We start from the raw sequence: 55848 nt of genomic DNA on the forward strand, positions 1-55848 counted from the left end.
CAGTGACCTTATGGCCCTGGCCGATCAGCTTCTTGATGGTTTCCGGGGTTGCAGCAACCCGTGTTTCACCGGTCTGGGTTTCGAGAGGAACACCAATGTGCACGTCAAATCTCCTGCGTGATCTTATCGAGTAAACCCATGCACTACGGATGAATGGGGACGGCAGGGACAGCCGATCAGCACGATTGCGCCAAATCAGAACGATCCATCATCCGGACACTGGCAAAAGTCGATTCGTTTCGTGCTTGGTCTAGCGCCGTCAGCGGTCTAGTCGATGACTGCTGCGTAGTCGCAAGCGTTGCAGGCTTGCGACTCAATTCAGTGCTGGAACGCTCGTCGCTTGGTGGAACACCAAAGTACTCGCGATAGCATTTGGAAAAGTGTGGTGTGGATACGAAACCGCATACATACGCCAACTCAATGATCGACAATGATGTTTGCTTAAGCAGTTGTCGCGCTCGAACAAGACGTAACCTTAAGTAGTAGCGTGACGGCGTACAGTGAAGGTATTTCTGAAATAGCCGTTCCAGCTGTCGACGTGACAGATCAACGTATTCTGCAAGGTTGTCCAGGTCGATCGGTTCCTCGAGATTGGCCTCCATCAACGCGACGATCTCCTGCAGCTTAGGCTGATGAGTTCCCAGCACATGCCTGAGCGGAACGCGCTGATGGTCCTGTTCGTTGCGTATGCGCTCGTAAACAAACATCTCAGAGATGGCTGCAGATAATTCACGACCATGATCGCGACCAATCAGGTGCAGCATCATGTCCAGCGGCGCTGTTCCCCCGGAGCTTGTGAAGCGGTTCCGGTCGAGGGTAAAGAGGCTCGCGCTGATGCTGACCCGTGGGAAAGCCTCCTGCATGGCGGCCAAACATTCCCAATGCACGCTGCACTCGTAGCCGTCGAGCAGCCCGGCTTTTGCGAGCGCCCAGCTACCGGTGCACACACCTCCCAACCGTCTGGATCGACGCGCCAAGGCTTGCAGCCAGGTAATGTGCTCGCGGGTAATCACGCTCTGGACTCCAACACCACCGCACACGATGACAGTGTCCGCCACCAATGGATTGTTCCACGAAGCATCCGGAGTGATCGGCACGCCGTCACTGGCCCAGACAGGCTCTCCATCGGGGCTGAACGTATGCCAGCGATATAGCTCTCGCCCCGACAACTGATTGGCCATGCGCAGTGGCTCTACTGCGGACGCCAGGGAAATCAGTGTGAATTTATCCAACAACAGAAAACCAACGGATTGAGTCGTACCGTCGGACACGGTGGAGTTCGATGACATCGTGGTCATGTCCTCACAAAGAGCGATTACGGCCTGAGACGCAGGAGCTTGTAATACCCCCCTGCCTTGGCGTAGGGAGTATCAGGTTTGGCGCAATACCTCCTTGGTTTTATCCCACTGACGTCACTCTCGCAGCCTGAGCAGGGTGACGCGACGTCACAAGGCCGATAAAGGAAATCGCCAGCGCCAGTCCAATGGTTGTGCTGACTTCGGTACGGTGCTCCGGGGTGATCATCATGACTGCCAGCGCTGCGCAAATGAACGCAATCACCAGCCAGGTCAGCCATGGAAACAGCCACATGCGAAAGCTCAGCTCAACGTTCTGTCGATGCAACATCCGGCGCATGCGCAGCTGCGACACCGCAATGGCCAGGTACACCAGCAAGGCAATCGCGCCGGAGCTGGCCAGCAGGAAGTCAAACAGCCCGGCGGGCATGAAGTAGCTCCACACGGTGATCGCCGCGCCCAGCACGGTGCTGGCGATGACTGCTGCCCGCGGTACGCCTTCGGAGGAGGTCGCTTTCAGCGCCTTAGGCGCATCGCCACGACGGCCCAGCGAGTACAGCATGCGCGAAGCAATGTAGATCGAGGAGTTCATGCAACTGGCCACGGCGATCAGCACCACCACGTCCACCATGAACTTGGCGTGGGGAATGTTCATGATCTCCAGTGCCCGCTGGTAGGAGCCTACCTGGGCGAGCAGCGGATCGTTCCAGGGCACCACGGAGATGACCACGAAAATCGACAACAGGTAGAACACGCCGATGCGCCAAATCACCGAACGCGTGGCCTTGGCAATGTTCTGCGAGGGATTGTCGGATTCGGCGGCGGCGATGGTCACCGCCTCAGTCCCGATGAAGCTGAACATGATGGTGATGAAAGCGCCGACTACCGCCGACAGGCCGTTGGGAGCAAATCCGCCATGCTCGGCCATCAGGCCGCTCAATCCGCTGACTTCCCGATCGGGAATCCAACCCATCAGCACGGCAAAACCCACGCCGATGAAACCGATGATCGCCACGACCTTGGCCATGGCGAACCAGAATTCGAATTCGCCGTACTTGGAGACACTGAACAGATTGGTGATCACCAACGCAATGATCGACACCAGGGCGAACAGCCAGGCATCGATCTGGGGAAACCACTGGTTCAACACATGGCCGGCGGCCAGTGCTTCGATAGGGATCACCAGCACCCAGAACCACCAGTACAGCCAACCGATGGTGAAGCCTGCCCAACGACCTATTGCCTGGTCGGCATAGGTGGAGAAGGAGCCTGTGTCCGGGTTGGCCACCGCCATTTCACCGAGCATACGCATGACCAGAACGACAAGCAGGCCTGAGAATAGGTAGGCCAGCAAGACGGCCGGCCCGGCAGCTGCAATGGCATGTCCTGAGCCAACGAATAAACCGGCGCCGATAATCCCGGCGATTGACAGCATTGTTACGTGACGAGGCTTGAAGCCCTGCGCCAATTGTCCACTCGAATCCTTGGAGTTCGGGCTAATCATTGGTTTTTTTTTCTCTGCTGATCGACATTTAGGCGAATTGATAGGGGCAACAGATCATCATTGTTGCCTGCTGGGCTTCCTGAAAGAGGCACCCTTCAACCGCTGCAGTTCTTATCAAACCCATCATCGCGATGTGGTTATTTCGATGAAAAGATGCGCCACCTTACCCGGCTTGTCCGACAATTCAGTTACCTGTTCACGCCGCCTCCTTGCCTGATATCGACACATGCCAATTTAGCGTTCACAGCGAAAACCAATCGGTCACGAAATGGCCGGGCGCAATCATATTGTTTTGTAGAGGATTCTGCTAAAGCAGCAACGGATGGGGATAGCCTGGAAGGTTTAAGCGGGCGAGAAGGTTTCGGGACGAGGGCCGTGAGATCTCTCTGGGAAGAGCGGATTGGATGATTTCAGCCTGTCGCGACAGGCTGAAAACGACCCATAGCTGACGGTGACGAAAGGCAGAAATCGGCTGAGTAGTCAGTCAGATGTGTTTTCGAAATCAGGGGCTGCTCACACCACCGCAGTTAGCTACGAACTCAACAGTTATGGTTTCACTGCGTGATCACCATCAATGTGGGGAGCCTCCGCTGGTTTCTTCTCCGGAACTATAAAACTCACTGTCGTACTGGTGAGGATTTTGTGAGTCGGGTCGGCCACTTCAAGAAGAACCTTGTGCGTGCCGGGCGTCAGTCCAACCAGGATAATCGGGTCTTCGCTGGTGTGCGCCCATGTACCTTTCCAGTCGTCGACGGTCACGTGGAGGTGACCGAGACGTGGTGATACATCAGCAGCCGCTTTGCCAAATACCGGCATGATCCGGGCGTGTTCTGCTCGATACTGGATTATGACAACACCGCGGGCGAGTGGCTCGGCAAGCGGTGGGTAGGCAATGAGTTTTGGCGCAGTCTCATTTTCCAATGGAAGTATTGCCGGTGGGGAATCGGTGTCTGCTAACGCTTGTCCGCACACGGCTGTGCAAATGCAGACACCCAAAGCCAGGGCCAATAGATTTCCGGGAACGAGGGACATGGTGTTTTTCTCCCGTGTGATTTCATTCAAGCCTGGATCAATCCGGGTATTTCCCAGTGTGGTACAAAATTGGTACGAGCGGAATTGAAAGCTGGCGTAACCCGTTGTCTTGATGCCCACAGCCCCCCAGTTAATTATGTGGGCCGCACAACATCAAAGGTGAATCGGAGCCGCGGTCCGGAAAAGAAACCGCGGCGACCGATCAATCAGGCGGCGGGGAGCAGGCCTTTCTGTTTGGCGACATGAGTCGCCAGTGCGTCCATCAAGTCCGGGGACAGACAGTCATAGGGTTCCAGGCCGATCGAGCGCAGACGCTCGCGGATAGCCTTCATTTGGGCTGGCGGTGTGCCGGTTTCGATGATGGAGGACACGAACGCCGCGAATCCCGGCGCAGCCCATCCGCTCTGTGGCGAAAGCTCGGTGTGGACGAAGTCCAGGCCATAAAACGCATGGCCCTTGTTTTCGATGCGCCCAAAGAGATGGGCGTGACACTGCTTGCAGGCGTGGCGCTGGATGGTGGCGGATTCGTCGACAATCGCCAGTTTTTCGCCGTGGGCAATGACGCTGACCTTATCTCGAGGCACCACGGCGATGACGGCGAATGTCGCGTTTTGTGGTTTCCAGCATTTGCTGCAGCCGCACGCGTGGTTATGCAGGGTTTGTGCGTCGATCTTGACCTCGACCTTGTCGGTCGCACACAGGCATTGCAAGGTGCCACCTGTGAAATTCGCGGCGGCGGGTTGGATACCATTGTCCAGTGCAGGGTGAAGTTGCAAGGTGCTCATGCTGGCGTCTCCGTTTCAGGGTGTCAGACAAAAGTGCCTGGGGCCGTGCCCCAGACCGGTAGTTCATCGGAACTCGATGACCGCGCAGATCGATTTGCCTTCATGCATCCGATCGAACCGCGGCGGATTTCGAAAAGGACACAGTGCATAAACGAGCGACCTCCTTCGGTGCGACCGTTCGGTTACCCAGATCAAGAATAGTCTGCGATGCCTAAGTCGCTGCCACTCACATCAGCCAATCAACTCGTGGACCGGTCGCCGGTCTGTAGACCTTCGGCGGCACGTTCTCTTGGGCTCTTCATCAAAGCTCCCTGGAAGGCGAGGGTGGAAAGGTATGCCCGGGGTCTGGAAATGCGCCTGCACTCAATGACCAGTGCCCGAAGTTAACCCAGCATCTGTTCGGTAAATAGCGTCACGGCAATGATGATCATGGTCGCTCCAGAGAAACGACTGACCCACTGAGCGGCGGCTGGGCGTGCCTTTAGAACAACCTGTGAGCCAAACCCGACCAGTAGATAAATAACGCCACAACTGACGGTGTGGACGAGCCCGAGCGCTAGCATCTGCGTCGGTACGGGCCAGGAGGCAGTGGCGTCGGCAAACTGGGGCAAGAGCGCCAGGAACAGTAGGAACACTTTCGGATTCAAGCCGCTGACGCAAAGCCCCTTGAGCGCCCAGCGCAGCCATGAGCCTGACATCTGAACCTCATCGGAGTGGGGGGTGGAGGGACGGGTGAGCATGTTGATGCCCAACCAAAGCAGGTAACCCGCGCCGGCCACCGTCAGCACTGACATGACCCCAGGATGGTTGGCGACCAGGGTGCCAACACCCGCGGCTACCACCACCGTGGCAATCAAGTGGCCGGATAACAGTCCGCCCACAGCCGGTATGACCACGCGATGCTTCAAACCGGCGGATATCGCGTAGGCCCAATCCGCTCCGGGCGTCACGACGAACAGAAACGACACTGCCCAGAAGGCAACAAAGACATTGAAGGTCATGGTGTCACCCGCGCCCGTTCATCAATCAATGCGTTATTCATCATTCCGCCTCTCATATCAAAGGCCGTCCCTCTTGTTTTCTGAAGAGGTGTGCGGTTGTTAATGGATAGAGGAAGATTAATGAAAAGTTGTTAGAATTAACTTTCAAAGATGATCGTATTTGCGTTGCAAAGAGGGAGATTATTCTGCATGGACAGAACTGACCGGAAGATTCTTGCCGAACTGCAAAAGGATGGTCGCCTTTCGGTCACTGAACTTGCCGAGCGTGTGGGCTTGAGCCTTTCACCCTGTCATCGGCGAGTGCGGGCACTGGAGGACTCCGGTGTATTGCTGGGTTATCGCGCGCAACTTGATCCCGGTGCACTGGGCCTGAATTTTTCCGCAATGGTATTTGCCACGCTCCGCGAGGGTGACCGGCAAGCCGTCGAGGCGTTCGAGGCGGCGCTCATTGATATACCCCAGGTGGTCGATGCCCAGAGGCTGTTTGGGGAGCCGGACTACCTGCTGCACGTCGTTGCCCAGGACTTGCCCGCCTTTCAACGGCTTTACGATGAGAGCCTCTCGACATTGCCTAATGTGCAACGGCTCACCTCGACCCTGGTCATGAAGCGGGTCATTCAAGACCGGCCGCTACCTTTGTGATCGGCCCAACGGAAGATAACGTTCTTGTCTCTCAAACAGCCTCCCCGTAGAGGGGAGGCTGTCATCGTCAGAAGTCGAAGAACACCGTCTCCGCTTCGCCTTGAAGGTGAATGTCGAAGCGGTAGGCCAGCTTCCCGTCAACCGTGCAGCGCCTGGCAATCAGGGATTCACGCCGATGTGGCTGTTCGATCAGATTCAATACGGGGTCCACGGCATTCGCCTCGGGTTCGTCATCGAAATACAGTCGCGTCTGCAGGTGAATGTTGATGCCCCGGGCGAACAGCGACACATTGATATGCGCTGCCATGGGGACACCCGAGGCATTTTTCACCAGGCCAGGCTTGACGGTTTCGATCGTCCATTCGCCGACATCTGTGGTGGCGGTACGGCCAAAACAGTTGAAGGGTTTTTCCAGATCGAAACCGCTGTCGTAGAGGCCTTGGTGATTGGCCTGCCAGAACTCCAGAAACGCGTCACGAATCAAGTGGCCGTTACCGTCATAAACGTGACCCAGCAATAGAATGTGCTCACCGGGCGCGCCAGGTTTTGCCATCACATTCCAGATTTCCTGTTCCCGCGGCGGGTTGCCGGCCGCCTCCAGTGCCAGTCCGATATGCACATAGGGGCCGGCTGTTTGCGACGGGGTTTCAGGTAGAAGTTGAACGGGCATATGCAGGCCTCCTCAGCAGTTTTCGAAGTGGGTCTTGCGCTGGCCGCACAGGACGATATCAAAGCGATAAGCCAGGCAATCCATGGGATTGGCCATGCTCATATCGAGCCTGGCGATCAGGCTCTGTACCGCGTCCTGATTGGCGATCGACTTGACGATCGGGCACATGGGGATCAGCGGATCGCCTTCGAAATACAGCTGGGTAATCAGGCGCGTGGCAATGGACGGGCCACTGATGGAGACATGGATATGGGCGGGTCGCCAGTCATTGGGACCGTTGCGCCATGGGTAGGGACCGGGCTTGACCGTGCGGAAACTGTAGTTGCCATCGCGGTCGGTCAAGGCACGGCCGACGCCACCGAAATTCGCATCAAGAGGCGCCAGATAACTGTCTTTTTTATGCCGGTAACGGCCACCGGCATTGGCTTGCCACATTTCCACCAAAGTATGTGGGATCGGCTTGCCGTACTGATCACAAACCCGGCCCGCGACAATGATGCGTTCGCCGATGGGCAGGCCACCGTGATTGAAATTCAGCAGCAGGTCGTTATCGTACCGGCCCATCTTCAGATGGGAAAAATCCGGGCCGCTGGTTTCCGAGACAGACTGGGGAATGCTCACCAGTGCCTGGCGGGGGGAGCGCAGGATCGAAGTCTTGTAGTCAGGTGTCAGGGCTTTGGGATGCCAATTACGGTCACGAATGGCGAAGCGGCTTTCATGCGCATCAGACATGTCGTTTTTCCTATTGTTATGGTTGGTCAGAGGCAAGCACTGCGATGGCAGCGACTTGCAGCTCAGTCTCCTCTTGTACGGCCCAACCCAAAATTGAAAAAACCGACTTGTTGCATGTCCAAATGGTTATGGATATTTCCCTTCGCGATATTCTTGCCCGACCTCGCGCAGTGCCTCCACGCACCACTGGGCCGCGGGTGTCACCGGCAACACAGGATTTGTGCAGAGCCCCACGGAACCACCGGCTTCACGCATCCCCAGCTCTACCAGCTCACCTAGCTTCAAGTCCTGCCTGACCGCGTCAAACGGCGCGACCCAGATTGCCTGGCTGCATTGGACGTAGCGCCGGCTCAGGGTAATCGACAGGGTTTCCAGGCGTTGGCGCGAGGGGGAGATCCCGTGCTGCACAAACAGGCTGTCGGCGAATTTGCGGATCGTCGTCCCCGCCAACGGTAGTACCACCGGATAGTTTTCGAGGTTGTTATGCCCCGGTGGATCACTCAGCACTGGATGGTCTTTACGTACCACCAGGGTCATGGATTCGCTGTAAAGGTGCTCGAACGTCAACCCGTGAATCGATGGGCTATCGGTCATTCTGCCGACCACCAGGTCCAGCTCGCCGACACGCAGTTGGGACAGCAGGTAGGCGCTCGGCCCGGTCACGACACTGACCGCCAGGGCGGGATGCCGGTCGTGCAAGCGGCAGACAACTTCAGGCACCAACAGGCTTTCGACGGTGGAGAGCACGCCGAGTCGTACGGCGATCGGCTCATGCACACCGGAGCGCAAACTGTTGACCCCTTCACGCAGCGATTGCACGCTCGGCCCCGCATAGCGCAAAAAGGCCACCCCGGCCTCGGTCAGCGTCGAGCCCTTTTTGCTCCGCTCGAACAGCCTGGCAGCCAACAGGGATTCCAGTTCCTTGAGGGTTTTTGAAAGCGCCGGCTGGCTGATTGCCAACTTGTCGCAGGCACGTGCCAGGCTGCCCTGGCGCGCCACCTCGAGAAAACACACCAGATGACGGAATTTGATTCGGGTGTCGATGTTCAATCTGCTGCTCCGTCTTCGTGGTGTGGCATTCATTACGCCTGTTGACCGATGCTCGCAATATGGGGGTTATCGGTCAACATTCGGCAGTTCGCAGCCCGGGATCAGTCGTCCCAGTTTGACCGCCTGCTGATAAAGCACCTGCATGAGCTGCGTGGCGGACTCGCCAAGCGGCTCGAACCGCGAGTAGACAAAGCGGATATCGAAATGAGTCGCCTCAACCAGCGGTACGACGATCAGGCCGCTGTCCTGGGCCACGAACTCATCGATGATGGTCAGCCCCATACCTTGCTTGACCAAGGCGACCGTTCGAGGAGATCGCCAACATGATGACCTGGATCGCCGGCCCCGAGTGCAGCTTCACCACGGGCTTTGTGTTTGACCTCAGTGGCGGGAGGGCCACCTATTGAGAGGCCTGGGTGTCGCGCACCTCACCGCGCTGGAGCTGGCGCCCGACGCGTTGGTACGAGAAGGCGGCGCGCGCGGGTTGGCATGAACGTGCATATCTTGCAGATCCTTGGTATTACCTCACACCCTCTTTTGAACGAGCGCTTCTGGCCGATGGCTGCCTCTGACGAGGGGCAGCTACCGACCCAAAGCGGACTCCCAACGATGACTGCTTTCGGTAACAGTGCCCATTCAAGTATCAATGTCTGAATAAGTACATTTGGGCCGATTCGCGAACAGCTTTCTTTCTGAGCTACGGCAATATCGGTTCGCGTCAATCTGCCAGTACCGATGTATGCAGAACATCAGTACTGGCTTCGGCGCTACTTGACCTCCTCAACCTCATAATTCACATAGCCGAACTCGTTGCTGCGTGCCGCCATGTATTTGCCGTTTTGCTCGAATACTGTGGCCTCGAAGGGGGTGCCGCCGAGTGTTGTCACTAGATGTCCGTCCTTGATTTCATATTTGGCCGGTACGCCAAACTGGCCGTCATGCAGCATGTTCAGGTATTCCCCTTGCGTAGGCGGCTTGCCATCGACGCTGGTGACCAGGCGTTGGCCTTCGGTGCCATAGACGATCTCGAACGTCTGGCCGGTGACGGTATTGCGCACCTTGATGGTTTTGCCCACCACATAGGCTTGCAGCTGCTCGTTGTTGAGCGCTTTGGCGCCTTCGGTTTTCAGCTGATCGATGGTTTTGCCCGCAGCGACAAGCTTGCTGTCCTCAACTGTCGGCGTGTACCAGATCGGCGAAGTCCACGCACGTTCCTGGACGGTGGTCGAGACGTCGGCCGGCGGCGGTACTTGCAGCTTGGCCGCGTCATAGGTGCTCCAGCGAGGGGTCGGAATCTGTAGCACGCGGGCGTAGTAGAACGCGTGCCGGGCCGGATCGAAATCCGGATCGACCCAGACTTTTTTCAGCTCGGTGGCACCAATGGTATTGGTGTAAGTCGCCTTGGAAACATCGACCGTGGAGCCCACCGGTGGGATTTTGCCGGTGGCCTGGTCCAGTTGGCGATCACCGGACCAGGCGACGTCGTAGACCTTCTCGAAGGTCTGGCCGTTTTTAGTCCAGCCCTTGATGATCTGGATTCGGTCGAGGTTGCCATCGTCGACATCCTTGACCGCCCACACCACGAAGGACGGCGTCTGTTTACCCTGTTTTGCCGGCAAGTCGCCGCCCATGGGAACGCCCTTGGCGTAGGCGGCATGCACCCAGTCTTTTTCATTCCACAAACTGCTGTCGAAACCCCAGCCACCAAACATGCGCACGGGGATGCGCACACCGCTGGTGCCATAGACTTCTTTGCGCTTCATGGCATCGAAGATCGATTCACGGGTGTTCTCTTCGGCCCAGACACCGGCCAGACCGGAGGTGCTGGTTTGCAAGGCAATCAACCCCGAGTTCTGTTTGTCGGAAAGACGCGCCGCTGGGGTGCTGTCGGTAAAGCCGTGGGAGCCGAAGTTGTAGCTCTGCGAATAAGGAATCACCCCATTGTGCGAGTCGCTGGCGCCGACCACGCCCATTTTGTAAGGGTTGTATCCTCGAGCTTGCTGCAAAGCCATGCCGTTTTTCCAGGCTTGCCTTACGTAACTGCCATTGATTTTCGACGTGCTGTTGTCGATGCCGAGCAGGAAACTCATGACTTCATAATTGGCAAATTCGTCTGTCGGCGACAGTTCGGGGTGGGTTTCCGAGGTGCCCTTTACCTGGTGAATTTCGGTGAGGGATTCATTGCGCATCCGCGTCTCGGCCCAGGCGGCATCGATGGGGCGCCCACGGTCATCTACGTCCACCGGAAACATCAGGCCGTTGCTGAGGTTGGCATTGTGGGAGATCGCCAGCACTTCGTTGCCTTTTTTGCGTTGATCGTCCATCCAGCCCCACAAATCCTCCGGTTTGTCCGAATCGAGGGCTGTGAAGGGCAGGTCCGGCACCTTCTTCGAGTCGCGAAAAAACACATTGCGGTGCATGTTTTGATTGTTGGGGGCCGAGGTCCATTCATAGGCTACAAACGTGGTGAACTTGCCGGGCTTGTAGTACTTGTCGGCGATGGCGATGTTCTGCTGCCAGATACTGCCGGCAACCTTCGGGTCGATCAGCTCCTTGATCGGGTGGCTCAAGCTGCCGGCGATCCACTTGAACACCCGGTTGAAATCTTCCGGGGTTTTGACAATCAGCTTTTGCGCGATGGGCAGCTTGCTGAAGTCTGACTTCGGATCGTTGGCCAGGGCGATCACGCCCACGTATTCCGAGTGGTCGGTCACGCCATGGAAATCCAGCGGGCGGCCCTTGAGTTGCACTTCAAACCCCATTGGATGCTTGATCGGCATCCCAAGTGAGTATTGGTACGTCTGCTCGGGATCGACCTGGTGGTTGCCGATCAGGTAGGCATCAATCGACCAGGAGCTGTGCGAGTGTGTCTGGCCAAAGTAAACCTCGCGATCCGGGTTGCCCTCTGCCAATGCCAGCGTGCTGACCGTTAACACGGCGCAACCGAGCAGTGTTGGCACGGTGAAATGTGTAGGGTTTTTCATATTCCACGTCTCCGGAATACGGCAATGACAGGGTGCAACTCAGGACAAGAAACTCGAGACTCTTTGGAAAAACCAGAAGGCAGCCAGCGTACCCAACCCGTAAGAAGCAATCGGTCGGGCATACAGGACTGCGGGCCGTGGCAGTCGACAACGCAGCAGCAGTGCGCGCAGGCTCAACACGACGGCGACGAACATCAGTTGGCCGATCTCGACGCCGACATTGAAGGTGAACAGCGCCAGCGGCAGATCGCGCTGCGGCAAACCGATTTGCGCCAGCGCATCGGCAAAACCGAAGCCATGCAACAGGCCAAAACAGAACGCCACCACCCATGGCCACTGGAGGGTGAAACTGGTTTCGTCACGGTTCTTGCGGGCGATTTCCACTGCCAGCAACAGTATGCTCAGCGCAATCGTCGCTTCCACAGGAGGGCCGGGCAGCCGCACCGCACCCAGTGTAGCGAGTGCCAGAGTGACGGAATGGGCGAGGGTGAATGCGGTGATGGTCTTCACCAGCATCCAGCCATTACCCACCAGCAGAAGGAGACCGAAGACGAACAGCAGGTGATCGAAGCCCCCCAGGATGTGTTGGATGCCATGAACCAGAAATGCACCGGCCACCGAGAACGCTCCCGGTGTGGCAGCAATCTCTATCCAGGGTTGCGCAGGGTGGACGAGGGTGGTCGTCAGGCTGCCGTCCAGGCGCGAGACACGCACCAGCACATCGGTGATGCTCGCTTGCAGGCCGATGAATTGAATACGTTGCCCGACCAGTCCTGCGGGACCGGCTTCAATAACTCGACGCTCGATCAGTGAATCGTTCAGTTCGCTTTCCACGGGCTCAACGACAGTGCGCACACCTTCGGCAAACCGGAGCGCAATCGGCAATCGCATGCCTGAAAGCACAGGTGTGCGCCACAGTACGTCATAGCGCCCGACGGCCGTTTCGTTGAGTTCCAGGTAAGCGGGGCGCGACTCATGGGCCATGGCCGTTAGCCCCACGAGCCAGAGCACCAACAGCAGCCATACCGTGCGCCTCATCACGGCTGCTCCTTGTGTGTGGCGGCAATCGCACCGGCGGAAGCAGGTACCATCACCACGACCTCATAGCGTGCTTTCAGTGCATCGAAATTTGCGCGTTTCGATGCGCTGCGTTGTTCGGACATCCAATCGGACTTGACCTGCTGGGCCACGGCTTCGAAGGGCGGAGGAGGTGATTTGGCCAGCGCATCAATCCACACCAGGTGCCAGCCAAAACCCGACTCCACAGGCCCCACCCAACCCCCCGGCGTTTGCTTGAACAATGAAATGGCGAACGTTGAACCAAAGACCCGCGCCACCTGATCCCGGGATTGTTCCGAGTAGGCGTTTTTAAACATAAAGGCATCGCCTTCACCACTGTTCTTGTCAGACAGCCCACTGAGTGCGGACTGAGCCTGCGCTTGCGCATCCGCACCACGTTTGTCCAAAGCGAAAAACAAATGATGGAAAGTCAAAAGTGGCGGCGGGGCATATTGGTCCTGATGCTGGTTGTACCAGGCCTCAAGTACGCCGGGTGCCGGTTCGTGAAGTGACGCTACATCCTCAGCGAGGAAGTCCATTTTTTGCGCCAGTCGGCGGCGAATAATAGTGTCGTCTTTATCCAGGCCAAGTTTCAGTGCTTCGCGATAGAGGATTTCCTCTTTCACATATTCCTCAATCAGGCCCTGCAACTGTTGCTCCGATGCGGGTCGCTGCCATCGCGCAAGCCAGGAAATCGCGATCCGCTGAACAACTTCAGGGGTGATTTCGATGCGTTGCGGATCTTGATCAAGGGTTGGACGGTGTAAACCTCCGTACAACACAAAGAGTGCAAAGCCGGCGATCAGAAAGTGCAATAACGGCTGGCGGAGGCATCGCTTGATTAACGAAAATCGAGATTCTTTCGCTTCGCAGACGCTTAAGTTCATGACTTATTGCCCCACGCTATACTGCGAATGGTTTTCGCAGCAGGGTGGAGTATTGCTGCTGTACCGGAACTTTCCACCAAGGCTAATCACGATAAGCACTAAGGCTTAGTAGCAATCGGGTTAACCAATTCCTCAGGGCCGTCCAACCTTGCACCTATACAGCCCGGGACGGAGCGCCCATGTGATGAAAGGACTGCTTGTTTTCGCCGCGATCATCGAGGCAGCCACTGGCGTGGCGCTGATACTTATCCCGTCGCTGCTCGGGCAACTTCTGCTTGGCATCGAACTGACGGGCGTCATCGTCCCCGTGGCCGGCATCGCCCTCATCGCATTGGCCATCGCCTGCTGGCCGGGACCCGCAATGCTCGGGATGTTGGTCTATAACGCAGCCACTACGCTTTATCTCGCCTACGTTGGCATCTCAGGGGAATCGAGTGGGGTTTTATTGTGGCCGGTGGTCGTATTGCACGGGATCATGACGGTACTTTTGATTCGAGCAATGACAAGCCAGCCGAGGAACTCACAGACGTAGTCAACGCGTGGCTAGTATGCGTTTTCAGACGCCGGCAAATCCTGCGGTTTTAAGGGGCACGCTCATCTACTCCTGGTCGGTTGCGGTACTCCTGATGATTCGACGCCAGGGCAACAGTTCAATGACTGCTTTTGGCTGTGGATTCAACCGGTCGATGCAACAGATTGGCTAAATCGTTCAGCCGCCAATCATCCGCCCCATGAAAGGCTTCGTTGGAAACCTTTTCTGATAGCGCTGAAGGGCGCACGTGTCAGTAAAACGCGTGCACGGGCTTTCCCTTATGGTTCTAACATGACGTCCGGGCGACCAACTTCATATTCGTCGAAGATCAGCGTCATGGGCCGGCAGTGACCAGTGCCGGATGCCTTCCTGGAATTCAAAAATTCGGTGTGTGCTGCGGGGGAGATGAGAGCTTAGTTACCCATCACCTCGTCCAGTGCCTGCTCGAGGGTACTGACCGTGCGCTCGATATTGTGCAGCTTTTCGAGTCCGAACAGACCGATGCGGAAGGTCTGGAAGTCGGCCGGCTCGTCGCATTGCAACGGCACTCCGGCGGCGATCTGTAGGCCGTGGTTGGCAAATTTCGTACCGCTCTTGATGTCGGCATCATCGGTGTAGCTCACCACTACGCCAGGGGCCTGAAAGCCGGCTGCGGCCACGCTTTTGATGCCTTTGCCGGTCAACATTGCGCGCACCCGATCGCCCAGAGCCTGTTGTTCGCCGCGGACCTTGTCGAAACCGTAGGCTTGCGTCTCTTTCATCACTTCGTTAAATCGCGCGAGGGAATCGCTGGGCATGGTCGCATGGTAGGCATGTCCGCCCTGTTCGTAGGCCTGCATGATCTGAAGCCACTTTTTCAGGTCGCAGGCGAAGCTGCTGCTATGCGTCTGTTCGATGCGCTCGAGGGCCAAAGAACTGAGCATCACCAGGGCGCAGCAAGGGGAGGCGCTCCAGCCTTTCTGCGGTGCGCTGATCAGCAGGTCGACTGCGCATTTCTGCATGTCAACCCAAAGCGTGCCTGAGGCGATGCAGTCCAGCACGAACAGGCCATCCACTGCATGCACGGCGTCGCCGACGGCCCGCAGGTACTCGTCGGGCAGGATAATCCCTGATGAGGTTTCAACGTGGGGGGCGAAGACAATCTGCGGCTTCTGCGCCTGAATGGCTGCCAGCACTTCGTCCAGAGGGGGTGGGGCGTAGGCAGCCTGGCGACCAGTGTCGACCGGTCGGGCTTTCAGCACCGTGGTTGCCGCCGGGATGTTGCCCATCTCAAGGATCTGGCTCCAGCGATAACTGAACCAGCCGTTGCGTATCACCAGGCATTGCTGGTCGGTGGCAAACTGTCGCGCCACCGCTTCCATGCCGAATGTGCCGCTGCCCGGGACCACCGCAACAGCCTGGGCGTTGTAGACCTGTTTCAGGGTCCTGGAAATGTTCTTCATCACGCCTTGAAATGACTGCGACATGTGGTTGAGCGAGCGGTCGGTGTAGACCACTGAGTACTCGACCAGCCCCTCGGGATCGATACTGGGATATAGCTTTGACATGGGGTGACTCCTTTGGCAGAGATCTCAGTGGTATCGACCCTGCCCTAAGCCTTGGCAAATGACAAGATTGCTCGGGATTGAATTGCGACTTCTGTCGGGCGGCAGGCATCATCAGGTCGATTACTGGACGTAGCAATGCTCGCAGGTGGCTGCTGAGTTGTGGGAGGGTGGGCCTTAAAGGTTCCTACCTCCTTACGTTCGGTCGATAACGACCAGTTACGAAGGGCAGCAGCCGACCCAAAGCGGTCGGTAAGCCGAGCCAAGTTAAGCGAGCAAGGTACCGCTATCTCAACCGCATCAAGGCCGGCGCAGCGAACTTTGCCTAAGGGGCATCGAGGACTCTATAGATCTCAGAAGTCACCTGCATCGTTGCGTCTTCGATCGTTCCTTCATTACGGCATAAAACCCAGCCGTGATCTGCAATCGCTCGCTCGAACGCCTTGGTACAAGCGACATGTTCTTCCAGCTTATGGATGACAGTACTGCTCAGCCCACGCCGTCGTGCCGCTGCCCTCGCCCATGAAATATCAGGGGCGGTGACAACCCCGACATGCAGGTCTGGCACTCGCACGTTTCGATCAATGTTCAACTGTAGAATCTCTGCAAACGGGACTATCCGGCGAAATGCGGCATCAGACGGGTACCAGCGATCGATCAAGATGATGCTGCCTGGTGGCTGTTTAGCCAGCACGTGCTGGGAAATCCAAGTACGGCTATCAGCAAAGCGCTCACAAACCCTCAACTCCAAATCCCGGGTGGGATTTCTGACGAGCTTGTTAACGAGGGCCATTGTTTCGCCCCTATAGGGATCGCTTTTTTGCTCGCAAAGTCGGATCACCTTTTTGTTGTCTGCCCTCAGTACTTTCGTAACGGCCTCCAACAGTGTGGTTTTGCCGGTTCCCTTGGGCCCATCTAGAGAAACAAACAGTGGACGATTCATTCTTCAAATAACAATTGATATACGGTTTTTTGCCCGGTTCGTTCGCTGGAATTGCTTGGCGCGACTACGCGAATCGAGTGGAGGGCCCTTATGAGCAGACATTGATGAACACTCTAACCTGGTTTCTGGCTAATCCGACATGCTCGGCCCCCCACTCAGGGCAAATATCTTGTTCCGCAGCGAGATGCGCGGCCGAAATTTTACTTGTCACGACTGACCGGAAATGGCCGATTTCTGCCTGTCACGAAGGGGGGGGCGACCCATAGCGGTCTTCGGCGGACCTCAAGAGTTAATCTCTGACTATCCGCTTTTTGGCTGCTGATCACGATTGGCTGTTCTCGAAGCCAAATGGTCCGTAACGGCGGCGCGTAAATATTACGGAACTGAATCTGAGCTGCTCAGCTGCGCAAGGGGATGCTGGCTTATTGTGATCTACACTCCCTGGGCGTGTGAGTTGGCGCTTCGCCACAGGATTTACTCAGTCGCTAAGTAAAGAGACAGACCTGAATTTCAGTGGGTCGCGGTCTGGGTGGGTGCACGCCAGTCGATCAGCAAAAAACCTTGTCTGGCAATCGTGTATCCGGCGAGTTCGACAACACCTGGATTGAAGCCCTGATCGCCCATATGACCTGGCACTACTGAAAAAAGTCGGGAGGGTTTCAAGCATTCAAATTATTTCACCGTGGCCATGAACGCTCACGGTGCCAGCTTGCTCAAAACTAACGAGGTGGAAATGAACAGGAAGTCTAACCGGGGCTGGACAATGGCTGCGGCACTCGTCGTAGTGGGTTCAACGCTTTTTGCGGGGTGTGCGAGCAAGAACGATCCGATCACGCAGGCAGACAAGACGGATGTGACCAAGGGCGTACCCGCGCCGAGTCTCGAGCAGACCAAGGCGATCGCCGAGGAAGGCTTTATTTACGGCTTACCGCTGGTCATGAACTACGCCGTGATGAACGAATATGCTGTGGACAAGGGCGGCCCGCAATACAAGGCGCCGTTCAACCAGATCAAGAACGAGCCTCGCGTCTTCACCTACCAAGACACGGCCATCATCACTCCGAACAGCGACACCCCGTACTCGTTTGTCTGGCTAGACCTGCGCGCGGAGCCGATGGTGATCTCGGTGCCGGCAGTGGACAAGCGGCGTTACTACTCGGTGCAGATGATCGACGGCAACACTTACAACTACGGTTACATCGGCAGCCGTGCCACCGGCAGCGAGCCAGGCCAATACATGGTGGTCGGTCCCGATTGGAAAGGCGCCCCCCCTCCCAGTATCAAAAAAGTCTTCACCTCGACCACTCCCTTCGCCGTGAGCGCCATTCGGACTCAGCTCTACAATGCCAAGGACATGCCGAATGTCGAGAAGGTGCAAGCAGGCTACAAGGTCCAGCCGCTGTCCGCCTTCCTCCATCAACCCGCGCCGCCCACTGCGCCGAAGATTGATTTCGTGCCGGCTACGACGGAAGGCATCAAGGCCAACTTCTTCGAGTACCTGTCGGCCGCGATGGAGTATGTGCCGCCATCGGCTGACGACCAGGAGATCCGGGCCAAGCTGGCGAGCATTGGGGTGGGACCCGGTCGCACCTTCGAATTTAAGGACCTCTCGCTCGAGCACAAGGCCGTGGTCCTGCTCGGGATGAAGGCCGGTGACGAGAAGGTCGACAAGTTCCTCGCGAGCGGGACGAAGATAATCAACGGCTGGAACGTAGGCGCGTACTTCGGCGACCAAACGTTCTACAAGGCCGACTGGCTGAAGCGTGCCGGTGCCGCGAAAGGCGGCCTCTACGGCAACGACGCCGTCGAGGCGATGTATCCCAACACGCGCACCGACGGCACCGGCCAGACGCTGGATACCAGCAAGCGCAAGTACACGCTGACTTTCCCGGCCGGCAAACTGCCGCCAGTCAATGCCTTCTGGTCGGTGACCATGTACGACGGCAAGAGCCAGCTGCTGGTCAAGAATCCGCTCAACCGTTACCTGATCAATTCACCGATGCTGTCGGCGATGAAGAAAAACACGGATGGTTCACTGACGCTGTACATCCAGAAAGACTCCCCCGGCAAGGCTAAGGAGGCAAACTGGTTGCCCGCGCCTGACGACACGGTCTTTCTGGTAATGCGCCTCTACTGGCCGAAGACCGCACCGCCTTCGATTCTTCCCGCCGGCGAAGGCAGCTGGCAGCCACCGGCGCTGGTGGTCTCGAAGTAAATCTTGCGGCCCATTGCTGACACTCGGCGTAGGTCGGTGTCGGCTTGTGCTGCCTTTTTGCCAATAGCAGCCAATCATCAAGGGCTGCTATTGGCCGTTCTCTGCCGATCATGGTTACAAAGCGTGCTGGTCAAATCCGATGCAATCGGTGGTCAGAACGAATGCAAATGACTGGTCAGGTCGAATGCAAGCGGGTGGTCAAGTGGAGTGCAATTTCGCAGTCATCTGACATGGTCGCTTCTCCAGTTCTTGTAGAAATCGTGGCAGCGACCAAAAAAATGGCCCGCATGCGGGCGGGCCAAATGGGAATTCTTCAACGGAGCAGGGTTAATCTGCGCTCCACCATGTGAGCGATTGGTGAAAAGCATGTCGCAGAAACGAAAAAGCCCGGCACATTAGCCGGGCTCTCTGTAGATGGGCCAAATCCCTTTGGCTGACTGCATTGTGCTTGGTAGGTGTGACGAAGGCATGACAGGGGCAGATACGAGAAGCCCGGCTCTGGACCGGGCATTTGAGTTACATCGGTACGACCGCCAAGCCGCTACAACATCTCGCCGTCATACCACGCGCCTACTCCGCCTTCCCCCGCACAATCCTTCTCGCCTTCATAACCCGCCAGCTAGTTTGTGCCGTTCAATGGAGAACCCTGCGACTCTCTCCAATCCTGATCCGATCAAGCGCCCGGTTTAATGCGTCCAAAGCATCGAGGAGAGCTTTCGCCTCGGCTTCCCGGCCATCCCCCCATAGGCGTTCAGCCATTTTGTTCAGGGCTTGGATAGAACGCTCAATTTCAGCAGCAGTCACTGCTGCTTTACTGTCCGTCAGCTTCTTCTTCATTGAGTAACCGTTTACAGGGCATTGCTTGTATTTCAGATCTAGCGCGAATACGCCCGCCAGACGCATGGCTATTCAGCCTTCCGGACAATCCTTCCCGCCTTCACCTCATCTGTGTAAGCAGTCAGCCGATCAGCTTGCTCATGCAGCTTTTCGATCGTCTCCATTGCCTCCAGAAGCTCTGTATCCCCGCGCTGTTTTGCAAGCCTGAACATTTCCAGGGCAGCTTCTTCGAGGGAATATGCAGCGGCTTTCAAGTCGCGGCGTAACTCTTGATTGGGTTTGTTAAGTGCCATGACAACCTCCTGCCAATACCTTCCGCGATCATTGGCAGTGGTCTGCCTTCGCCGGCCGGACTACCTGACCTGCACCGATTTCTTTAATCCAGCCATCTAACCGATTCTCACCTTGCTGGAAGATTGTGATCATCCTTCGAAGCGCCTCAGCGTCTGGTCCATTACCTGCGTGGCTTAGCCGCTCGGCAATCCGAACTAACTCCACGGCCGACCACTTCAGATCAGAGGCGACACCCTGCAGATCGCGCTTCAGGTCCTGCACTGGTTTGTTGAGCCCCATCATCACCCCTTACAAGTCCCCACAACACTAATCCGATATTCAGCTGCGAAATTGCACTCTACTTGATCACCCGCTTGCATTCGACCTGACCAGTCATTTGCATTCGTTCTGACCACCGATTGCATCGGATTTGACCAGCACGCTTTGTAACCATGATCGGCAGAGAACGGCCAGAAGCGGACTTTAGAGTTGATGCTTGTCACCCTTATTGGAGGTTGTAAACCGTCCACAAGGCTGGGAGGCTAGAGTGAGGTTTACCATAAGGACATGCTGAAATGAGAACACGAAAAATTTTAGTCACAGGTGCCGCGGGCCAGATCGGCAGCGCTTTTTGGACAGCGCAAGGCGATAAGTCAGATTTGCGTTTAGCCGATATAGACGTTTCAAAACTTCCGGACTCGGCACAACGTTTCTCTCTCGACATCAGGGATCAAGCCAATTGCCTTGAAGCTTGCGAAGGCATACATACCGTGATTCATCTAGCTGCTGACCCTAACCCAGACGCCGATTTTATGACGTCCCTGCTTCCTGTGAACATTGTGGGGACCTACAACATGTTATTCGCCGCAAGGGCTCAAGGCTGCAAGCGCTTCATATTTGCGAGCAGCGCCCAGACTATTGAAGGTTATCCAGAAGATGTCCAGATACAGGAATGTATGGCACCTAAGCCAGGCAATCTTTACGGGGTCAGCAAAGCGTTTGGGGAAGCTCTCGCTTCAATGTATGCAAACGATGGTCACATGACAACAATCGCAGTCCGTATTGCAAACGTAGCCAATTTTCACCAAGGAGAGAGCCACAGCCCAAGGGACGTAGCTGCTTTTATCAGTTTTAAGGACGTTGTCGCACTACTTAGAAATTGCGTTGAGGCCAAACTGAATGGATTCCACGTTATCCATGGGGTCTCAGACAACAGGTATAAGCGCCTTTCTATTGAGAAGACCAGAAAAGTTGTTGGATACGCCCCCCTTGATGATGGGTTTAAGATTCTGGAAGGAAACGCTCAATTTTACTGAACACAAGTAATACGTTAAGGACGACTAACTGATCCGACAGAGGCTGGCCGTATTTTGTGGGAGCCACTCTGATGATTTTCGAGCGACCGCTTCTGGCCGGTTTCTGCCTCTCGCCAAGGGCAGTAATCGGCCAGAAGCGGACGGTGAAAACAAGCAGAGAACGGTCGGGAGCGGAGGGTCACTCCAGAAAAAACAAGATGGTTCCCTTTGACGGTCGGAGGAGGGCTGAGCCGAGTTTATTGGGATAGTTTGGCAATCACCTTGATCTCGAAGTCGAAGCCGGACAACCAGGTCACGCCGATAGCGGTCGCCGTCGGGTAGGGAGCTTCGCCCCAGTACTCGGCCGCTACTTCCCAGATAGTTTCGAATTTCGAGTCGGGGTCGACCATGAAGATGGTCGTGTCGACCACATCCTCGAAACTACTGCCGGCCTCGGCCAGGATCGCGTTGAGGTTGGCGAAGGCCAGGCGAACCTGTGCCGCGAGGTCCGGCTCGGCCGAGCCATCCTTGCGGCTGCCGACCTGACCGGATACGAACAGAAAACCGTTGGAGCGAATCGCCGGTGAGTAGCGGTGGAGCTCGTACAGTGCATGGCGGTCAGGCGGGAAAACGACATCACGTTTGCTGGTCATTGCATACCTCCTTCGGGGCCATCGCGGCCCGCTGTTTACGATGGAGCCAGTGTAAAAAGACGAGCGACCTGAATAAACGCGCAACTCTGGTCATGACTGTTTGTAGAATCCAAACTATCCAGACCCGAGTGAGGCGTGAAATGGACCGTTTCGATGCAATGCAGGCCTTTGCCCGAGTGGTGGAAACCGGCAGCTTCACCAAGGCGGCAGCCACCCTGCACATGAGCAAGACCACCGTGACGCAGCTCGTTCAGCAACTGGAAGCGAGGCTGCGTGTGCGCTTGCTCAACCGCACCACACGCAAGGTCAACGTCACCGCCGATGGCGCGGTCTACTACGAGCGCGTCATCCGGCTACTGGTCGATATGGACGACGCCGAGACCAGCCTGTCCAGCGCGTCGATGACACCGCGCGGGCGGCTGCGGGTGGATGTGCCCAGCCCGCTGGCGCGAATGCTGCTGATACCAGCCTTGCCGGGGTTCTTTGCACGCTACCCGGAAATCCAGCTGACCGTGGGCGTGAGCGATCGCATTGTCGACATCATTGGCGAAAACGTCGACTGCGTGGTGCGCGGCGGCGAGATCATCGATCAGTCCCTGATGGCAAGGCATGTGGGCGATCTGAACATCGGCATTTATGCCGCGCCCGGCTATCTGCAGCGCTTCGGTACGCCGGCGCACCCCCGTGAGCTGGAGGAGGGTAGGCACAGTACCGTTGGCTTCCTTTGGTTTCGTACAGGCAAATCCTTGCCCTACGCGATGCAGCGGGGTGAGGAACGCATCGAGGCCCAGGGCCGCCCGCAACTGACGGTCGACGACGGCAATGCGTACCTCGCCGCCGGCCTGGCTGGTCTGGGCATGCTTTGGCTACCGCGGTACATGGCCCAACCGCACCTGGTCAGCGGCGAGCTGCTGCCGCTGTTTGAGGACTGGCACATGGCGCCAATGCCGATGTATCTGGCATTCCCGCCGAATCGCCATGTCAGCGCCAAGGTGCGGGTATTTATCGACTGGGTAATAGAATTGATGGCCGAGCATGCGCCGGTGGTTAAGTGAAACAGGTGTAAACCCATTTCAGGACTAGACACTCTAAACGTCCGCTTCTGGCCGATTACTGCCTGTTGGGGGGGGGCTGTAAACGACCCATGACGGGACAGTCCGGGCACTAGAGTCAGGTGTCGGATTGATGAGCCGCCCAGTGTTTCATTTCTTCTGCAATGAAGTGGTTCACCAGGTCACTGTACATCTTCTCGATTGCATCCGGGCTCAGACCCTCTGCCTCGGCCCACTCGCGTCGTGTCGCCAACATGGCCTTGAAACGCTCCGGAGCACGCACCGAAGTCACTGAGGCCTTGTACTTCGAGGCAGCCAGTACGTAGTGAAAACGCTTGCCCAACAGCTTGATAACAGCCTGATCAAGGGCATCGATTTCGCGTCGGATATCCTCCATGCCTGCACACTCTTCGGGCTGCAACTGATTGATGACGTCCATGTAGGTGACTCCGCTTGCTGAAAAGTTCGTGGGTCTTCGGAAGAAGTATCGGCACGCGGTCTTCCGTGAGGGCGGCTATTCAGTTGCCTGGCCACTTCATTGAGCCTGCTAACATTGGATGTCAGCGAGCCAGAAACAAGGGTGGGCCATGGAGACAAGAAAAGCAGGGCCGGGTGATCTGGATCATCTGCGCAAGTCATTAAGTCAGGCAGGGCTGCCCTTCAGTGATGTCAGCGAACCGGATCGACAGTTTTACCGTTTCGAGGTGGATGGGCAATGGGTGGCTTATGGAGGGCTCGAGGGTGCGGGTTGCGATCTGTTACTGCGCTCGATAGTCGTTTGTGAGACGCATCGTGGAGAGGGGCTGGGTAAAGCGGTGTTGTCTGAACTGGAACGCTTTGCGGTCTCTCAAGGCGCAGTCCGATTGCACCTGTTGACCCAAGGCGCTACTGGTTTTTTCGCTGCCAATGGGTACGAACTGCTTGGCAGGGACGAGGCGCCTGCGGCTATCACCCAGACCGTTCAATTCAAGCATTTGTGCCCTGCATCGGCGAGCTATCTGCGCAAGACGCTTAACGGTCTCCCTTGTACTGATTAGTCATTGATGTGCATCGATTGAGGCTGATTCGGTGGTCAAAAAAATGCCCGGCACATTGCCGGGCATTTTTCATTCCTGAAGCCTTTGTTGCGGGACTCAGTTTGCCGCTTGCGGTTGAGACTCGGTGCTCGCTCCGTTGCGGGTGATCACGGTCAGGATCGACAGCGCGGCGATCACCAGCCCTGGTGACGTTGCCAGCAGCACGCCAGTGGTGCCGGCACCGGCGGCGAGGATCTGGCCGGCGGCCAGGGGACCTGCCACCGAACCGAGCCGGCCGATGGCCACGGCCGCGCCGACACCGGTGGCGCGCACCGACGTCGGGTAGGAAGGGGGCGCCAGGGCATACAGCACCAGCTGTGCGGCCATGACGAACAGCCCGACGGCAAACCCGGCGATGGCCATCGGCACGATACCCACTGACAGGCCGACCCCGGCCAGCGCCGCCAACACCCCGGCGTACACGAACAGGACCACTTTCAGGCCGTTGCAGCGGTCCAGCATTACCCCGCCGAGCAGCGAACCAATGGCGCCACCGATGTTGAACAGCATCTGCACCATGCCTGCCTGGGGCTTGGTGAAACCCTGCGCCAGCAACAGCGAGGGCAGCCAGTTGAGCAGCATGTACATCACGGTCAGGGTGAAGAAGTAGCTCAACCACAAGGCCAGTGTGCAGCGTGCGCGTCCTTCTCCGAACAGCGCCTGGGCGGTGGACGACCGTGGGCTGGCGGTCGTGACGTGTTGCTGGCGGAACGCCGTGGATTCGGGCAGCAGCAGGGCCATCAGCGGCACCACCAGCAAGGGCGTCAGACCGCCGATGATGAAGGTGGTTTGCCAGTGTTCACTGGAAAACATCGCCACCACCGCCGCCAGCGCGCCGCCCAGGGGCACGCCGCAATACATGACGCTGATGGCGGTGCCGCGATGGCGCTCGCTCACGGCCTCGGCACACAGGGCAATCAGGTTGGGCAGGGCGGCACCCAGGCCCAGGCCCGTCATGAAACGCACCAGCAGCAGGCTGGAGTAGCTCTCGACATAGGCGGTGCAGAGCGAGAAGACACCGAACAGCAGCACGGCGCCGACGAGGATTTTCTTGCGGCCGATACGATCGGCCACCCAGCCGCCAAAAAACGCACCTGGCAGCAGGCCAATGATCCCGGCGCTGAACACCCAGCCCATCATCTTCGGGTCCAGGGCAAAGCTCTGGCGCAACCCCGCGGCAGCGGTGCCGGCAGCCTGCAGATCGAACCCCTCGATCAGCGCAACGATAAAGCACAAAGCGATTGTCAGCGTCGAGCGACGCGATGGACTGTCCATGGGTGAACCTCATTGTTGTTTTTGTTATGCAGTCGAGCCCTCCGTGCGTTGGGTGCGCCGTCAGTGACCGCTGACGATTAAGATAACAAAGATAACTAAAAAAAGAATGCTGTCCTGAAAACTGCAAAAACCAACTAAATAATCGTTCAAAAACATAATGTTATGAATGTATTCAGATGGATGTGTTAAAATAGATAATAATATTAATGTTCGATTATCGGTCATTTGCGATTGACGACGTCCCTTGGCTGTTTCCATTCTCTGATGGTGAATCCGGCAGACCCGTGCGGGGCCGGCACTCAAAAACAACAATAAAAAGTGGACATCGAACATGCCAAAACGCCCCATGAACACCGGTTCCGTAGCGTCGCTCCCCTGCGTTTGCAGTATCCATCCAGGGTGGGTGGTGGCACTGCTAGGCGTCAGCGTTCTGCCCTCTCAGTTGCGGGCCGAGGGGTTTATCGAGGACAGTCACGCAAACTTGACCCTGCGCAATTACTACATCGACCGTGAATACCAGGACGGCGGCGCCAAGTCTGCCGCGAGGGAGTGGGCTCAGGGTTTCATCCTGGGCATGGAGTCGGGGTTTACCGAAGGAACTGTGGGCTTTGGTCTGGACGTGCGGGGGCTGCTGGGGGTCAAGCTCGATTCCGCTCCGGATCGCAGCGGCACCGAACTGTTGCCGGTGTCGGCCAGCGACAAGCGCGCGGCGGATGACTATTCGCGGCTGGCGCCGACGGCCAAGCTGCGGTTTGCCCAGACAACGGTCAAGAGCGGCGATGTCTCGATCTTCCTGCCGTTTGCTTTGGCCAGCCCGTCGCGACTGCTGCCACAGACCTTTCGCGGCACCACGCTCAGTTCCAGGGATTTCGATGGCCTGACCCTGAACACCGGTTACATCGATCGCATCAACAAGCGCGATTCCACGGACTATCAGGCCATGACCATCGCCTCGCCGAACCGGCGTTTCAACGGCGCTGCTACCTCCTCGCACCTGGCTTATCTGGGGGGTGATTACCAGGTCAACAAGGACCTGAGCCTGCGCGCCTACCATGCCGAGGTGGCCGACCTGTACCAGCAGGACACCCTGGCATTGCTGCACAACCTGCCGCTCGGCGAAGGTGTGTTCACCAGTGACTTGCGCAGTTTTTTCAGCCGCGAGGATGGCAGCGCCAAGGCGGGCAGGGTGGACAACCGCAACCTCTCGGCATTGTTCGGCTACCGCTTCGGCGGGCACCGGGTGAGCCTTGGCTACATGCACGCCAGTGGCGACACGGCGACGCCGTACATCTCTGGCACCGAGCTGATGGGCATGAGCGAGCTGACCATGAGTTCGGACTTTCTCAATGCAAAGGAGCATACCTGGCAGGCCATCTACGACTATGACTTCGTCGCATCCGGCGTGCCTGGGCTGAAGGGGCGGTTGCGTTATGTGCGCGGCGATAACATCGAGTTGGCCGCCTTCAACGCCGAGGACCGCAAGGAACGCGAGTTCCAGATGGAGCTGGGTTATGTGATTCAGAGCGGCCCGCTGAAAAACGTCGGTCTGTTGGCGCGCAAGTCGATCTACCGCAATGACTTCCCCGCTGGCGCGGCATTCCGCGATGAAAACCAGACCCGCTTCCTGGTGCTCTATACCTTGCCGATCTGGTAAGCCCGGGTCCTTCGACGTTCCCAGCCGGCCGCCTCTTCTGGAGCGTGCCGGCAGCGTGCGTTCAGTCCTGGTAAACCTTTCTCAGCAAGCGCAGCAGCTCCTCGCGCTCTTCGCCGGTCAGCGATGAGGTGGAGTCGAAATCGCTTTGCGCGGCGATCTGCTTGAGCTCCTTGAGCAAGGTTTCGCCGGTCTTGCTCAGGAAGATTCCGTAGGAGCGCTTGTCCGGTTTGCAGCGCACCCGCACCGCCAGCGCGCGGCTTTCCAGTTTATTGAGCAACGGCACCACCTGCGGCGGCTCGATGGCCAGGGCCCGGGCCAGGTCGGCCTGCATCAGTCCCGGATTCTGGTCGATGATCGCCAGGGCCGAGAACTGCGCGGGGCGCAGGTCATGGGCTGACAGGCGACCGATCAGGTTCTGGAACAGCTTGAGTTGGGCGCGCCGCATCGCGTAGCCGATCAGGTCATCCAGTGCCGAATCCAGCGGTGCCTGCAGCTCGGCGGTGGCGGACGGGGACTCGCTCTGGTCGGCGAGGGGAGAAGGCTTGGCCATTGCGGGTGAATCCTGAAGAGGTGGAGGTTAACAAGCGTATCTAGTTTGCCGGGGTTGGTCGCTGATAGCTATGCCCGTCGTTCATGACGATGGGGCCGGAGGATATTTCCGGGTGGACAAAAAAATGGTTAATTCGATTAATAGTTAATTGACATAACTATATCGGTCATTTAATTTCCAGTCATCTTCAAGCCAAGAACAAGAGAGCATCGCCATGAGCAATTACGAAGGTCGCTGGACAACCGTCAAGGTCGAGATCGAGGAAGGCATCGCCTGGGTCATCCTCAATCGCCCGGAAAAACGCAACGCCATGAGCCCGACACTCAACCGGGAAATGATCGATGTGCTGGAAACCCTGGAGCAGGATCCGGCGGCCGGCGTGCTGGTGTTGACCGGTGCCGGCGAAGCCTGGACCGCGGGCATGGACCTCAAGGAATACTTCCGCGAAGTGGACGCGGGCCCGGAGATCCTCCAGGAAAAAATCCGCCGCGAAGCCTCGCAATGGCAATGGAAACTGCTGCGCATGTACACCAAGCCGACCATCGCCATGGTCAACGGCTGGTGCTTCGGTGGCGGCTTCAGCCCGCTGGTGGCCTGTGACCTGGCGATCTGCGCCGACGAAGCAACCTTCGGCCTCTCGGAAATCAACTGGGGCATCCCGCCGGGCAACCTGGTGAGCAAGGCCATGGCCGACACCGTGGGCCATCGTCAATCGCTGTACTACATCATGACCGGCAAGACCTTCGGTGGGCAGAAAGCCGCCGAGATGGGCCTGGTCAACGAAAGCGTACCCCTGGCGCAACTGCGTGAAGTCACCGTGGATCTGGCGCGCAACCTGCTGGAGAAAAACCCGGTGGTGCTGCGTGCGGCCAAACACGGCTTCAAGCGCTGCCGCGAGCTGACCTGGGAACAGAACGAAGACTACCTGTACGCCAAGCTCGACCAGTCGCGCCTGCTCGACACCGAAGGTGGCCGTGAGCAGGGCATGAAGCAGTTCCTCGACGACAAGAGCATCAAGCCCGGTCTGCAGGCCTACAAGCGCTGAGACTGATCGCCGGGCGCATGTCCGCCCCGGCGCGCTGCATCGCTCGAATGTATTCCCGATAAAGACAATAAAGAGGAATCACCATGCTGGACGTGCCCCTGCTGATTGGCGGCCAGTCGCTGCCTGCCCGCGACGGTCGGACCTTCGAACGCCGCAACCCGGTGACCGGTGAAGTGGTATCGCGGGTGGCCGCCGCCACCCTGGAAGATGCCGATGCCGCGGTGGCCGCAGCCCAGGCAGCGTTTCCCGCCTGGGCCGCCCTGGCGCCCAACGAGCGTCGCAGCCGTTTGCTCAAGGCCGCCGAGCAGTTGCAGGCGCGCAGTGAAGAGTTCATTGCAGCGGCCGGTGAAACCGGGGCCATGGCCAACTGGTACGGTTTCAACGTGCGGCTGGCGGCCAACATGCTGCGTGAAGCGGCGTCGATGACCACCCAGATCAATGGCGAAGTCATCCCCTCGGATGTGCCGGGCAGTTTTGCCATGGCCCTGCGTCAACCCTGCGGTGTGGTGCTGGGGATCGCCCCGTGGAATGCCCCGGTGATTCTCGCCACCCGCGCCATCGCCATGCCGCTGGCGTGCGGCAATACCGTGGTGCTCAAAGCTTCCGAGCTGAGCCCGGCAGTGCACCGGTTGATCGGCCAGGTCTTGCAGGATGCAGGTTTGGGCGATGGCGTGGTCAACGTCATCAGCAATGCCCCGGCGGATGCCGCCGCGATTGTCGAGCGGCTGATCGCCAACCCGGCGGTGCGACGGGTCAACTTCACCGGTTCAACCCATGTCGGGCGCATCGTTGGCGAGCTTTCGGCGCGCCACCTCAAGCCGGCCTTGCTGGAGCTGGGCGGCAAGGCGCCGTTGCTGGTGCTCGATGATGCCGACCTGGATGCGGCGGTGGAGGCAGCGGCCTTCGGCGCGTACTTCAATCAGGGACAGATCTGCATGTCCACCGAACGCCTGATCGTCGATGCGAAGGTCGCTGACGCCTTTGTCGCCAAACTGGCAGCCAAGGTCGAGACCCTGCGCGCGGGTGATCCTGCATCGACGGATTCGGTGCTCGGTTCGCTGGTGGATGCCAGTGCCGGAACGCGCATCAAGGGGTTGATCGACGATGCCCTGGGCAAGGGCGCGCGGCTGGTGGTCGGCGGGCAACTGGACGGCAGCATTTTGCAGCCGACCTTGCTCGATGGCGTCAACGAGACCATGCGTTTGTACCGTGAGGAATCCTTCGGCCCGGTGGCGGTGTTGCTGCGCGGGGAGGGCGATGAAGCGTTGCTGCGTCTGGCCAACGACTCCGAGTTCGGATTGTCGGCGGCGATTTTCAGTCGCGATACCGGGCGCGCCCTGGCGCTGGCCCAACGGGTCGAGTCGGGCATCTGCCATATCAACGGCCCGACCGTGCATGACGAAGCGCAAATGCCTTTCGGCGGGGTCAAGTCCAGCGGCTACGGCAGCTTTGGCGGCAAGGCGTCCATCGAGCATTTCACCCAGTTGCGCTGGGTCACCTTGCAGCATGGACCGCGGCATTACCCGATCTGAACCGCAGAAATAACAATAAAAAAGGCTGCAGCCACCACCATGCCCATTCGTGCGGCTTGGTGGTAGCGTGCCTTGATGGAGAACAAGCACGTGAGTTCCGAATTCAGATCGCAACCCCACACCCAGATCAGCGCGCCGCGCTACCGTCACGTGTCGATCGGTCGCGCAGCGGTCGAGGTCACAGAGCAGCAGGGCGCATTGCACATGCGCTCCCTGGAGCCATTGGCCGAGTATCCGCCGCGACTGCTTGACCGTCTGGTGCATTGGGCCAAGGTGCGTCCCGAGCAGACCTTCATCGCCGCCCGCCAGGCCGACGGTGACTGGCGCCGGGTCAGTTACGCGCAGATGCTCGACAGTGTCCGGGCCATCGCCCAAAGCCTGTTGAGCTACGGCCTGTCGGCAGACAAACCACTGGTGCTGCTCTCGGGCAATGACATCGAGCATTTGCAACTGGCGTTCGGCGCCCTGTACGCGGGTATTCCCTACTGCCCGGTGTCGCCGGCCTATTCGCTGCTGTCCCAGGATTTCGCCAAGCTGCGCCACGTCTGCGACCTGCTGCAGCCTGGCTTGGTTTTTGTCAGTGATGCCGCGGCCTACCAGCGTGCCATCGATGCCGTGCTGCCGGTTGAAACGCCCATGATTACCGTCCGGGGCGACATCGCGGGACGCCGTCAGGTCAGCTTCGCCAGCCTGCTTGATCAGCCGGGCGGGGCCGAGGCCGAAGCCGCGTTTGCCAGCACGGGGCCGGACAGCATCGCCAAGTTCCTGTTCACCTCCGGCTCGACCAAATTGCCCAAGGCTGTGATCACCACCCAGCGCATGCTGTGCTCTAACCAGCAGATGCTGTTGCAGACGTTTCCGGTGTTCGGCGAAGAGCCGCCGGTGCTGGTGGACTGGCTGCCGTGGAACCACACCTTCGGCGGCAGCCATAACGTCGGCATCGTGCTCTACAACGGTGGCAGCTTTTACCTGGACGACGGCAAGCCCACGGCGCAGGGTTTCGCGCAGACCCTGCGTAACCTCAAGGAAGTGTCGCCCACCGCTTACCTGACCGTGCCCAAGGGCTGGGAAGAACTGGCCTCGGCACTGGAGCAGGACGCGGAGCTGCGGGAGATCTTTTTCAAACGCATCAGCCTGTTTTTCTTCGCTGCGGCCGGTCTGTCGCAAAGTGTCTGGGACCGACTCGACCGGATCAGCGAACAGCACTGTGGCGAGCGTATCCGCATGATGGCCGGGCTCGGCATGACCGAGGCTTCGCCGTCCTGCACCTTCACCACCGGGCCGTTGTCCATGGCCGGGTATGTCGGCCTGCCGGCGCCGGGTTGTGAGGTGCGTCTGGTGCCGGTGGACGGCAAACTGGAAGGACGCTTTCGTGGGCCGCACATCATGCCCGGCTACTGGCGGTCACCGCAGCAGACCCTCGATGCGTTCGACCCGCAGGGCTTCTACTGTTCCGGTGATGCGCTCAAGCTCGCCGACCCGCGTGATCCGCAATTGGGGCTGATGTTCGACGGGCGCATCGCCGAAGATTTCAAGTTGTCATCCGGGGTGTTCGTCAGCGTCGGGCCTTTGCGCAGCCGCGCGGTGCTCGAAGGTTCGCCCTATGTCCAGGACCTGGTGGTGACCGCGCCGGATCGCGAATGCCTGGGCGCGCTGGTCTTTGCGCGGATGTTTGAATGTCGACGGCTGTCAGGGTTGGCGGCCAGTGCCAGCGACGCCGAGGTGCTGGCCAGCGCACCGGTACGCGAGTGGTTCGCCGGCTGGTTGCAGCGACTCAATCGCGAGGCCACGGGCAATGCCAGTCGCCTGGAATGGATCGCCTTGCTCGACGAGCCGGCGTCCATCGACCGGGGGGAAATTACCGACAAGGGCTCGATCAATCAGCGTGCGGTATTGCAGTGGCGCGCGGAGCAGGTCGAGGCGCTGTATCGCGGGCTCGATCCGGCCATCCTGCGCGCCGGGGCGAAGTCGTGAGCACAGACGGGCAGTACTCGGCCTTCGCCGATGCGGCGATTTTCGATGCGGTGCGCACGCCGTGGGTGGACCTCGGTGGGGCGCTGGCCGAGGTGTCGCCGATCGACCTGGGCATCAAGGTCGGACGCGAAGTACTGGCGCGCGCGCAAGTCGATCCGCTTGCAGTCGACAGCGTGCTGGCGGGCTCCATGGCCCAGGCCAGCTTCGATGCCTACATGCTGCCACGGCACATCGGCCTCTACAGCGGCGTGGCGCAATCGGTTCCGGCACTGGGGGTGCAGCGCATCTGCGCTACCGGTTTCGAACTGCTGCGCCAGGCCGCCAGGCAACTGGATGACGGCGTGCAAATGGCGTTGTGCGTGGCCACCGAATCGATGTCGCGCAATCCGATTGCGGCCTATACCCATCGAGGTGGATTCCGCCTTGGCGCGCAAGTGCAGTTCAAGGATTTTCTCTGGGAAGCCTTGTACGACCCGGCTCCCGGGGTGGACATGATCACCACCGCCGACAACCTGGCGCGGCGTTATGGGCTTAGTCGAGAAGTGGTGGACGCCTACGCCTGTGCCAGTCACCAGAGGGCGTTTGCAGCACATCAAGCGGGCTGGCTGGCACCGGAGATCGTTGCCGTGGGGCATCAGGTGTTTGAACTGCCAGGCTATCAACCACGGGGTATCCGCCTGTCACGCGGCATTGAGGCGGTGAGTGAAGACAGCCACCCACGGCCCGGAAACATCGCGGCGTTGTCCAGGTTGCGCAGCGTGCACGAAGGCGGGGTGCAAACCGCCGGCAACAGTTGTGCGGTGGTCGATGGCGCGGCGGCTGCCCTGGTCGGGCGCGCTTCGGCCTGTCGAGATACACCGCTGGCCTTGCTGCGGGCCAGCGCGGTGGTCGGGGTGGCGCCGGAGTTCATGGGCATCGGCCCGGCGCCGGCGATACGCCTGCTGTTGCAGCGCAGCGGCTTGAGCCTGGAGCAGGTCGACCGCTTTGAAATCAACGAAGCCCAGGCCGCCCAAGTCCTGGCGGTGGCTCAGGAACTGGAACTGGACCATTCGCGTCTGAACGTCCAGGGCGGTTCGTTGGCTCTCGGCCACCCCTTGGCCGCCAGCGGCTTGCGTCTGGTGCTGACCCTGGCCCGACAACTGCGTGAGCACAATCTGCGTTACGGGATCGCCGCAGCCTGTGTTGGCGGCGGGCAGGGCATGGCGCTATTGATCGAGAACCCCGCCTGGCGTGGCTGAGGTTTCCTTGGTTGGCGGACAGCCTGTGTTGTCCAGTGAGCGCATTGAGCGGGGGGATCCGCTGGTCAGTTTATTTTGTCGTCTTGCCCGACAATGCCAAGCTAGGTCCTCGGCTACTGCGTTGGACGGCAAGGAGACATCATGACGGTCAAGCGTATGGACAACATCGGCATCGTTGTATTAGACCTCGACGCTGCCATCGAATTCTTCACCGAACTTGGCCTCGAGTTCGAGGGGCGCGCGCCCATCGAAGGCGACTGGGCAGATGGCGTCACTGGATTGCGCGACATGCGCGTCGAGATTGCCATGATGCGTACGCCGGACGGTCACAGCCGGCTCGAGCTATCCCGATTCCTCGCACCACCTGTGGTCGCCGATCACCGCAACGCTCCGGTAAATGCCCTCGGTTACCTGCGCGTCATGTTCACCGTGGAAGACATCGACGACACGCTTGCCAGGCTCTACAAACGCGGCGCGAAGCTCGTCGGCAAAGTGGCCCGGTACGAAGATGCGTATCGGCTTTGCTACATTCGGGGGCCCGAAGGCATTCTCATCGGGCTGGCCCAGGAACTGGGGCAGCACGCTTCTCGATGAGCACTTGCAACAGGTACCGAGCTGCCAGGGCTTATGGCCAGCTGCCGTTGAAGGCGTCTGACAATTCACTTCGCTAATTCAGATTTAAACATCGGCAATTGCTGATGGTAGGTATTTTTTGGCTGTTCCTATACTGACATCCCCCCCCATTCAGAAGTTTAAGCGCCACAACTGACCACTTACGTAGCTGTGCAGTTGCAGTGACTGCTCGCGGCTGAAAAAATCTTGACTTGAGGGTTTTCCGGGCAGTGTTAAATAACAAAAAAGCTGTAAATCAAATCTGAATAAGCTATGAGTGTCTGGCTTGTTTGGATTTTGAGTATCTGCATTTTGCTTAGTTGAATAATAAGAGCGGCGTTCAAATCAGTTCGAATGGTTTGACGCTAAAACATCTTCTATAGCTATTAATCAGAGCCTGAAAAATGAACTTCTATGAACTTATCGGCTATGACCGTGACGGAACTGTTCGTGATCTGGATACGGCGTTAAACAAGGGAACTCTAACCACCAGGGATGTGACTTTTTCGGCGCTGGGTTTCAATGCGCCAGGCTGGATCGCAGCCTCTTCCATGTCGATTCTTTACTCGATATCGGGCCACCACGCGCCACTGGCCATTTTGATTGCGTACTTCTTTCCGATGCTGGTCATGGCGTTCTGCATGATCTCACTCACTCGCCAGGCACCGTCGGCGGGTGGCATCTTCACCTTCACCTCGCGTTTTCTGCATACCCGTGTAGGGACCATTCTCGGTTGGGCGTACTCCGTTGCCTGCATGGCGGTGATGGCAATGTGCGCAATCATCGGAACCGAATACATACAGGCGCTGTTCCCGGTGTTGGCGGGGCCGCTTAACGCAAAACTGATCGGGACGGGCATGGTTCTGATCTTCCTGGCCATCTCCTGCAACGGCGTCAATGCCACAGCCAAGGTCGCCAGCGTATTTCTGATTTTCGAGATCAGCGTTGTAGCCGGGCTAGGGCTGATGGGCATCATCAATCCTCAGGTTCCGGATTTGTCAGTGATGTCCATGTACACGCTGGAAGGGGCTGGTGGCTGGTCCGCGATCGGGCCGGGGGTGCTGTTCGGTGTGTGGATGCTCGCGAACTTCGATTCGGCGATCAACTACATCGAGGAATCGCGTATTCCGGTTCGGACGGTACAACGCTCCATGCTTCTGGTTCTGACTTCGGCATTTGTCATTTACAGTCTCGCGGCGATTGGCTGGCAGTACGCGGTGCCTGTAGAGAAGTTGGCGGCCATTATCGAAGACGGCAACGGTGGGCCGATCGCCGCCGTGGCGAATGTCTACTTGCCCCCGGCCATGGCCTGGATCGCTCTGTTCGTCGTGATCACTTCGGCATGCGCCGGCTTGCAGATTTCTTCAAGTGCGGCTGCGCGTACGCTCTATCGAATGAGTGAGGAGGGGCATCTGCCAGCGGCGTTTCGCTCAGTCAATAAATCGAGATCGCCATGGCTGGCCAGCGTTATCGTCTCGGCCCTCGCGATTACGCTGCTCTGGTGGAAGCCACTGGACAAAATCTCCTGGTACTACGATGTCGTGACCATCACGCTGGTGATGTCCTATATGGCCGCTATCGCAGCGTTCATTGTCATGACCTTCCGCCGTCAACGTTTCGTTATGGCGCTGGCACTGTCGATCCCGGCTGCGCTGGCAATCCTTGTGCTGGGATACATCGGTTATACCGCCGGGGCGAATCCGGTTTCGCCCGAAGATCAATACACCGCCTGGTACCTTGGCGCGCTGACCATTCTTTCTGGCGCGATGATTGTGTTCTGGCAGTCGCGAGTTTCCAGACAAGCCGTACTGACTCCAATGCAAGAGTCCTGATTCCGAAGTTAACGCATGCGGCCCAGTCTGCGTTAGTTGGAGATTGGCGCCTGCGTGTGGTGTTCATTTAAAACCATGGGTGAACTTATGAAGCGTGTTGTCGTAATTACGGGAGCAGCAAGGGGTATTGGCCTGGCAATTGCCAAACGTTTTGCTGCAAGTGGGGAGTATTTGGTACTCAACTACTTCGACGTCAAGGATCAACTGGATGAAGTAATACGTATTGCCCAGGACAACGGCGGCGACGGGATCACTGTTCAAGCCGATGTCAGTCATCCCGAAGCGGCAGCCGGAATCATCAGGGAGGCGGAGAGCCGCTTCGGGCGGGTCGATATTCTTGTCAACAATGCCGGGCGGCTGGTTTCGGCGACCGTCGCGCAGACGACATGGGCACAGTGGGAACAGATGATCAGTACCAATCTCGGAGGGACCTGGGCCTGCATGCAGGCCGTGTTGCCGGGCATGCTGGCACGTGGTCAGGGGCGGATTATCAACATCAGTTCCGAGCTTGGATTGATTGGCTTTCCAACCTACGCCGCGTATTGCGCCTCCAAGGGCGGGGTGATCGCACTGACTAAAGCGGTTGCGAAGGAAGTTGCCCCACAAGGCGTATTGGTCAATTCGGTGGCACCGGGGCCGATCGAAACAGACATGTTGATCAACGACACCATTGAATACAACGACGAGACGCGAGCGACCATTCCATTGAAGCGCTTCGGAAAGCCGGACGAGATTGCAGCCATGGTCGAAGCCCTGGCCGGGCCCGCGGGAAATTACATGGTTGGACAGATCGTCAGCCCCAATGGCGGGGCCGCGATTTAGTCGGGTGTCTTGCAAACTTCACTGAGTCATGAATTTCCCAGTCAAACAAGTGGCTCTGATTTTTCTAATAACAAGAAGGATACAACATGAGCGCTGTAATGATTACCGGTGGTTTGGGCTATGTTGGCAGGTACCTGACTAAAAAGCTCAGCGAGCAGGGCGTCAAGGTGGTTAGTTACAATCGTGACTACTCAGAGGCCAGGTCGGAGTTCATGATCCCTGTACAGGGGGAGTTATACGATATTCCCCGGATTGTCAGAACCATCCAGGACTTTGGCGTTGATCGTGTTATTCACACGGCAGCGATGTCGCATCCCGACTTGTCCATAGATCTGCCGATCACGACAGTGGCAGCGAACATCGATGGCACTATTCATTTGCTTGAGGCAATGCGCCTGGCGGGCATTAAAAAGCTGGTGAATTTTTCTTCGGAAACGGTGTACGGGCATTTCGAGGGTGTCATCAATGAAAAAACACCAACTAACCCAACGACACCTTATGGTGTAACCAAAGTTGCCACCGAGCATTTTGGCCGGGTCTACAACGACCTCTACGGGATGGAAGTCATCTCGCTGCGGATTGCTGAAGTGTATGGCCCTGAAAATAAAATGCCGCAGGTTCTCAGGGACATACTTAAAACAGTTCATCGGGGTGAAACATTCAACTTGCCTACCGGCGGCGATCATCGGTTCCATTACATTCATGTGGAAGATGTTGTGCGCGCTGTGCTCATGGCAGCTGAAACCAGAGACTTGAAGGGCGGTGTATTCAATATTGCCGGTGATCGTTCCTGGACACTGCATGAGGCCGTTGAACTGATCAGGAAAATGATGCCTGAGGCCCGCATCGAAATCGGCAATGGCTACTGGCATCTGGATCGGCATGGGGAATGGGATCTGAGTGCTGCGCAGCAGGCATTGGGGTACTCAGCGCAATGGTCGCTGGAAAAAGGACTGACCCATTACTCCGACTGGCTGCGCGATCACGAGTATTGATATCGGTATTGCTCAGGTTCCTGGTGAATCAATGATATTCAGCAGCCATTGGTGATTAAGCATGATTGAAAACCCTATTGTCTGGCCAAATGGCGCACGTTGTGCCGTCTCCTTTACCTTTGACATGGATGCGGACAGCATTCTGCATGTGGCGCACCCCAAGGATTCGGCAACGCGAGTTGCCAGTATTTCTATGCTGCACTATGGACCGAAGGTGGCGATTCCAAGGATCCTGGAGACCTATCGACGTTTCGAGATTAAACAAACGTTCTTCATCCCGGCCTGGTGCATCGAGCAATACCCGAAGGCCATTGAAGCGATCGTCGAACATGGCCACGAAATTGCTCACCATGGCTACATACACGAACATCCAAACGAGCTGACTCGAGAAGAAGAAGCTTATTGGCTCGATCGCGGTTGCGACACCATCAAGCGCTTCACGGGCCAGGCACCGCGAGGCTGGCGGGCTCCCCTCTACAACATGTCGGAGCACTCGGCTGATTTGCTGATCGAGCGAGGCTTCAGTTATGACGCCTCGTTGATGGGGGATGATGTTCCTTATCTGTTGCGTACAAATGCTGGAGAGCTGGTGGAGCTACCCTCCAGTTGGGCGCTGGATGACTGGCCCCAGTACATGCACAGTATCGACCTTGATTTTCAAATGCCGATCCAGTCGCCGCAACGCGCCATGGAGGTTTTCAAGGCCGAGTTTGATGCTGCTTGGGAGTATGGCGGTCTGTTCATACCCGTCTGGCATCCTTTCCTTTCCGGTCGCCTGGCACGATGGCATGAAGTGTCGAAGTTGATCGAATACATGATGCAAAAAGGCGGTGTCTGGTTTGCACCTATGGATGAGATCGCGGCGCATGTTCAGCGTAGTGTCCGCACTGGGGCCTATAAGCCACGGATTGACAGCCTGCCTTACTATCAGGGACCGGTGACAGCAAACAAGTAACCGCTCTGATGGTGAACCCATCGTGGGTATCGGGTTCTTGCAGTCATTGATGTTGAAGAGGCGACCTTCGAAGGAGGGTCGCCTTTTTTGTCTGAAACATCAGCGACAGACCGCTACCCCAACGACGCCACGCTATTGAGCAAGGTCTTGACCAATTGCGCCTGGCGCGTGGCGCCAGTCTTGGCGAACACGCCGCGCAAGTGGGCGCGCACGGTGTTGCGCGAAACCCCGAGCGCCTCGGCCGTCTCATCGAGGGTCTGGCCGTCCATGACCAGCATCGCCACTTCGGTTTCCGTGCGGGTCAGTTGGAACAGGCTGCGCAGCAGGTCGCGCGAGGCTTGGGGCGAGTCGGCAGGATCGCGGATGAACACCACCACTGCCGGGCGTCGGGCGCTGTTGTGGGTCTGGTAGTTCATGGCAATCGGGCGCAGCAGCAGGTTCAGTGGCATCTCGCCGCTGGGTCGCGACAGGGTCAGGACTTGCAGGTCGTCGAGGCCGCGCGGGCGTTGTTTCAACACAGCCTGGATGGCCTGTTGCAGTGTGCGGTTCTCATGGCCGGCGAAGGCACAGAGCTTGTCGTGCCTGCATTCCAGGCCGTCATGGCTGTCGAACAGGCGCTGGGCGGCACGGTTGCAGCGCATCATCCGGCCGTTCTCGTCGAGGATGGCCGTACCAACCATCAGGCGGTCGATGGTGGCCGCGTAGAGCTGGCGTTCGGCATCCAGTTGATCCACCGCCGAGTGCAGGTCCACCGCCTGTTGCAGGTGCGGTAACAACAGGCGGATCAGGTTGATTTGCGCCGGGGTGAACGCTGCGCTGGCGTGGTCGCGGCAGGCGAACAGCGCGCAGTGCATGCCGGCGGCGGTGCGCATGTTGGCCACCAGCACATCGCGCAGGTCCAGGGGCTGCAGGTAGTTGCGGTAGAAGTCATGGGCCAGCCAGGCCTCTGTGCCGAGCACCTGGTCGGCACTGGCCACCTGGTCTGCGGGCCAGTCGAGGAACGGACAGATCGAATAGAAGTGCTCGCTGTAGGAGGGCTCGCCGGGTAACAGCGCGCCATGCACCGAGGCATTGACGATCAGCCCGGGGCGTTCATGGTCGGGGTTGCGCAGCACCAGGGTGAAGAAGCTGACGGCGAAGCGCTGGCGCAGGGCTTCGAGCAAACTGGCCCAGGGCGTGGGCTCCAGCGTGCCGTGGTAGACCAGTCCGAGCAGGCTGCTGAGCTCGGCCGAGGGGATGTCGATGCTGGCGTGCAGGTCCGGGCAGGTGGAAAAGGGCAGGGTCATGCGCGCCTCTTTGGCTGCGTGGTGTCATGGGCGAGTATCGACCGGGGTCACGGCGGCAAAATCGTCCGTTTGGCCTAGGCGCTGACGGGCGCAGCGCTTACCCAAGGAGCAGGCTGCGCCCGGTAGCCGTTACAGCGCCAGCAGGGCCTCGACTATGCGTTCGGCGGCGGCCTCGGCAGGCTCGTGCCGGGTGTCGATGTGGATGTCCGGCGCCACCGGCGGCTCGTAGGGCGAGTCGATGCCGGTGAAGTTTTTCAGCTCACCGCGCCGGGCCTTGAGGTACAGGCCCTTGGGGTCGCGCTGCTCGGCCAGGGCCAGCGGCGCATCGATGAAGATCTCGAGGAAGTTGCCGTCGCCGGCCAGGCTGCGGGCCATGTCACGCTCGGCCCGGAACGGCGAGATGAACGAGACCAGGGTGATTAGCCCGGCATCGAGCATCAGCCTGGCCACCTCCGAGACCCGACGGATGTTTTCCACCCGGTCGGCTTCGGTAAAGCCCAGGTTGCGGTTCAGGCCGTGGCGCACGTTGTCGCCGTCGAGCAGATAGGTGTGCCGGCCCAGGGCATGCAGCTTGCGCTCGACCAGGTTGGCGATGGTCGATTTGCCCGCACCGGACAAACCGGTAAACCACAGCACCCGCGGCGACTGGCCCTTGAGCGCGGCGTGGGCCTCGCGGTTGACGTCGATGGCCTGCCAGTGCACGTTCTGCGCACGGCGCAAGGCGAAGTGCAGCATGCCGGCGCCGACCGTGCGATTGCTCAGACGGTCGATGACGATGAAGCCCCCGGTATCGCGGTTGTCGGCATAGGCATCGAAGGCGATCGGCCGGTCCAGGTGCAGGTTGCACACGCCAATGCCGTTAAGTTCCAGGGTCTTGGCCGCCAGGTGCTCGAGGCTGTTCACATCGACCCGGTGCTTGAGGTTGGCGCAGCTCATGCCGACGGTGCGGCAACCGATCTTCATCAGGTACGGACGCCCCGGCAACAGGGGCTGTTCGTCCATCCACACCAGGGTCGCTTCGAACTGGTCGGCCACAGCTGGCGGGGCGTCGGCCAGGGCGATCACGTCGCCGCGACTGATATCGATCTCGTCCTTGAGGGTCAGGGTCACGGCCTGGCCGCACACGGCTTGCTGCTGTTCCCCGGCGCTGCCAAGGATGCCGGTGATCTCGCTCTGCTGGCCCGAGGGCAGCACGCGGATACGCTCGCCGACGCGCACGCTGCCGGCCACGACGTTGCCGCAATAGCCACGAAAATCCAGGTTCGGCCGGTTCACCCACTGCACCGGCAGACGGAACGCCGCGTGGCTCTGCCGGTCCTGCTCCAGCGGTACGTCTTCAAGGTAGGCGAGCAGGCTCGGGCCCTGGTACCAGGGCGTGTTGGGGCTGGGCTGGAGCATGTTGTCGCCGCGCAGCGCCGACAGCGGAATGCACTGGATATCCTGCAGGCCTATCTGTGCGGCGAAGGCGCGATACTCGGCTTCGATGCGCTCGAACAATGCCTGGGAGTATTCCACCAGGTCGAGCTTGTTGATCGCCACCACCACCTTGCGGATGCCCAGCAGCGACACCAGGTAACTGTGCCTGCGGGTCTGAGTCAGCAAGCCCTGGCGGGCATCGATGAGGATCACCGCCAGGTCGGCGGTGGACGCGCCTGTGACCATGTTGCGGGTGTACTGTTCGTGGCCGGGGGTGTCGGCGACGATGAACTTACGCTTGTCGGTGGCAAAAAAACGGTAGGCCACATCGATGGTAATGCCTTGCTCGCGCTCGGCGCTCAGGCCGTCCACCAGCAGGGCGAAATCCAGTTCGTCACCCTGGGTGCCGAGCTTTTTCGAGTCGGCTTCGAGCTGGCCCAACTGATCCTCGAACAACACCTTGGATTCATACAGCAGGCGGCCGATCAGGGTGCTCTTGCCGTCGTCGACACTGCCACAGGTGATGAAGCGCAGCAGTTGCTTGTTCTGCTGTTGTTGCAGGTAGGGCGTCAGGTCGCCATTGCGTGCATCGGTGATCGCGTTCATCAGAAATACCCCTCTTGTTTCTTCTTCTCCATGGAGCCCGCCGAGTCGCTGTCGATCAGGCGGCCCTGGCGTTCCGAGGTGCGGCTGACCAGCATCTCGCCGATGATCGCCGGCAGGTTGTCGGCGTCACTGTCGATGGCGCCGGTCAACGGATAGCAGCCAAGCGTGCGGAAGCGCACCTTGCGCAGCTCCGGGGTTTCTCCGGGCAGCAGCGGCAGGCGTTCGTCGTCGACCATGATCAGCGTGCCGTCACGGCGCACCACCGGGCGCTCCTTGGCGAAGTACAAGGGCACGATGGGGATCTGTTCCAGGTAGATGTATTGCCAGATATCCAGCTCGGTCCAGTTCGACAGCGGGAACACCCGCAGGCTTTCACCCTTGCGCTTGCGGGTGTTGTACAGGCGCCAGAGCTCCGGGCGCTGCTGCTTGGGGTCCCAGCGGTGCTGCTCGGAGCGCAGGGAAAACACCCGCTCCTTGGCCCGCGACTTTTCTTCGTCACGCCGGGCACCGCCGAACGCGGCATCGAAACCGTAGTGGTCCAGGGCCTGCTTCAGGCCCTGGGTCTTCCACACATCGGTGTGCACGGCCGAGCCGTGGATGAAGGGGTCGATGGCGTTTTCCACGCCTTCGGGGTTGATGTGCACCAGCAGTTCCAGGCCCAGGCGTTCGGCGGTCTGGTCGCGAAAGGCGATCATTTCGCGAAACTTCCAAGTGGTGTCCACGTGCAGCAGGGGGAAGGGCGGCTTGCCCGGGGCGAAGGCCTTCATCGCCAGGTGCAGCATGACCGCGCTGTCCTTGCCGATGGAGTAGAGCATCACCGGGTTCTCACACTCGGCCACCACTTCGCGGATGATCTGGATGCTTTCCGCTTCCAGCCATTGCAGATGAGTCAACATCGGATACCTCCTCGAGTTCTGCCGGGATTGGCGCCGGCTGAACACCACGGTAGGTAAAGCACCGCCGGTGCCTCTTCGTCTGCTCGGACGAAGAAGCGCCGACAGCTGAAGGTCACGCGACGGACGCGTACAGCGTCTCGGCACGGATCTTGAGCGCGTGGGCCACGGCATCGAACCCTTGTTTGACCCAAGCGCCGTGATTGGTCATGACCTGGTCGGCGGTGGCGCCGAGGAACTGGTCGGTGGTGTGGTAGCGGCAACGGGCCGCGCCAGTGTGCTCGATGTGCTGCTCGCGGCGGGCAGCGTCGGGATTGCCGGCGTTGGCATACATCTCCCAGGCGAGCAGCCGGTGGGGCTCGAAGTCCGCCAGGTACTCGATCACGTGCAGCAGTTCGCCCGGCCGCCCCGGGTTGGGCAGGAACAGATTGACCGGCTCGCCAAGCACCAGGCTCGACTCGACCTTGACCGTGTAAGGGTTCCACTGCGGGTAGGCAGGCAGGTCGATGAGGATTGCCCAGACCAGTTCGGCCGGGGCGGCGATGTCCACGGTCAGCGAACGGACCAGGTTTTTTTCTGCGTTCATGGGTGGCTCCTGTGAGGATGACTGCGCGCCACGGACGGTGGCGCCAGTGAGCCCTGGGCTCAGGCGCGATCCTCACCGCTTGTACCCGGCGGCTCCTCGTCTGCCCGGACTAGATCGGGCGTTTAGTCCGCACGGACGAAGAACCGTTGCCGCGCTTCTCCCTAAGGTCATGTGCAGCGGCGGGCCCTCCGCCGGCAGAGGAGACTGACATGGCAACAGACACCCCCCAACAGGAGGTCATCAGCGGTGAGACCTGGACCCGGTTTTGCGAGCAGCTGCGCCGCAGCGGCGAACAGATACTGCGTGCCGAAGCCCCGGCCGACGAGCAGACCCGCGCCGAAGGCTTTCGCTACCTCACCCGCTTGCTGCGCATCGCCCTGGAGATGCACCTGGAATTCGCCGACCCCGACTTCCCCGGTTTCATCACCCCCTCCCATGAAACCGCCAAGATCGGCGCCGACAACCCCGACAACCTGTACCGCTATGCACGCCTGAACGGCGAGCAGGAATACCGGGTCAGCGGCCAGCGCGGCAGTGTCGCCTATCTGAGCTTCGGCTCGCAGAAGGGGGGGTACGAGACTGACGGCAAGATGATCCAGACCGGCTTTATCGACGCCGGGCAACTGCTACTGGATGCCGAGGGCAACTTCGAGATCATCCTCAGCCAGCGCCCGCCGGCCAGCGGCAACTGGCTTCCTCTTGAGCCGCAGAGCAACGCGCTGATCGTGCGCCAGACCTTTCTCGATCGCAGCAGCGAGCAGCCGGCGCAACTGCGCATCGAGCGCCTGCAGGCCAGCCAGGCACCCGTGCCGCTGGACGCCGTAGGCCTGCAACAAAGCCTGCAGCGGGTCGGCAGTTTCGTCGAGAACACCGCGCGCTTGTTCGCCGACTGGGCCCAGGGTTACCAGCAGCACAGCAACCAGCTGCCGCCTGCCGACCAGGCGCTGTGCCAGGCCGTGGGCGGCGACCCCAACATCTTCTACTACCACTCCTGCTGGGCGCTGGCCGACGACGAAGCGCTGCTGATCGAGGTCGACCAGGTGCCGGCCTGCGACTTCTGGAACCTGCAGATCAACAACTACTGGATGGAGTCGCTCGACTACCGCTACCACCGCATCTGCCTGAACAAGCATTCGGCGCAGCTTGCGGCGGACGGCAGCCTGCGCATGGTCCTCAGCCACCGTGACCCGGGCCTGGCCAACTGGCTGGAAACCGCCGGCCATCCCCACGGCACCCTGTGCCTGCGCTGGGTCGGCGCCAGGCAACCGGTTCACCCGACCACCCGCGTGGTCAAACTCAATGACCTCAAGGAGCTGGCATTATGAGCGGCAACGATTTTTCTCCGGACCTGCTGCTGGCCGAAGCCAGTGCTCGCGCAGGTGGCCTTGAGGATTTCGGCCCGGGCGATTTCCGCCAGGGCCTTCAGGTACTGGCGCAGTCCCTGGAGCAGGAAGCGAGGTTATCGTCCCAGGGGCGTGCGCTATTGCGCGAGAAGCTGCTGGTGCAACTGGTCAACCGACTGGTGATCGAAGACCACTGTCGACGCTTCCCGGAAATCCTCGAACTGCAAATCAACGACCCGTTGGTGATCGTCGGCCTGCCACGCACCGGCACCACGCTGCTGCAACGCACCCTGGCGGTGGACCCGCAGTTCAGCAAGGCACAGTGGTGGGAAACCCGTTACCCGGCGCCCCTCGGCGGGGAGACCCTGGAGCAGCCGTTGCAGCGCCTCGACCGGGCGCGCGCCGAAGTGGCGGCGATGATCGAGTTCCTTCCGCAGTTGCTGGCCATCCACCCACTGGACGCCGAGCAGCCCGACGAAGAGTTCATGTTGATGGAGCACTCGTTCCTCTGCGCCATGGACTCCTACGTCAACGTCCCCAGCTACACCGCCTGGCTCGACCGGCAGGACCAGACCCAGGTCTACCGTTACCTCAAGCGCTGCCTGCAGTTCCTGCAATGGCAGCAGGCACGCCGTGGCATCGCCCCCGGCCGGCGCTGGTTGCTCAAGAGCCCGCAGCACCTGCATACCCTGGAGCTGTTGTTCGACGTGTTCCCCGGGGCGCAGGTGGTGCTCACCCATCGCGAACCGGCCAGGACCATTCCCTCGCTGGCCAGCTTCATCCACACCCTGTGGCAGCTGTACAGCGACCAGGCCGATGCCGAAGCCGTCGGCGAGCAGTGGAACCGGCGCATGGCGCGGGCCTTGCGCCATGCCATGACGGTGCGTGACGGCATGCCGGCCGAGCGCTTTCTTGATGTGCAGTTCGAAGACACCCTGGCCGCGCCCCAGGCAGTGGTCGAACGCATCTATCGCTTCGCCGGCCTTGAATGCACGCCAAAAGTTCAGGCAGCCATGGGCCAATGGTTGTCCGCCAACGGTCGGGAAAAACGCGCTGCCCATCACTACAGCCCTGACCAGTTCGGCCTCAGCGACGCGCTGTTGCAACGTGACTACGCCGAATACCGTGCCCGGCATCTGCAAGCCTGAGCCTGTCCCAAAACAATAAGAGGATTCATCCCATGCTGCTTAAAGACAAAGTCGTGATGGTCTCGGGCGTCGGCCCCGGGCTGGGCATCAAACTGGCCCTGGAGGCCGCGCGCGAAGGGGCGCGGGCCGTGGCCATCGGCGCCCGCGACATGGGTCGCCTGCTTGAGGCGCAACAGCGCATCAAGGCGGTCGCCGGGCATTGCGAGGTGCTGTGCGTGGCCACCGACATCACCGATGTGCAGGCCTGCAATCGTTTCGCCGAAGCCACCCTCGAGCAATTCGGCCGTATCGATGCGCTGATCAACAGCGCCTTTTCCCATGGCGGTTTCCAGGCGGTGGGCGAGGCGGACAACGACCCGCTGCGCGAGGCGCTGGAGGTCAACCTGCTGGGTTCGCTGAACATGAGCCGCGCGGTGCTGGCGACAATGCGCGCGCAGGGCGCGGGAGCAATCGTGATGATCAACACCTTGGGCGTGCGCAAGCCGTATCAGGGTGGGGCGGCCTATGCCGCGTCGAAAAGCGCCCTGGCGGCTAGCGTGCGCTACCTGGCCAGCGAGCAGGCGGCCCACGGTCTGCGGGTCAACGCTCTGGCCTGTGGCTGGATGTGGGGCGAGCCGGTGCAGGCTCTGGTACGCCAGACCGCTGCCGCCCGGGGTGTCAGCGAAGAGCAGGTGCGCGCCGAGTTCAGTGTCGGCATCCCCGGTGGGCGCATGCGCAGCGACGAGGAGTGCGCCCGCGCTGCGTTGTTTCTGGCATCGGACTACGCCAGTGCGATCAATGGTGCGCAGCTCGATGCCAACGGCGGCGAAGTCATGTACTGAGGAGCAGGGCAGATGAACACAATCGATCACTGCGCCTTCAACGGCGATGCCGACGGTCTGTGCGCCCTTCAGCAGTTGCGCCTGGCCGGCGAACTGAGCCCGCAGGTGCGACTGGTCAGTGGGGTCAAGCGCGACATCGAGCTGTTGCGCCGGGTCCAGGCCGGGCCCGGCGAGCGGGTCACGGTGCTGGACGTGGCCCACGAGCAGAACCGCGAGGCCACCCGGCGCCTGCTCGACGGCGGCGCCCGGGTACGCTACTTCGACCACCACTTTGCCGGCGAACTGCCGGGGCACCCGGCATTCGAGTGCTTCATCGACACGGCCGCCCAGGTGTGCACCAGCCTGCTGGTCAACACCTACCTGGACGGGCGTCATCACCGCTGGGCGGTGGCCGCCGCCTTTGGTGACGGCCTGACCGGCCCGGCCCGGGCGCTGGCGGTGCAGCATGGCCTGGCCAACGATGAGATGCAGGCCCTGGAGGAGCTGGGCCTGCTGCTCAACTACAACGCCTATGGCGACAGCCTGTCGGACCTGTACTTCGATCCGCTGGCGCTGGCCGCCGAGCTGCTGCCTTACCACGACCCGCTGGACTTCATCCGCCACAGCACAAGCTTCACCACCCTGCGCATCGGCCACGCCGCCGACATGGCTGCTGCCACAGGCCTTGAACCCTGGCACGAGGGGCGAGGCGCGCAGCTATACCGCCTGCCCGCGCAACCCTGGGCGCGGCGGGTCAGTGGTGTGCTGGCCAACCAGCTGGCGGCCGGTGCGCCGCGCAAGGCGATCGGCTTGCTCAGCGCCAGGGCGGACGGTGACTGGGCGTTCAGTCTGCGGGTACCGGAAGAGGCCGGGCTGGCGGCGGATGCCTTCTGCCGGCAGTTTCCCACAGGGGGCGGGCGCAAGCGTGCTGCCGGGATCAATCGCCTGGCCGACGCGCAATTGAAGGAAGTCGCTGCACGCCTGCTCGATTGTTATCGCTGAGCCAAGAGCAACGCCCCGAACGGATCGGTCGGGGTGTTGCTTGCCACCAAGCGTCAGCGGTGCAAGCGCCTGGACCGCTGGATCCAATATAGCTTGAACGCAGTCTTATATTCCATAAATGAAGTACAAAGTATTTTTATAGTGCGTTTTAATCTATTCAGTATTTTGAATCGATTGGAGCACTTGTCTGTGAACACTAAGGCGCTTTTACCTTTTGGCTTGGCATTACTGGCTACCTGCTCGACGGCTTTCGCGGGCGCCACGCTGGATCGCGTAACCAGCAGCGGGGAGCTGACCGGCGTTCTGATGGAAAGCTATCCGCCATTCTCCTTTCTCAATGAACAGAACCAACTGGACGGGTTTGACGTGGATGTCGCCAAGGCCGTTGCGCAACGGCTAGGGGTGAAGCTGAAGTTGCAGACACCGTCCTGGGATGTCATCGCTGCCGGACACTGGAACGGACGATATGACATCTGCGTCTGCTCGATGACCCCAAGCAAGGCACGGGCCGAAGTGTTCGACTTTCCGGTGGAGTATTACCAGTCACCGGCCGTGATCGTGGTGAATGCCAAAGACAAGGACATTGTCACGGGCAAGGATCTGTCAGGTAAAAAAGTCGGTGTGATCAGTGCGTCGACCTATGAAGCCTATTTGAACAAGGATCTGGTGATCGAGGGCGCCGAGGATAAGCCGTTGAGCTATCCATTCGAAAGCGTCCAGGTCGCGCCATACGACAACGAAACGGTAGCCTTCCAGGATCTGGCCTTGGGCACGGGCGTGCGTCTGGATGCCATGGTCACCAACCTCATCACCGCTCGCGAACGCATCGCCCAGGATCCTCGCTTCAAAATTGCCGGCGACACGCTGTATGCGGAGCCCAACGTGGTAGCGATCGAAAAGGGTGATCCGCAATGGAATGCCAAAGTCACTGAGGTCGTCACCCAGCTCAAGGCCGACGGCACGTTAAGCAAGATTTCACAGAAGTGGATCGGTGCCGATATCAGCCAATGACAGCCCTTAATCCACACCCGGCCAAGGCGGCTGTCGCCGTCGAAACCGAGACGCGTCGTTTCAGCCAGCTATTTGGTTTTCGCACTCGCCTGTATTTGACCTGGGCAGTGCTGTTCGGCCTGTGCGTCTTGTTTTTCATGAGCTTCGATCTGAAGTTCTCGATCATTGTGCAGAAGTTGCCCAATCTGGTCGGCCTGCATTTGGGGCCTGACGGTTTCTTGCAAGGCGCCGCGCTGACGCTGTTCTTGTGCTTCTGCTCGATCTGGCTTTCGTTGCTCCTTGGCTTCGTGACGGCGCTGTCGCGCCTGTCTCGCAGTGCAGTGGCGTTCGGCATTGCCAGTTTCTATGCGTCCTTTTTTCGCGGTACTCCACTGCTGATCCAGATCCTGCTGATCTACCTGGGGCTGCCGCAGTTGGGTGTGGTTCCGGGCGCCATCAGCGCGGGGATCATTGCGCTGTCGCTCAATTACGGTGCCTACCTCAGCGAGATTTTTCGTGCCGGCATCATGGCTGTTGCACCCGGGCAGCGCGAAGCGGCGATGGCCCTGGGTCTGAAGCCTGCGGCAACGTTTCTGCATATTGTCCTGCCGCAAGCCATGCGCACGATCATTCCCCCGACAACCAGTCAGTTCATTTCAATGCTCAAGGACTCTTCGTTGATATCGGTGATGGGGGTCTGGGAAGTGATGTTCCTCGCGCAGTCGTACGGTCGCTCGTCCTACCGCTACATCGAAATGCTCACCACCGCAGCCGTTATCTATTGGCTCCTGTCCATTGGCCTGGAGTTGATACAGAACCGACTTGAACGCCACTACGGCAAAGGCTTCAAGCACCAGCGCTGACCCACCCGTTTAATGACTTTTTACAGGTACTACGATGTCCGATCCAAAACCTCTGTTGTTTGCGTTATACGAGCAAGCCAGTGTTGGCTGTGGCGGCGCACCGAGCCTCTGGACGCACCCGGCTGACGAGCGACTGACCATCAACTCCCTGGGCTATTGGTCGAACCTGGCACGCATCGCCGACCAGGCTCATCTCGACATGTTGTTTTTTGGTGATGTGCTGGGTTTCTACGATGTGTTTGGCGGTAATGCCGACGCGGCCATGAAGTGGGCGGTGGAAGCACCGGCCAACGATCCGTTGATGATCATTCCGGCATTGGCCGCCGTGACGGAAAACCTCGCCTTCGGCGTGACTGTCACCACCAGTTACGAGCATCCTTTTACCCATGCCCGGCGTTTCAGCACGCTGGATCACCTGACCAATGGCCGGGTCGGCTGGAACATCGTCACCTCCTACCTGACCAGTGCCGCTCGCAACTTCGGTCTGGAGCAGATGATCAAGCACGATGATCGCTATGAACGCGCAGATGAATTTCTCGATGTGGTCTACAAGCTCTGGGAAGGCAGCTGGGCAAATGACGCCGTGGTGGCCGACAAGTCTCGCCAGGTCTATGCCAGGGGCGATCGCGTGCGACCGATCAATCATGTCGGCGAGCATTACCGGGTGGCCGGGCCGCATTTGACGTCCCCGTCACCACAACGCACACCCTTGCTGATCCAGGCCGGTTGGTCAGGCCGTGGTCGCGAGTTCGCGGCCAAGCACGCCGAACTGATTTTCATCGCCAAGTCCAACCCGCTGGAGATTCGCCAGGGACTGGAAGATATATGGACGCAGGCCAGGGCACGGGGGCGTCACGCAGAAGATGTTAAATCACTGACGGTACTGCGCATCGTCACGGCCAGGACCGAGATCGAAGCCCAGCGCAAATATGACGAACTGCAAAGCAACTATCACTTGCAGGCGCAACTGGTGAGCTACGCCGGTGATACCGGTATCGACATCAGCCGCTACGCAGACAGCGACGCGTTGTCCACTCACACCGAAGGCATGACCTCTTATGTGATGCGGCCTGATGGCAGTGGCAAGCCCTTGACCGCCGGCGATGTCAAACAGCGCTTTGCCAACGTCACCCGGGGCAGTGATCTGATTCTGGTGGGAACGCCGCAACAAGTGGCCGACCGGATCGAAGAGCACGCCCGTATTTCCGGCACCAGCGGCTACATGCTCAACCCGCTGATCAGCCCGGGCAGCCTTGAGGACTTCGTTGAGCTGGTCATTCCTGAACTGCAAAAGCGCGGCTTGTATCGCACCCAGCCGCAGAGCGGTACCTTCCGTTCGCGGTTACGGGACGATGGCGCTAGCCATTTACCGGATTCGGCTTACGGCGCCTCGTTCCGCTTTGATAAAGGTTTTTAGGACGGGACAATGTCCTGATCAGAAGTATTTGAGCCAGCTGATATCGCGACGGCGTGCCTTCAATGTCGCGAACCAGCGCACGGGTAAATACAGGGATAAAGCCAAGAGCACCGCCGTCAGCCACACAGCCCAAATGCTGTTGAAACCGAAAAAAGTGCCCTGGTTCAATCCGAACAACGCCACGCTGACCAGATACAGCGCCTTGAGTAGGTAAAGGTGGAGCAAGTAGAAGAACATCGGCGCCGCGCCAAAGACTGCCAAAGCATTGACCCACTTGCGTTGTCGGGCCCGTTCCAGGGTACGAAGCAGTAACAGGCCCACTCCCAGCGTCAGCGAAAGGAACAGCAGGGAAGGTGGGTATTTTGTAATGTTGAAGAAACTCATCAGGGTTTGCGTGAGGCCTTCATGGGCGACCCAATGCGCCTCGCCATAACCATCGACGGCTCGCAGTGCGACAAATCCGACCAATGTCCCGACCCCTGTAAATAGCAGAGTATGTTGACGCTTCGCGGCCAAAACCTGGCCGGCAAACCAGGGGCCGATACTGTATCCAAGGGCGATCACACCGATCCACGGCAGTACAGGATAAGAGGTACGCAGACGCAAGCCGTCGGAGAATTCGATCCAGCCGCGATCATGCAGAATCGCCCAAGGTATATGCATGGGCGAGCCTGTCGCGAAGTGAACATTATCCAACAGGTTGTGCCCGGCCACGATCACCAGGCCCAGGCAGCACAGAACGGGCCTGGGTAACCAAACCAGTCCGGCCAGGGCAATCATGCAGATGCCAATGGCCCAGATCACTTGCATGTAGATTGCCGTAGGCGGGAACTGAAAGGTCCAGGCGAAATTCACCAGGGTGAACTCCAGCAGTACCAGGAACAGACCGCGCTTGAACAAAAAGGCTGACACATCGCCCTTGCCCTGGTGCTTTTGGCCATACAGGTAAGCGGACAGTCCGGTGAGCAGTATGAAGACCGGCGCACACAAATGAGCAAGTGTGCGGCTGAAAAATAGCGCCGGCTCAGTGGATTCGATGTCCATCGGGTCTGTTACCTGACGGTGCAAAAAGAACGTTTCGCGCACGTGATCCAACAGCATCAGGAGGATTACCAATCCCCTCAGGGCATCAATGGACAGCAGGCGTTGGTTCAAGCTTGTGATGGGCGGGATGTGGGTAGAAGTTGTCATCGAATGTCGCAAGCAGGGAGTGGATGGCTCTGCCAGTGGCGACTGACAGCTTATAGTTTTATAGGATATAACATAACATCTATGTCTGCTTCGTGGGCATTCGCATGGGGTGGCTAATTCGGTGTCATCGGCACTTCGAGGGGGACGGCGTTTGCATATTGCCTTCAACGCCGACGAGGAGGGCGCAAGCGGGGCGCTCGTATCTCGTCGACGTTTTTAAGCTGCTGGGCATCGCACTAGCGACGATAGTAGCGGCGATCGTCCTCGTATCGGTACCGCATGGCCCGATCCTGATGGCGTTCCCAATCACGATGGCGTTCTGCTTCTCGGCGGGCTTGTTCTCTGCGCCAGTTATCTCTATGCCAGTCGTCTCGGCGCCAATCGTCTCTACGAGAGTGCCAGCGGCCGTCATGCCAGTATCGGTCTTCATGGGCAAGCAACGGCCCTGGCTGCTTGTCGGCCATACTGGCCAAGGTCGGCCAAGGGTTGGCGGCAGCCTGGACCGGAGACTGAACTGCTGTGACTTCAGGTGCCAAAACAGGGGTTGAGGTCTTCATCTGTGTAGCTGATGCCGAGCCCACTGCCGCGAACGCGAACAGGCCGAAGAGCACCATCCGTGGGTCATGGAATTTCATGCGCGAAGACAACCTCTGATTGATATTTGGACGTGTGGCCATCCGGCTGCGGGAAGCTTGCGGGTTCGCGCTTAACGATCGGATGTGCCTATCCACATAGACCGATAAACAGGAAAAAGTTCTAGGGGGGCGCTGTTTAAATAGCCTACGACATAAGGGGGCGGCCCCTTTGAGGATTGCTATCTCGATGTCCGCTCATGGCTGATTGCTGCCTGTCACGACCGGTTGAATCCACTACCCATAGCAGTCAATCACCCAAGGCGCTACGCTCGCAGGCACGCTCCTTCAGGTACTGACAATTACGACATGAAACGCATACTTGATCGTTTACGCGGCTGGGCCAGAAAGCTAAAACGGCAAACCATGGTTCTCTGGTTTTGCTATCAGCATCCGCAGACACCTTGGTTACCCAAATGGATTTCGGTTTTTGTCGTGGCGTATGCGCTGAGTCCAATCGACCTCATTCCTGATTTCATTCCTGTGCTTGGATACTTGGACGACGTGATCATCTTGCCGCTTGGCATTCTGCTCGCTATTCGCTTGATGCCTGTGCAGGTGCTCGAGGAGTGTCAGGTCAAAGCGAGTGAGTGGGAGAAAAGCCAAGTGAGGCCGCCAGCGAACAGGTTTGCTGCGGTAATCGTTGTATTTGTTTGGTTCGTTGCTGCGGGGATTTTGGGGGCTTACTTTCTTTGAATAGAAGTCGCGTCCCCATGACCGCTTCTGGCCGATTGGTGCCTATCGCGAAGGGTCACAAACGCCTCATTGCAGAGAATTGCCTTCGCAACAATTAGCCAAATGACGATCACAGTCACTAATGTAGAAAGCCCAGCGCTAGGCTGGGCTTCGGTTGGCGAGTTTCCTCACATCTGCGGAGGCCAGTTATGTGATTCACTTTGGCACTCCTTGCACCAAGCGTAGAGCGCGTCATACATGATCAGACCGTGTGCCAGCATTTCATGGTCGTCGGCAAAGCACCGCGATAACCCTAGTGAAATCGCGTACAGCCCAGCCGATTGTGGGGTCATCTCCAGGTGTGAGGTGTCAGCGCCACGCACGATCTTGGCCAGATAGTGCAAGGCTGGTTCACTGAGGTGGTACTTTTTCAGGAACGCATCGAAACTGCACAATTCGCCCAAATGAGTCAGCTCTACGCCGGGAATGTCGTAGGGTGCAGCGTCTTTCTCCGCTGCAACCCGCAGCACATCAGCGCTGGGCACGTATAGAAACTCGGGCTGTGGATCTATGAAACGGGTGATTAACCAAGGACAGGCAATACGGTCAATCTTGGGTCGTTCACGGGTAACCCACCTCATGAGACACCTCCTGCCTAATTCAGTAGGCTGGGTGATCAGGCGAGCCCAATGCCCGCCAGAGATTGCTAATCAACGGGTGTTTTCTAGCGCAGTAGATACACTGCCAAGCCGACGAGCGCACAGCCCATCAATACCTGGATGACGCCCCTCTTGAAGCGAAACAGGGCAACCGCGGCGGCAATCGCGATCAACGCTGAAGGCCAGTTGAGGTTACCGCTGAAGCCCTTTGGCCAAAGCACGTGATAGCCGAAGAAACACGCCAGATTGAGGATCACGCCAACCACTGCGGCGGTTATGGCGGTAAGCGGTGCCGTGAATTTGAGTTCGTTGTGGGTCGACTCTACCAGCGGGCCACCCGCGAGGATGAACAGGAACGAAGGCAGGAAGGTGAACCATGTCACCAAGGCTGCCGCGATAGCGCCAGCCAGAAACAACTGATCGGCCCCGAAAACTTGCGAGACATAGGCTCCGACAAAACCCACGAAGGCCACCACCATGATTAGCGGCCCAGGTGTGGTTTCCCCCAGAGCCAAGCCGTCAATCATCTGAGTCGGGGTTAGCCAACCATATTGACCTACCGCGCCTTGGTAGACATACGGGAGCACAGCGTAGGCTCCACCAAAGGTCAGCAACGCCGCCTTGGTAAAGAACCAGCCCATCTGGGTCAAGGTGCCTTCCCAGCCAAAGAGGGCGGTCAGTATTCCCATCGGCAATGCCCATAACGCCAAGCCGATCAGAGCGAGCAACGTCAGTTTCAACCAACTGAACCGGGCATGCTCAGGGGACGGCGTGTCGTCATCGATCAAGGCTGGGCCAAAGGACTTTTTCGTAGCGCTGTGGCCCCCCGCTCTGAACTTCTCGGGCGCCAGACGTCCGCCGACATAACCGATCAATGCAGCTCCCAGCACAATCAATGGGAACGGCACATTGAACGTGAAGATCGCGGTAAACGACGCCGCCGCTATCACCCACAGCCAATTATTTTTCAGCGCCCGTGAGCCGATCCTATGGGCCGCCTGCACGACGATGGCTGTTACGGCGGGCTTGATCCCATAGAAGAGCCCTGCCACCACAGGCACTTCACCGAAGGCGATGTACATCCACGACAGAGCGATCAGGATGAACAATGAGGGCAGGACAAACAGTCCCCCCGCAATCACTCCACCCCAGGTTCTATGCATCAGCCAACCGATGTAGGTTGCCAATTGCTGGGCCTCCGGCCCAGGCAGCAACATGCAGTAATTGAGGGCATGCAGGAAGCGACGCTCGGAGATCCAGCGCCGCCGCTCTACCAGTTCCTGGTGCATGATCGAAATTTGTCCCGCTGGCCCACCGAAGCTAATAAAGCCGAGCTTAAGCCAGAACCAGAATGCCTCACGCAAACTGATCGGTTCAGGTTTCGACAGATCCACTTCAATCGTTGATGCCGAAACCTTATTCATTAGGTTGTTCCTCTTTCACGAATCCGGCGAGCAGGCCGTCGAAGATGGCGCTTGCAGCTGTCAGCAAATGGTCGTCGTGGGTAATGGTTTCACGTAGTCCTGCCAGCACGCGTTCGATGCCGGCAGCCTCTACCGGCTGAATGCCTCCGACATCGAGGTAATGCACCAAAGCCGCAATGCGGTTCAGGCCGGACTCTTGAAGCTCAAAACTGGCTTGCAAGGTTTCGAAGCTCACGCGGTTACCGACATGGCTGAAAGCGGCGTCATCGAAGTCGAAGCCCAACACATCGGCCGGACAGTCCTGTGGAGTGTCCAACCAGAGGATCTGAGCGTCAGGGTCAATGAAGCGACGGATTAACCAGGCACAGGCCA

General features: G+C 58.9%; 54 protein-coding genes and 2 pseudogenes (1 of these 56 only partly in view). 25 read left to right on the top strand and 31 right to left on the bottom strand.

What is annotated here, in order from left to right; translation table 11 throughout:
* From KGA96_RS19555 to KGA96_RS19580, 6 genes are all read right to left on the bottom strand, one after another.
* The coding region (locus KGA96_RS19555; RefSeq protein WP_150723572.1) for a hypothetical protein at positions 1 to 103 on the bottom strand (103 nt) is incomplete at its 3' end.
* Positions 104 to 176: 73 nt separating this feature from the next.
* Positions 177 to 1289, bottom strand: coding sequence for a GlxA family transcriptional regulator (locus tag KGA96_RS19560; RefSeq protein WP_404942345.1), 1113 nt, complete (start codon positions 1287 to 1289; stop codon positions 177 to 179).
* A 109-nt stretch (positions 1290 to 1398) separates the two neighbouring features.
* A complete protein-coding gene (gabP, locus tag KGA96_RS19565) occupies positions 1399 to 2799 on the bottom strand; it encodes a GABA permease (RefSeq protein ID WP_223514442.1) in 1401 nt (466 codons plus the stop codon).
* Positions 2800 to 3345: 546 nt separating this feature from the next.
* On the bottom strand, positions 3346 to 3831 hold the full coding sequence (locus KGA96_RS19570) for a DUF6130 family protein (protein WP_046038366.1): 486 nt from the start codon (positions 3829 to 3831) through the stop codon (positions 3346 to 3348).
* A 206-nt stretch (positions 3832 to 4037) separates the two neighbouring features.
* Positions 4038 to 4616, bottom strand: coding sequence for an S-(hydroxymethyl)glutathione synthase (gene gfa, locus KGA96_RS19575; protein ID WP_223465018.1), 579 nt, complete (start codon positions 4614 to 4616; stop codon positions 4038 to 4040).
* 383 nt (positions 4617 to 4999) lie between these two features.
* Positions 5000 to 5617 carry a LysE family translocator gene (locus tag KGA96_RS19580; protein ID WP_046038364.1) on the bottom strand — a complete coding sequence of 206 codons (618 nt, stop codon included), beginning with the start codon at positions 5615 to 5617 and terminating at the stop codon, positions 5000 to 5002.
* A 189-nt stretch (positions 5618 to 5806) separates the two neighbouring features.
* Here KGA96_RS19580 and KGA96_RS19585 point away from each other — a divergent pair, with 189 nt between their 5' ends.
* Positions 5807 to 6259, top strand: a complete 453-nt coding sequence (locus KGA96_RS19585) for an Lrp/AsnC family transcriptional regulator (RefSeq protein ID WP_008053368.1) — start codon at positions 5807 to 5809, stop codon at positions 6257 to 6259.
* A 67-nt stretch (positions 6260 to 6326) separates the two neighbouring features.
* Here KGA96_RS19585 and pcaG read toward each other — a convergent pair whose 3' ends face one another.
* The 4 genes and pseudogenes from pcaG to KGA96_RS19605 all read right to left on the bottom strand — a co-directional run.
* Entirely contained in the window at positions 6327 to 6929 is a 603-nt protein-coding gene (gene pcaG / locus KGA96_RS19590) for a protocatechuate 3,4-dioxygenase subunit alpha (protein WP_223514445.1), read from the bottom strand.
* 12 nt (positions 6930 to 6941) lie between these two features.
* Entirely contained in the window at positions 6942 to 7661 is a 720-nt protein-coding gene (gene pcaH / locus KGA96_RS19595; RefSeq protein WP_223514448.1) for a protocatechuate 3,4-dioxygenase subunit beta, read from the bottom strand.
* 126 nt (positions 7662 to 7787) lie between these two features.
* Positions 7788 to 8711: a pca operon transcription factor PcaQ gene (gene pcaQ, locus KGA96_RS19600; protein WP_046038361.1), complete on the bottom strand. Its 924-nt coding sequence runs from the start codon at positions 8709 to 8711 to the stop codon at positions 7788 to 7790.
* A 66-nt stretch (positions 8712 to 8777) separates the two neighbouring features.
* Positions 8778 to 9017: pseudogene (locus tag KGA96_RS19605) on the bottom strand (LysR family transcriptional regulator); the annotation flags it as partial.
* Between the two features lie 2 nt (positions 9018 to 9019).
* Between KGA96_RS19605 and KGA96_RS19610 the strand changes: the two are divergent.
* A pseudogene (locus KGA96_RS19610) lies at positions 9020 to 9118 on the top strand (3-oxoacyl-ACP reductase); the annotation flags it as partial.
* Between the two features lie 360 nt (positions 9119 to 9478).
* On the opposite strand, the gene KGA96_RS19615 reads toward KGA96_RS19610, so the two are convergent.
* The 3 genes from KGA96_RS19615 to KGA96_RS19625 are packed head-to-tail and all read right to left on the bottom strand — an operon-like array spanning position 9479 to position 13641.
* Positions 9479 to 11695 carry a DUF3604 domain-containing protein gene (locus KGA96_RS19615; RefSeq protein WP_223514452.1) on the bottom strand — a complete coding sequence of 739 codons (2217 nt, stop codon included), beginning with the start codon at positions 11693 to 11695 and terminating at the stop codon, positions 9479 to 9481.
* A 39-nt stretch (positions 11696 to 11734) separates the two neighbouring features.
* On the bottom strand, positions 11735 to 12733 hold the full coding sequence (locus tag KGA96_RS19620; protein ID WP_223514455.1) for a HupE/UreJ family protein: 999 nt from the start codon (positions 12731 to 12733) through the stop codon (positions 11735 to 11737).
* A complete protein-coding gene (locus KGA96_RS19625) occupies positions 12733 to 13641 on the bottom strand; it encodes a peptidyl-prolyl cis-trans isomerase (RefSeq protein ID WP_223465027.1) in 909 nt (302 codons plus the stop codon). Before KGA96_RS19625 ends, KGA96_RS19620 begins: the two co-directional genes overlap by 1 nt.
* A gap of 184 nt (positions 13642 to 13825) precedes the next feature.
* On the opposite strand from KGA96_RS19625, the gene KGA96_RS19630 reads away from it, so the two are divergent.
* The gene (locus KGA96_RS19630) at positions 13826 to 14173 is read left to right on the top strand and encodes a hypothetical protein (RefSeq protein ID WP_223514458.1); all 348 of its coding nucleotides are present in this window, start codon (positions 13826 to 13828) and stop codon (positions 14171 to 14173) included.
* 413 nt (positions 14174 to 14586) lie between these two features.
* On the opposite strand, the gene KGA96_RS19635 is transcribed toward KGA96_RS19630, so the two are convergent.
* Together KGA96_RS19635 and KGA96_RS19640 are read right to left on the bottom strand one after the other, a co-directional pair.
* On the bottom strand, positions 14587 to 15720 hold the full coding sequence (locus KGA96_RS19635; RefSeq protein ID WP_223514461.1) for an aminotransferase class V-fold PLP-dependent enzyme: 1134 nt from the start codon (positions 15718 to 15720) through the stop codon (positions 14587 to 14589).
* A 322-nt stretch (positions 15721 to 16042) separates the two neighbouring features.
* A complete protein-coding gene (locus KGA96_RS19640; protein WP_046038348.1) occupies positions 16043 to 16660 on the bottom strand; it encodes a dTMP kinase in 618 nt (205 codons plus the stop codon).
* 763 nt (positions 16661 to 17423) lie between these two features.
* Between KGA96_RS19640 and KGA96_RS19645 the strand changes: the two genes are divergently transcribed.
* On the top strand, positions 17424 to 18875 hold the full coding sequence (locus KGA96_RS19645; protein WP_223514620.1) for a DUF1254 domain-containing protein: 1452 nt from the start codon (positions 17424 to 17426) through the stop codon (positions 18873 to 18875).
* Between the two features lie 633 nt (positions 18876 to 19508).
* On the opposite strand, the gene KGA96_RS19650 is transcribed toward KGA96_RS19645, so the two are convergent.
* The 3 genes from KGA96_RS19650 to KGA96_RS19660 all read right to left on the bottom strand — a co-directional run bounded on the left by KGA96_RS19650 (position 19509) and on the right by KGA96_RS19660 (position 20285).
* Positions 19509 to 19712 (bottom strand): hypothetical protein, encoded by a 204-nt coding sequence (locus KGA96_RS19650; protein WP_043302433.1) that lies wholly within the window; start codon positions 19710 to 19712, stop codon positions 19509 to 19511.
* A 68-nt stretch (positions 19713 to 19780) separates the two neighbouring features.
* Complete coding sequence (locus KGA96_RS19655; RefSeq protein WP_008019294.1) at positions 19781 to 20005, bottom strand: hypothetical protein; 225 nt, start codon at positions 20003 to 20005, stop codon at positions 19781 to 19783.
* Positions 20006 to 20033: 28 nt separating this feature from the next.
* A complete protein-coding gene (locus KGA96_RS19660) occupies positions 20034 to 20285 on the bottom strand; it encodes a hypothetical protein (RefSeq protein WP_043302427.1) in 252 nt (83 codons plus the stop codon).
* Positions 20286 to 20560: 275 nt separating this feature from the next.
* On the opposite strand from KGA96_RS19660, the gene KGA96_RS19665 reads away from it, so the two are divergent.
* Entirely contained in the window at positions 20561 to 21301 is a 741-nt protein-coding gene (locus KGA96_RS19665; protein WP_046038343.1) for an NAD-dependent epimerase/dehydratase family protein, read from the top strand.
* Between the two features lie 236 nt (positions 21302 to 21537).
* Here the strand turns inward: KGA96_RS19665 and KGA96_RS19670 are convergent, their stop codons facing one another.
* A complete protein-coding gene (locus KGA96_RS19670) occupies positions 21538 to 21933 on the bottom strand; it encodes a RidA family protein (RefSeq protein WP_046038341.1) in 396 nt (131 codons plus the stop codon).
* 140 nt (positions 21934 to 22073) lie between these two features.
* Between KGA96_RS19670 and KGA96_RS19675 the strand changes: the two genes are divergently transcribed.
* Positions 22074 to 22988 (top strand): LysR family transcriptional regulator, encoded by a 915-nt coding sequence (locus KGA96_RS19675; protein ID WP_046038340.1) that lies wholly within the window; start codon positions 22074 to 22076, stop codon positions 22986 to 22988.
* Between the two features lie 115 nt (positions 22989 to 23103).
* Here KGA96_RS19675 and KGA96_RS19680 read toward each other — a convergent pair whose 3' ends face one another.
* Positions 23104 to 23424 carry an isochorismate lyase gene (locus tag KGA96_RS19680; RefSeq protein WP_046038337.1) on the bottom strand — a complete coding sequence of 107 codons (321 nt, stop codon included), beginning with the start codon at positions 23422 to 23424 and terminating at the stop codon, positions 23104 to 23106.
* A gap of 148 nt (positions 23425 to 23572) precedes the next feature.
* Here KGA96_RS19680 and arsN2 point away from each other — a divergent pair, with 148 nt between their 5' ends.
* Complete coding sequence (gene arsN2 / locus KGA96_RS19685) at positions 23573 to 24022, top strand: arsenic resistance N-acetyltransferase ArsN2 (RefSeq protein WP_223465029.1); 450 nt, start codon at positions 23573 to 23575, stop codon at positions 24020 to 24022.
* A 96-nt stretch (positions 24023 to 24118) separates the two neighbouring features.
* Here the strand turns inward: arsN2 and mhpT are convergent, their stop codons facing one another.
* The gene (gene mhpT, locus KGA96_RS19690; protein WP_223465030.1) at positions 24119 to 25336 is read right to left on the bottom strand and encodes a 3-(3-hydroxy-phenyl)propionate transporter MhpT; all 1218 of its coding nucleotides are present in this window, start codon (positions 25334 to 25336) and stop codon (positions 24119 to 24121) included.
* A 346-nt stretch (positions 25337 to 25682) separates the two neighbouring features.
* Between mhpT and KGA96_RS19695 the strand changes: the two genes are divergently transcribed.
* Positions 25683 to 26990, top strand: coding sequence for an OprD family porin (locus KGA96_RS19695; protein WP_411741594.1), 1308 nt, complete (start codon positions 25683 to 25685; stop codon positions 26988 to 26990).
* A gap of 61 nt (positions 26991 to 27051) precedes the next feature.
* Here the strand turns inward: KGA96_RS19695 and KGA96_RS19700 are convergent, their stop codons facing one another.
* A complete protein-coding gene (locus KGA96_RS19700) occupies positions 27052 to 27540 on the bottom strand; it encodes a MarR family winged helix-turn-helix transcriptional regulator (RefSeq protein WP_046038332.1) in 489 nt (162 codons plus the stop codon).
* Positions 27541 to 27754: 214 nt separating this feature from the next.
* Between KGA96_RS19700 and KGA96_RS19705 the strand changes: the two genes are divergently transcribed.
* The 9 genes from KGA96_RS19705 to KGA96_RS19745 all read left to right on the top strand — a co-directional run bounded on the left by KGA96_RS19705 (position 27755) and on the right by KGA96_RS19745 (position 38545).
* Positions 27755 to 28585: a p-hydroxycinnamoyl CoA hydratase/lyase gene (locus tag KGA96_RS19705; RefSeq protein ID WP_046038330.1), complete on the top strand. Its 831-nt coding sequence runs from the start codon at positions 27755 to 27757 to the stop codon at positions 28583 to 28585.
* A gap of 83 nt (positions 28586 to 28668) precedes the next feature.
* Positions 28669 to 30117, top strand: a complete 1449-nt coding sequence (locus tag KGA96_RS19710) for an aldehyde dehydrogenase (RefSeq protein WP_223514467.1) — start codon at positions 28669 to 28671, stop codon at positions 30115 to 30117.
* 90 nt (positions 30118 to 30207) lie between these two features.
* Complete coding sequence (locus KGA96_RS19715) at positions 30208 to 32091, top strand: feruloyl-CoA synthase (protein WP_223514470.1); 1884 nt, start codon at positions 30208 to 30210, stop codon at positions 32089 to 32091.
* A complete protein-coding gene (locus tag KGA96_RS19720) occupies positions 32088 to 33329 on the top strand; it encodes a thiolase family protein (RefSeq protein WP_223514473.1) in 1242 nt (413 codons plus the stop codon). Before KGA96_RS19715 ends, KGA96_RS19720 begins: the two co-directional genes overlap by 4 nt.
* Before the next feature lie 141 nt (positions 33330 to 33470).
* Positions 33471 to 33923, top strand: a complete 453-nt coding sequence (locus tag KGA96_RS19725; protein ID WP_046038321.1) for a VOC family protein — start codon at positions 33471 to 33473, stop codon at positions 33921 to 33923.
* Between the two features lie 422 nt (positions 33924 to 34345).
* On the top strand, positions 34346 to 35773 hold the full coding sequence (locus KGA96_RS19730) for an APC family permease (RefSeq protein WP_046038318.1): 1428 nt from the start codon (positions 34346 to 34348) through the stop codon (positions 35771 to 35773).
* Positions 35774 to 35860: 87 nt separating this feature from the next.
* The gene (locus KGA96_RS19735) at positions 35861 to 36595 is read left to right on the top strand and encodes an SDR family NAD(P)-dependent oxidoreductase (protein WP_046038382.1); all 735 of its coding nucleotides are present in this window, start codon (positions 35861 to 35863) and stop codon (positions 36593 to 36595) included.
* Between the two features lie 86 nt (positions 36596 to 36681).
* Positions 36682 to 37590, top strand: a complete 909-nt coding sequence (locus KGA96_RS19740; protein WP_223514476.1) for an NAD-dependent epimerase/dehydratase family protein — start codon at positions 36682 to 36684, stop codon at positions 37588 to 37590.
* 61 nt (positions 37591 to 37651) lie between these two features.
* Complete coding sequence (locus KGA96_RS19745; protein ID WP_223514480.1) at positions 37652 to 38545, top strand: polysaccharide deacetylase family protein; 894 nt, start codon at positions 37652 to 37654, stop codon at positions 38543 to 38545.
* Positions 38546 to 38658: 113 nt separating this feature from the next.
* Here the strand turns inward: KGA96_RS19745 and KGA96_RS19750 are convergent, their stop codons facing one another.
* The 4 genes from KGA96_RS19750 to KGA96_RS19765 all read right to left on the bottom strand — a co-directional run bounded on the left by KGA96_RS19750 (position 38659) and on the right by KGA96_RS19765 (position 43332).
* Positions 38659 to 39831 carry a helix-turn-helix transcriptional regulator gene (locus KGA96_RS19750; protein ID WP_223465035.1) on the bottom strand — a complete coding sequence of 391 codons (1173 nt, stop codon included), beginning with the start codon at positions 39829 to 39831 and terminating at the stop codon, positions 38659 to 38661.
* 129 nt (positions 39832 to 39960) lie between these two features.
* The gene (gene cysN, locus KGA96_RS19755) at positions 39961 to 41853 is read right to left on the bottom strand and encodes a sulfate adenylyltransferase subunit CysN (RefSeq protein ID WP_223514482.1); all 1893 of its coding nucleotides are present in this window, start codon (positions 41851 to 41853) and stop codon (positions 39961 to 39963) included.
* Positions 41853 to 42920, bottom strand: coding sequence for a sulfate adenylyltransferase subunit CysD (gene cysD, locus KGA96_RS19760; protein ID WP_263287061.1), 1068 nt, complete (start codon positions 42918 to 42920; stop codon positions 41853 to 41855). Before cysD ends, cysN begins: the two co-directional genes overlap by 1 nt.
* Positions 42862 to 43332 (bottom strand): SRPBCC domain-containing protein, encoded by a 471-nt coding sequence (locus tag KGA96_RS19765; protein WP_223514485.1) that lies wholly within the window; start codon positions 43330 to 43332, stop codon positions 42862 to 42864. Before KGA96_RS19765 ends, cysD begins: the two co-directional genes overlap by 59 nt.
* Positions 43333 to 43541: 209 nt before the next feature.
* Here KGA96_RS19765 and KGA96_RS19770 point away from each other — a divergent pair, with 209 nt between their 5' ends.
* The 7 genes from KGA96_RS19770 to KGA96_RS19800 all read left to right on the top strand — a co-directional run bounded on the left by KGA96_RS19770 (position 43542) and on the right by KGA96_RS19800 (position 50895).
* Positions 43542 to 44657, top strand: a complete 1116-nt coding sequence (locus KGA96_RS19770; protein ID WP_223514488.1) for a DUF1214 domain-containing protein — start codon at positions 43542 to 43544, stop codon at positions 44655 to 44657.
* Entirely contained in the window at positions 44654 to 45823 is a 1170-nt protein-coding gene (locus KGA96_RS19775; RefSeq protein WP_223514490.1) for a sulfotransferase family protein, read from the top strand. Before KGA96_RS19770 ends, KGA96_RS19775 begins: the two co-directional genes overlap by 4 nt.
* Before the next feature lie 32 nt (positions 45824 to 45855).
* Positions 45856 to 46644 (top strand): SDR family oxidoreductase, encoded by a 789-nt coding sequence (locus KGA96_RS19780; protein WP_223514493.1) that lies wholly within the window; start codon positions 45856 to 45858, stop codon positions 46642 to 46644.
* Positions 46645 to 46656: 12 nt separating this feature from the next.
* Complete coding sequence (locus KGA96_RS19785) at positions 46657 to 47625, top strand: DHH family phosphoesterase (RefSeq protein WP_223514497.1); 969 nt, start codon at positions 46657 to 46659, stop codon at positions 47623 to 47625.
* Positions 47626 to 47814: 189 nt separating this feature from the next.
* The gene (locus tag KGA96_RS19790) at positions 47815 to 48636 is read left to right on the top strand and encodes an ABC transporter substrate-binding protein (protein WP_046038301.1); all 822 of its coding nucleotides are present in this window, start codon (positions 47815 to 47817) and stop codon (positions 48634 to 48636) included.
* A complete protein-coding gene (locus KGA96_RS19795) occupies positions 48633 to 49478 on the top strand; it encodes an amino acid ABC transporter permease (protein ID WP_223514499.1) in 846 nt (281 codons plus the stop codon). Before KGA96_RS19790 ends, KGA96_RS19795 begins: the two co-directional genes overlap by 4 nt.
* A 34-nt stretch (positions 49479 to 49512) precedes the next feature.
* Positions 49513 to 50895 carry an LLM class flavin-dependent oxidoreductase gene (locus KGA96_RS19800; protein ID WP_223514504.1) on the top strand — a complete coding sequence of 461 codons (1383 nt, stop codon included), beginning with the start codon at positions 49513 to 49515 and terminating at the stop codon, positions 50893 to 50895.
* An 18-nt stretch (positions 50896 to 50913) separates the two neighbouring features.
* Here KGA96_RS19800 and KGA96_RS19805 read toward each other — a convergent pair whose 3' ends face one another.
* Positions 50914 to 52086 (bottom strand): DUF1624 domain-containing protein, encoded by a 1173-nt coding sequence (locus tag KGA96_RS19805; RefSeq protein WP_223514507.1) that lies wholly within the window; start codon positions 52084 to 52086, stop codon positions 50914 to 50916.
* Positions 52087 to 52322: 236 nt separating this feature from the next.
* On the bottom strand, positions 52323 to 52721 hold the full coding sequence (locus KGA96_RS19810; protein WP_080925272.1) for a hypothetical protein: 399 nt from the start codon (positions 52719 to 52721) through the stop codon (positions 52323 to 52325).
* Positions 52722 to 53027: 306 nt separating this feature from the next.
* Between KGA96_RS19810 and KGA96_RS19815 the strand changes: the two genes are divergently transcribed.
* On the top strand, positions 53028 to 53414 hold the full coding sequence (locus tag KGA96_RS19815) for a YkvA family protein (RefSeq protein WP_223465041.1): 387 nt from the start codon (positions 53028 to 53030) through the stop codon (positions 53412 to 53414).
* A gap of 167 nt (positions 53415 to 53581) precedes the next feature.
* Here KGA96_RS19815 and KGA96_RS19820 read toward each other — a convergent pair whose 3' ends face one another.
* The 3 genes from KGA96_RS19820 to KGA96_RS19830 all read right to left on the bottom strand — a co-directional run.
* On the bottom strand, positions 53582 to 54034 hold the full coding sequence (locus KGA96_RS19820) for a chromate resistance protein ChrB domain-containing protein (protein WP_223514510.1): 453 nt from the start codon (positions 54032 to 54034) through the stop codon (positions 53582 to 53584).
* 83 nt (positions 54035 to 54117) lie between these two features.
* Positions 54118 to 55476 carry a chromate efflux transporter gene (gene chrA / locus KGA96_RS19825; protein WP_046038271.1) on the bottom strand — a complete coding sequence of 453 codons (1359 nt, stop codon included), beginning with the start codon at positions 55474 to 55476 and terminating at the stop codon, positions 54118 to 54120.
* Positions 55469 to 55848, bottom strand: the final stretch of a protein-coding gene (locus KGA96_RS19830; RefSeq protein ID WP_223514513.1) for a chromate resistance protein ChrB domain-containing protein. It continues 565 nt past the right edge of the window; only the last 380 of its 945 coding nucleotides appear in the window; its start codon lies off the right edge, out of view; its stop codon occupies positions 55469 to 55471. The genes chrA and KGA96_RS19830 overlap by 8 nt, the downstream gene beginning before the upstream one ends.

This window comes from Pseudomonas sp. GL-R-26 (assembly GCF_019947365.1).
Taxonomy (GTDB): Bacteria; Pseudomonadota; Gammaproteobacteria; order Pseudomonadales; family Pseudomonadaceae; genus Aquipseudomonas.

What these genes read in the sequence shown, in the direction of transcription:
- KGA96_RS19570 (WP_046038366.1), bottom strand. Translation starts at nt 3,831, where the DNA reads ATGTCCCTCGTTCCCGGAAATCTATTGGCCCTGGCTTTGGGTGTCTGC.
- KGA96_RS19730 (WP_046038318.1), top strand. Translation starts at nt 34,346, where the DNA reads ATGAACTTCTATGAACTTATCGGCTATGACCGTGACGGAACTGTTCGT.
- KGA96_RS19735 (WP_046038382.1), top strand. Translation starts at nt 35,861, where the DNA reads ATGAAGCGTGTTGTCGTAATTACGGGAGCAGCAAGGGGTATTGGCCTG.
- KGA96_RS19775 (WP_223514490.1), top strand. Translation starts at nt 44,654, where the DNA reads ATGAGCGGCAACGATTTTTCTCCGGACCTGCTGCTGGCCGAAGCCAGT.
- gfa (WP_223465018.1), bottom strand. Translation starts at nt 4,616, where the DNA reads ATGAGCACCTTGCAACTTCACCCTGCACTGGACAATGGTATCCAACCC.
- mhpT (WP_223465030.1), bottom strand. Translation starts at nt 25,336, where the DNA reads ATGGACAGTCCATCGCGTCGCTCGACGCTGACAATCGCTTTGTGCTTT.
- KGA96_RS19745 (WP_223514480.1), top strand. Translation starts at nt 37,652, where the DNA reads ATGATTGAAAACCCTATTGTCTGGCCAAATGGCGCACGTTGTGCCGTC.
- KGA96_RS19630 (WP_223514458.1), top strand. Translation starts at nt 13,826, where the DNA reads ATGAAAGGACTGCTTGTTTTCGCCGCGATCATCGAGGCAGCCACTGGC.
- KGA96_RS19680 (WP_046038337.1), bottom strand. Translation starts at nt 23,424, where the DNA reads ATGGACGTCATCAATCAGTTGCAGCCCGAAGAGTGTGCAGGCATGGAG.
- KGA96_RS19750 (WP_223465035.1), bottom strand. Translation starts at nt 39,831, where the DNA reads ATGACCCTGCCCTTTTCCACCTGCCCGGACCTGCACGCCAGCATCGAC.
- KGA96_RS19765 (WP_223514485.1), bottom strand. Translation starts at nt 43,332, where the DNA reads ATGAACGCAGAAAAAAACCTGGTCCGTTCGCTGACCGTGGACATCGCC.
- KGA96_RS19770 (WP_223514488.1), top strand. Translation starts at nt 43,542, where the DNA reads ATGGCAACAGACACCCCCCAACAGGAGGTCATCAGCGGTGAGACCTGG.
- KGA96_RS19805 (WP_223514507.1), bottom strand. Translation starts at nt 52,086, where the DNA reads ATGACAACTTCTACCCACATCCCGCCCATCACAAGCTTGAACCAACGC.
- KGA96_RS19810 (WP_080925272.1), bottom strand. Translation starts at nt 52,721, where the DNA reads ATGAAATTCCATGACCCACGGATGGTGCTCTTCGGCCTGTTCGCGTTC.
- KGA96_RS19665 (WP_046038343.1), top strand. Translation starts at nt 20,561, where the DNA reads ATGAGAACACGAAAAATTTTAGTCACAGGTGCCGCGGGCCAGATCGGC.
- KGA96_RS19675 (WP_046038340.1), top strand. Translation starts at nt 22,074, where the DNA reads ATGGACCGTTTCGATGCAATGCAGGCCTTTGCCCGAGTGGTGGAAACC.
- KGA96_RS19740 (WP_223514476.1), top strand. Translation starts at nt 36,682, where the DNA reads ATGAGCGCTGTAATGATTACCGGTGGTTTGGGCTATGTTGGCAGGTAC.
- KGA96_RS19725 (WP_046038321.1), top strand. Translation starts at nt 33,471, where the DNA reads ATGACGGTCAAGCGTATGGACAACATCGGCATCGTTGTATTAGACCTC.
- KGA96_RS19695 (WP_411741594.1), top strand. Translation starts at nt 25,683, where the DNA reads ATGAACACCGGTTCCGTAGCGTCGCTCCCCTGCGTTTGCAGTATCCAT.
- KGA96_RS19815 (WP_223465041.1), top strand. Translation starts at nt 53,028, where the DNA reads ATGAAACGCATACTTGATCGTTTACGCGGCTGGGCCAGAAAGCTAAAA.
- KGA96_RS19615 (WP_223514452.1), bottom strand. Translation starts at nt 11,695, where the DNA reads ATGAAAAACCCTACACATTTCACCGTGCCAACACTGCTCGGTTGCGCC.
- pcaH (WP_223514448.1), bottom strand. Translation starts at nt 7,661, where the DNA reads ATGTCTGATGCGCATGAAAGCCGCTTCGCCATTCGTGACCGTAATTGG.
- arsN2 (WP_223465029.1), top strand. Translation starts at nt 23,573, where the DNA reads ATGGAGACAAGAAAAGCAGGGCCGGGTGATCTGGATCATCTGCGCAAG.
- KGA96_RS19820 (WP_223514510.1), bottom strand. Translation starts at nt 54,034, where the DNA reads ATGAGGTGGGTTACCCGTGAACGACCCAAGATTGACCGTATTGCCTGT.
- KGA96_RS19780 (WP_223514493.1), top strand. Translation starts at nt 45,856, where the DNA reads ATGCTGCTTAAAGACAAAGTCGTGATGGTCTCGGGCGTCGGCCCCGGG.
- KGA96_RS19660 (WP_043302427.1), bottom strand. Translation starts at nt 20,285, where the DNA reads ATGGGGCTCAACAAACCAGTGCAGGACCTGAAGCGCGATCTGCAGGGT.
- KGA96_RS19620 (WP_223514455.1), bottom strand. Translation starts at nt 12,733, where the DNA reads ATGAGGCGCACGGTATGGCTGCTGTTGGTGCTCTGGCTCGTGGGGCTA.
- KGA96_RS19560 (WP_404942345.1), bottom strand. Translation starts at nt 1,289, where the DNA reads ATGTCATCGAACTCCACCGTGTCCGACGGTACGACTCAATCCGTTGGT.
- KGA96_RS19625 (WP_223465027.1), bottom strand. Translation starts at nt 13,641, where the DNA reads ATGAACTTAAGCGTCTGCGAAGCGAAAGAATCTCGATTTTCGTTAATC.
- KGA96_RS19795 (WP_223514499.1), top strand. Translation starts at nt 48,633, where the DNA reads ATGACAGCCCTTAATCCACACCCGGCCAAGGCGGCTGTCGCCGTCGAA.
- KGA96_RS19640 (WP_046038348.1), bottom strand. Translation starts at nt 16,660, where the DNA reads ATGAATCGTCCACTGTTTGTTTCTCTAGATGGGCCCAAGGGAACCGGC.
- pcaG (WP_223514445.1), bottom strand. Translation starts at nt 6,929, where the DNA reads ATGCCCGTTCAACTTCTACCTGAAACCCCGTCGCAAACAGCCGGCCCC.
- KGA96_RS19700 (WP_046038332.1), bottom strand. Translation starts at nt 27,540, where the DNA reads ATGGCCAAGCCTTCTCCCCTCGCCGACCAGAGCGAGTCCCCGTCCGCC.
- gabP (WP_223514442.1), bottom strand. Translation starts at nt 2,799, where the DNA reads ATGATTAGCCCGAACTCCAAGGATTCGAGTGGACAATTGGCGCAGGGC.
- chrA (WP_046038271.1), bottom strand. Translation starts at nt 55,476, where the DNA reads ATGAATAAGGTTTCGGCATCAACGATTGAAGTGGATCTGTCGAAACCT.
- KGA96_RS19705 (WP_046038330.1), top strand. Translation starts at nt 27,755, where the DNA reads ATGAGCAATTACGAAGGTCGCTGGACAACCGTCAAGGTCGAGATCGAG.
- KGA96_RS19670 (WP_046038341.1), bottom strand. Translation starts at nt 21,933, where the DNA reads ATGACCAGCAAACGTGATGTCGTTTTCCCGCCTGACCGCCATGCACTG.
- KGA96_RS19635 (WP_223514461.1), bottom strand. Translation starts at nt 15,720, where the DNA reads ATGTCAAAGCTATATCCCAGTATCGATCCCGAGGGGCTGGTCGAGTAC.
- KGA96_RS19710 (WP_223514467.1), top strand. Translation starts at nt 28,669, where the DNA reads ATGCTGGACGTGCCCCTGCTGATTGGCGGCCAGTCGCTGCCTGCCCGC.
- cysN (WP_223514482.1), bottom strand. Translation starts at nt 41,853, where the DNA reads ATGAACGCGATCACCGATGCACGCAATGGCGACCTGACGCCCTACCTG.
- KGA96_RS19655 (WP_008019294.1), bottom strand. Translation starts at nt 20,005, where the DNA reads ATGGCACTTAACAAACCCAATCAAGAGTTACGCCGCGACTTGAAAGCC.
- KGA96_RS19785 (WP_223514497.1), top strand. Translation starts at nt 46,657, where the DNA reads ATGAACACAATCGATCACTGCGCCTTCAACGGCGATGCCGACGGTCTG.
- KGA96_RS19800 (WP_223514504.1), top strand. Translation starts at nt 49,513, where the DNA reads ATGTCCGATCCAAAACCTCTGTTGTTTGCGTTATACGAGCAAGCCAGT.
- KGA96_RS19650 (WP_043302433.1), bottom strand. Translation starts at nt 19,712, where the DNA reads ATGAAGAAGAAGCTGACGGACAGTAAAGCAGCAGTGACTGCTGCTGAA.
- KGA96_RS19585 (WP_008053368.1), top strand. Translation starts at nt 5,807, where the DNA reads ATGGACAGAACTGACCGGAAGATTCTTGCCGAACTGCAAAAGGATGGT.
- KGA96_RS19580 (WP_046038364.1), bottom strand. Translation starts at nt 5,617, where the DNA reads ATGACCTTCAATGTCTTTGTTGCCTTCTGGGCAGTGTCGTTTCTGTTC.
- KGA96_RS19645 (WP_223514620.1), top strand. Translation starts at nt 17,424, where the DNA reads ATGGCTGCGGCACTCGTCGTAGTGGGTTCAACGCTTTTTGCGGGGTGT.
- cysD (WP_263287061.1), bottom strand. Translation starts at nt 42,920, where the DNA reads ATGCCGTGGCCCACGCGCTCAAGATCCGTGCCGAGACGCTGTACGCGT.